We start from the raw sequence: 57671 nt of genomic DNA, 5'->3' as shown, positions 1-57671 counted from the left end.
CTGGGCAAGCAGCCTCCAGATCGATCGCATTTTCACTTTGCTGAAAGTAAGCGTTCATGCGGGTCTCACAGACGCGACCGAACCAGGCAATTTCTTGTTCCAGACAATCGGCAATTGTATTTGTCATCATCAGAGTCATGATCAGTGTTTAACGCCAGGTAACGTGTAAGGGTTCTGGCATCCATGGAAACTTAATCATGGAAAAGCTCCAGGGAAGGCGATCTAACAGCATGTCAAATGTTGCCGATGGAATCTGTAATTGCCAGCTTTCTTCTTGCTTGTATAAATGTCCTTCTCTTTGCAAAAACGTTTCACGCAGGCCTTGAATCGACGTTTTTCCGATCGCACTCCAATGTGTAATTACTCCCTGCAGCATTTGCTGGATCACTTCCTTTTCATGATCCGTCATCTGTATTCCCGCTACGATGGGAATTCCTCCGTGTACGCCGCATAAGAGTTTGTTCAGGCTCAGTTGATATTCTGGAGTTTGCTCTTCACCTGTGACGATGTACTGTAAAAGATGTATTGCTCGTTCCGCGGCCGCGTCGTCGATAAAGGCTGCATTTTTGGTCAGTTCTAAGATAGTGAACAGGCGTTGAATGTACGGGGCGACGATGACTAAGCCCGCATTGATAACATGTGTATCCTGGATGTTCACTGCCGGCTCTGCTATATGCTGTGTCGATGCCTCAGTGCCTTGAGGATTCGTCTGCATTACTTTTGGAATGTCTGTTTGCTGGAGATGTTCATTGAGCAGTTGAAGGCAGCTATCAACGTCAGGCAACGGATATACACTGCACAGCTCGCGCAGGAAGCGAGTGACAAATTCCAGCATCGTCACCGGACGTGACTGGGTGAACTGAGCTCGATAAATTGCTAACCACGTCTGCTTTAGAAAAATGGTTTGAGTCAGCTTCAGGCTAATTCCCAGCGCATTTTCTATCTGCGTTACTAACTCAGGTAATCGCATATCCAGTTCCGGCGTAAGACAATGGCAGAGTCTTTGCAGGGTTGTACAGGAAACTGCATCAACCAGCCGGGCGATAGCGACTTCCGAGTGTAAGGCGAGTGATATTTCTTCGCCGGCAGAAACTGGTATCTCGAAAATTTTATCTAAGATAAAGTTCAGAAATTGCTCATCACGCGTCGATAGCGGGGCATGCTTTTGCAGCAGCAATACACATTGTGAAATCCAGTTTTCCGGTGGCGCTTGTTTCGGCTGCGTACCATTCTCTGTGTTACTGACATTGCCATCCGACGATAACCAAGATGGCCTCGCCAATTTCAACGCAGCTATGATCATGGCACTGAGGATGTCATGAGGCTTTGCTGTTGTCTGAACCGGCGTCGTCTGCAGGGTATTGATCAGCGTGTTCGTAGTGTCGCCTATGGCATGTGGTATGGCGGTATCAGTTTCTTTGCTGGTTTCTTCATGAAATATATTGCCTGGCGCAAGCTGAACAGTATTCTTTTCCAGATGTCGGGCAAGGCTTTTCCAGAATTCTCTGGTGGCTGTTGGATCGCTTTGTTTTAAGCGGAGAAGTAATTGTTGTTGCCACTCTTGTTTATGCCAGTCTGTCTCAGGAAATAGAATCTGAAGCGCAGCAAACCAATGCGGTGTCTGCCCGGAGTGGCTTGCTGCTTTCCAGTAAATGGCGATTTCCTGCGTAAGGGAATGAGACAAAGGCTTTTCTGTCAGTGCCGTCAGAATCGAAGTGGCTATAGCAGAGACATCGTCTGAATCTATCTTCTGCTCCAGAAGAGCATTAAACACGGATGCCAGGCTCTTCTGCTGGCATGTGATTAATGGCATGTCGTTCAATAACGCTGGTCGATAACTTTCCCATTGATGCCATAATTCTTCGAGAAGATGGGCCGCCGTCTCAGATAGCGCGGCGACTAAATCTTTTAGTATCGCCGGATTGTGATCAGCGATCAGTTTGTTGCGCAGATCAATGCGACGTAAATAACGCCACTGCGCTTGCGCTAAAAGATCACGATGATATTGAATCAGTTCAGGCCAGATATGGCTCAGCTTGTTTAACTGACTATGCAACAACGCATGTGCGAGCTGCGCAGTCAGCGTCGTTTGCGTACTCATCGACAGAGGGGACTGATGGCTCGCCGTTACGTTACCAGGTGTATTGCCTTGCGTGGACGAAAGCTCGTCAGGTGTGATTCTGTTCCAGGGAACCTGATGAATGAGCGCGACACATTGTTGATAAACGATTTCATCTGCCGAATTATCCCGGCTATGCTTGTTTATGACTGACCAGAATTGTTTATCCAGATGGAAGCTGGCATCGGCCATTTCCTGAAACGTTTTTATGACAGATGCTGGAGTCGTGTCGTTGATTGCTTGTAGTAAGTTCGTAAAAATTTCTGTTGATGTATTTGAAAAGCTAATGTCGAGTTGCGATCCATCTGACTGGCTTTCGTCAAGGACTGAGGATGCAGTTAAGTTCAGCCATTGATAAACCCACTGACGAAATGCCAGTTTATTCAGAGTTGGTAAAAACTCTGTTGAGTACTTCGTCGTATCAGATACCTGCTTTGCATGCCAATTTTCTCCGGTGATGCCGACGCTATTGATCGCAGCAGATGCTTGATGGCTATTTATCGACGAGGTCGCTGATAACAACTGCAGCAATTGTGAGCTGAATGACGCTTTATCCTTCGTTGTGGCACCTGGTTTAGTCATGGGGAGAAGCGCTGCTTCAGTAAGACCGTTCAACGGTGGCTGACGCAGATCATTACGGGCGTATGTGCTTATTTCAGTTAGTTTTCGACGCAGTGTTTCCAGGTTCGGCAGATCGCCATTGTCATCGTTCAGGAGCTGCTGGATGATGTTGATATAAAAAAGGCGAATGGAATTTGTTGTCAACGCCAGATTTTCCATTTCATCTAAAAATATGGATGAAATACCCTTACTCGCAGCCTGATGTACCCATGTTGATATGAACCGATGTAATTGGGCACTGCGTAATATTGGCAATACTTCCGGCTGCTGCTTTAGCAGTGCAAGGACGTCACTCCAGCCTGTGTCCGATAATAAAGCCTGATCAACTTGATTAATTAACTCAATATTTTCCATGAGTGTAGGTTGGGTTGCACTTGTCTCGTGCTTAGCAGGGGCGACGTATTCTTCGTTTAGATTTTTCGGGCGATTTTCAGCTGGATCATTAGTCGCTGATCGGAAAGCTTGAGCTTGCTGGCGCGAAGTCGCTGGCTGATTGTCTGTTTTTTTTCTTAAAGAATCTATGTCAATGTTTTCGCCATTCTTGATGGCTTCAAGTACGTATTGCAGGAAAAGCTCTGGTGCGCTGGAATGTTTTTCCGCTTCTTTTATACTGGCTAACATCAGGCTAAAATCTTTTCCTTCGTTAGCGTTTTGATGCCAGATCAGCCAATGTAAATAGCGAAGTAATTCATTTCTGTTGAGACCTAAATTCTGCAGTTGTATCCTGCTTTGTTGCCATGCCCTGAAACTGTCTGACAAGGGAGTGCTCTCGTTTTTCAAAGAGACGTTTTCAGATGGGAAAATATGACGCAGATACTTTGTATCAGCTAAGCGGGTGTCGCTACAGATGCGTTGCAAGCTATTTTGATCAATGTTCGATTTGTCTGCGAAAGCCACCATAAAAATATTTTTAATCGTCATTTTTTCCGACGATGGTTCAGCTTGTAAACAAAATGTGCATACCTTTTTCAAGATGACGTTAGCGGAAATTTTCTCTGCTGCTAACGAAATTGTTGCTCTGTTATCCGAAATAATGTTTGCCAGCGTATTGGCGTAAACATTCAGTTCTTTTACATAGTGCGCAAAGTCCGGATGCAAAATCTGTATCAAGACAAGCTGTTTTTCTATCGGTAGCTGAGCAATTAATGTATTTCTCTGCGGATGTGTGAGTGAGAGCCACGTACTTTGTAATTGTCTGGTGTGACTCGCAATAAGTGCTGGCCAGATTACATTTATCCGGCGTATGTCTGCGCGCTGAAAAGCAACAGTTAATTCATTCAACTCATCAGGAACATCGTTTGTGTCGCCACTATTTCTGATGGAGGTGTTGGTCACCAGGTTGGCGTTGTCAGCGTTACTAATCTCAAGCGGCTTTTCATCCACCTTAATAATTGCGCTGAGTTGTTCTCTGCTGAAAGAGTTTTCTGGGCTGGCTAACAGCAAAGGAATAAGTCTCTCTATTGTAGATAAAGAAATGCCATTTTTTGTCTGCAATATTATCTGTAGTTCAGGGCGTAACGATGCATGTAATTGAAGAATGAGCGCGCTAAGAAGATGTTTTGGAAGGTTTTTCCACCACCTGCGCCAATGCTGATGTCGGATGCGAATCAGCAAGGGCATGTCGTTTGCTAACGCGTATTCAATTGCTGTGGAAAGTATGGTCGTGTCGTTGCTGCAAAGTGCTGCTGGCAACGTAGATACTGTTGTGTAGTTATCTGCTTCTTCATTAACGACCGTAGAAGTAAGTTCCGCAGCAGTAACCGCGGGATCATGGCGGGTCAATGCGGATGATGCAGGTGCATTTTCTACGATCGACTGTAAGATCTCAGCCAACGACGGTTGCTCGCGGATCAGTGTTTTTATTTTAGCGATAAAACTTTGGATTGATAGCGTCTGAGTTTGTGCAGTAAATAAAATATCAAAGCCGGCGCGGATCGCGGCATCAATCTGAGCGTGATAACCTAATTGGATTTTGGGTTGCCATACACTGCTGGCTTCTGTTTGTACTATTCTGCCTATGTCGCTCAGGAAGTGCAGTGGAAAACGCTCCAGCCATTGTATTTTGTGATCTGGTAATAACTTGAGAATTAGTGCCGGATGCTTGTTGATCAGCAGATTCCAGAGGCCTGATAAACGCGAGACATCGGCGTTTTTTAATGCACTTAATATCTGGCTTTGAGGAATTTTTTTTGCAACTTCAGGTATTGCTTCAATTTTTTCTATGGCAACGCTTTTCTGTAATTCTTGCTCGTGTACCTGTTTTGGAAATGGCGTAGTCAACATCCTGTTCCCGGCCAGCATACGCTCCAGATCTGCGACTTCAAGGCTATTGACCCGTGCACATAGCGCATACGTAACGAGCTGATCCAGACACTCTTTACTGAGCGTGTGCAGATTATTTTTTAATTGTCCGTGAATGTACTCACTACAATGCTCTTGCAGGACTGCGATCAGATCAAGGCAACTTGTTACCGGGAATTCATTTAACCACTGTTGCCAGGCATTACTGTGTTGTGCTCGTATAGAATCGGCGCTGCTGTTGAATAATTGATTCAACGAGGTTGTTGATACCGGATGTTCTCTGTCGTCTGAGGATAGTACGGTCATCAATTGCCGGCTTATATTCCTGTCGTCTGTGTTTTCAGGAATGTTTGTATTTAATATCGATGGAGACGAGATTTTCCCAGTCTTGAATTTTTTTTCAGACGATAAATATTCTGCGTTGGCAAGTGAACTTCTCGAAGCTAGTATTTTCATGCGATATGAACGTACAAGCTCGTTCGCTTTGCTGTTCATCTGTAATTTTTCTGATGACACAGAAGTAGCCGTCGCCGCACGAAGTTTTTGTATAGCCTCATTCATCGCAACACGTGACTGCTGCGACAAATATGAATTCTTTTCCAGAAAATTTTGGTAAATGTGGATGACCTGGTTTTTATTTTTTTGCTGGACAGACAACCACGCTTGTATTACTGAGTCGAAATTCTTGTCAGCAGAATGAATAAGAGGTATTACTGACAACCAGAATTGTTCAGTTAACGGATGGTTACCGTGAAGGGTGATAAGCTCCAGAGTCAGCCAGTCAAACAGTAAATCCTGATTATCTTCTGGCCAGTCGCGTAACGCCTGGCGCAATATGGCGAACAATGTGCCGGTATCAAATTGGCGGATTAAACGCAGTAACTGGCGCTGATTCGACACCAGACTACGCAGTAAGTTATCTGGCCATCCTTCGTCGAGAACGGCTTGCAAAAGTTTTTTATGTGCATTCGTCCGGTCACTTAAATACTTCCAACTGATTTGTCCTGTTTGCAGAAAGTCCAGCAGATGCTGATGTGCTTCGTTGGTGGCTTCTGGTGCGGAGATATGATGAGAAGAATCGCTTATCTGGAAATATAAGGTGTTACGCAATTGAGTGCGCAGGCGACGTGCTAATTCGGATTCTGATTCAGCCTGTAGAATACATCCCAAGTCGATTTCCAGTTTTTCTATTCGTTTAACTTCCTTTTTTTCTATCCCCAATTCGATACATATGTCATCCAATACCTGATCGATGAGCGGCAGCAGAGACGATTTAATCCAATCAGCCGATGTGGCACCATCCGTTTGCATGTCAGCAAATGACAGATCAAACACTAAATGATGGATGAGATTGGATGTTCGCATTTTGCTTATATCCAGAAATGTCTGGTTTGCTGATGACGATTTTTTTTCAAAAACTCAATCAGATCGCTTGCTTTATTATCCAGATCTTGAGCGTCAGCTTTGTAGCCCGCCAGCGCAAAAGTTTTTAGTGCGCTCATCCAATTTTTATAACGCAATTCAAATTGCGCCAGAAAGGCAAATTCCAACCAGAAAAATTCTGGCATGACGTGAGCAGGAAGATGCTGTGCGATCAGATTTTCTATCCAGTTGCGACATTTCTGATCAGCATATCTTGCGGTAAATCCAGGCAGGATAACGCTGACACGATGGGCATAGAAATCATGTGAAATCTTACGATGTGTATTCTCACCGTGCGGGCGCAGTAAGATGTGCTCGACAAGATGAAATCCTTCACAATCCATACTTAGCTGGATGAAGGCGTGTTGCATGTGTTGCGCATACAGACTGATTTTTTCGGTCGGTAAAAGAAGAAGAGGCCAGATTTCTTCCGTTTGTACAGTCAGACATAACCATGCATGCGTGCGCCCAGCAGGCAGGGATCTGAAGCTAGCCCAATCGACTCCGGCACGCAGCAAGTATTCGCATACTTCCATATCAGGAAGGGTAAATGCCGGATCAGACACATAGTCAGCGGGTTTAGCAAGCGCTTTGGTATTTTCGTAGGCAATCGTGTTGGGGGCGTTGACTTGCTTCAGGCGTCCGTCTTTATAACGGTTATTGCTGACGAACTTAATTTTTCCCCGGAAAGCTTCCGTTAGTGAATTTACTTTTTTGTCATTGACTGAACCTGTCAGAATTTGCAGACGTTTCTGTAAAGGAGTCAGACTTTCAATATCCCATTCTTTTTGAACATTGATGGCACTGCCACGTCGGCTGCTGAGTTCACACAGGTGTTTTAAAAAATGTATTTTGTTGTTAATCAGATCCTGTTCCAGCTTTTCGTTTTGATAGTAGTTATAGCGCCGCAGCTCTTCAGTGGGAAATTCTTCGCCGTAGATGGCGAGCAATGAGTCCAATACCCGGCTGCGCCGGTCATAGACGTTATCTTGTCCTGTAATAATTTTTGCGACTTCTGATTCGTTTGCTTTTGATGTATATAAATGCTTGATGTCAGGAATTTCTGCGTTCGTAAGAAACTGCGAAAAATAACTACGATCCAGCGTTTTATCGATGGAATAAAGACTACGTATATTTTCTAATGACGCAAAGTAATTCGCCATCATTTGTTCGAATGGATAAAGGTAGGCCTTTAATTGACGTGCTCTGGCATGAACCTCTGGTGGCTCAGACTTTGGTACGCCGTAGTGATTGATGCCATAGATTGCAGGAGTATTTTCACCAAGAGAAATGTATTGTGCGAAGTCGCGGTGCTGCCCTTGAGGCAGTTGTATGATGTGATCGATTTTGCCTTTGTTGCGGCGAAATGCATTATGCTCAAATTCATATTTTTTTAAATACAAAGCGATTTGTTCACCGAATTCCCGAGTTTCATATTTGTTTTGCAGTGTGCTTTTCTGAACGGTTTTTTCATCATCATGACTCGCGTCCAGCGACGTGGTTCTTCCATGTACCAGACGCAGGGCGTGTATCTTTTCGCTTTGTTCAACGAAGTGCAATGCCGGACAGTTAATATCTTTGTGGCCGATATGCACCAGTTCTAAGTTATTCCCGTTTTCATCGACCAGAAACAGTGATTTGACATTTTTTACGCCTGGAATATGGCGTACTAACGTAATCAGCTTCATGACATCAATGTCGTAATTTTCCTGCGAAAAATCTTTTTCGTTGATATACCCATGGGTTGTCAAAGGCCCGCACAGAATTTCCTCCCATCGCAGGCCCTGATGTATGGCGTCTTCAAAACGTAAAATCTGGCTACCGGCGGTCATCAGTTTTGCGCAGCGGAAGTAAATGTCTGCGTAAATTTCGGCACGTGGACGGCTATCATCAATTTCGATTTCACCAGCTAATGTATAGGCTTGTGGAGTGACGATATGGATATCATCAATGTCGCGGCAGAGGTTGCGATGTTCTGATAACAAGCAGATGACATCATTGCGTAAGGTTTGCTGCACCTGACGAGTATCTTTTTGATTTGGAAGAAATAAGGATTCGTGAGGTTTGATGAAGACGGAAAACATGCCCGGTATCGAGTGATCATCATTGGCTGACAATATCCACACGTCCTCCACTTCCGGCAAGCTGTCGTAAATTAATTTACAAAAATCAAGATCGGTCAGCGCTTGATTGACGAAAATCTCTTGCGGTGCATAGAGCGCTAAGGCTTTGTAATTGATGCCGCCGTCTTGTCCGCATAAAAAGTCGCTGACGTCAAAATCGGTGCGGTAGACCAGATCGGTCAATCCGTAGCATAGTAATTCCAGCAGGGTGACGCCGGGGTCGTGCAAATTGTAATCTGTCCATTTTTCTTTGGACAAACTTTGCAAAAGTTCGAGACCCTGCATCCGGAGAGCATCGAAGTCGAGGCCGTCAGGATCTGCTTGCAGACGATCAATGTGATCTTTACTGATCACTTTCCTTTGCCTCCTGCATTTGCTGGTGCATGCTGTGTAACAGTCCGCTGACACGCTTGTAGGGCATTTCACCCAATACACTCAGAATCAGACGCAACTGACTGGCGCTGACGTTGATCGTACCGATATCGTCTTCATCCGATCCTTCGGGAAAGCTTGCCGCCGCTTGTTGGTTCAGATGTCCTATCGTTTCAAAAACTTCTTTAAAAGGCCGTTCAACCAGTGCTTCCAGTATCAGATTGCCCTGAGCAAGACTCAAAGAGAATGAAATCAAATCTTTCATAGATTAATTTTTAACCTTGCCTTTGGCATCGTACTGAGGAACCGGCTGACGCAATGGTTTCTGGTCACTTTCTAACATCAGGGTATCCAGCCAGAGTTGGGTCAGATGATATTTAATCCATACGTCATCACCGTAGCTGCAACCAACACGCATTTGTAATTTAAATTCAAATGGTTTCTCTGGATTGTCGTTGACCCATCGAAGTTCGATCCGGCTGCATTTATTACCGAAATGTGTTTGATGATAAGTGATGCTGCCGTTTGCATTAAACGCATTTAATGCAAACGCATGGGTCAGCGCATAACGGCCATCGCTGTCTTTTGCGCCGGCTCCGGCGATAACTTCCCATGCTTGGCAGCCGGTCATCGTTTCTGTAATGTCATACCAGCGACCATCGGCTGGCACAGCTAATTCTCCCTCGCGCCCGATGCGGCCGTGAGAGGCAATACAGCCAGCAACATCCAGTTCATGCTGTGGTTCGGTTTTACGAATGCCGACTGCTGTGCGATGCACGCCATCGGCGCCGGTTGTGCTGGATAAGGTAAGGAGTGCCTGATTGCGGGCATCTTGAATACTCAGATTGTCGCTAGATTTTTCCAGACCAAGAGACCAGAGTGCATTCCCGATATTAATATCCTTGTAAAAACTGACCAGTTTTCCATCGCGTAGTTGCGCGACTTTGAATCCTGCTTCCGGTGTTTTATCGAAACCTTCATCCAGCATATTCAGCATGGATTCGATTAAGTCAGAAAAATCTTCCTCTGTCGGCATTTTTCCATATTTAAACTGCTCTTGTAGCATCTGACGCGTTCTTCGGGTCATGTCTCTGTTCTCGCTGGAATAATGAATGTGGAACCTACTTTAAGCTCATTGATGCCAATGGCTTTCGCAGAGTGTTGTCCGGGTTTGTCGGCAATGACTATCCAGTGATCGTTAATTGGTACGGCGATACTCCAGGGATAACTCGGCTGCAGGTCTTTCTCCTGATGTAAAAAATTGGCGTTATCTTTTAATGCGTACAATAGTTCTGCGGAGCTGCCGACAGGGCAAATTTGCAACATGGATACGCCACTGACTTCATCGACATATTCAAGGTCATGCAGAAATGAAACGACGTTATGCTGCTGTATCGACCATCCGAAATGCCGATGCTGGCCGTGTACATTCCATGGTGAGAGGTAGTCGCAAATTGCCTGATTAATTTGCTCAATATAACGTCCGCCAAAACGGCTGTTATTGAACTCTGTTTTCAGTTTGATCGTGCAGCGCACTTGTATTTCTTCATACACCGGATTTTCTACGCTGATGGTCGCGTCAGGCGGGGCGTAAGTCTTGATGAAGCTCTGAATTTCATGAATCAGATGTCCGCTCAGATTCGGTTTCTGATTGCTATGCCCCCCCTGATTTAAGTGAGGAATAGGGACGATGAGAATATGCCCGGGCCGTATCAGTCTGCGCGAACCATAATCTGTACATAGGTTGGAAAAACACTTTACCTTATACACCTGAGGAAATTTTTCCAATATCAGCGATTCATAATCCGACGCAGTCAGACTGCGATTTTTATGACGCAGACGTTCGCTCGCTCTTGTACGGAATTGTGAAATGCTTTCTTCTGACTTCCCATCAAAACTGCATCTGATTTGCAATATCCTGTCGATGCCGGCGATATTCTTGCGGCTTTTGTTGATACTGAATGCCGGTAATACGGAGTTCAGTTTTTGCCCCTGATCGGCATCCCATGTAACTTTGATTGCCTGAGTATAGATACCGTACAGGCTGCAAAACCGTTCCAACCCTCGCTGAGCAGTGACTCTCAGCCAGAACATATCTTTTGGCAACACCGTATGATCGCTGTCGATATCGTCAGGTAACTGCAATTGTACGATGCCACTGGTCATGAATCCTTGCGTGGAGTCATCCAGAATTTGTGCCTGCTGTAATTTTTTCCAGCGATTGGATGATAAATATGACCAGGTCAGATTGGCATCTGCAATCTTTGTCATTGGCAGCGAATCTTCACGTAAATAGAAATAGAGACTCAACGGTCCGGAAAGGCGTTGTGCAGTTAAGCCAATTAATAAATTTCCTGTTGCGTCATAATCAGGAATCAAGGCAACATCTTTGTTATCGTGAAGCTGAATCGCCTCGTAACCGATGGGGTGGAGATGAATAAATTGTTCAGAAAAAAAAGAATGTGTCTCTGATTTATTGTGTTCGAAGCTTATTTTTGAACAGGCCTGGTAGTTCAAAACAATACGGCTGATTTGCGGCGTATAGGGCGGATTAGGCAAGGCTTTTTTCAGATTTAATTTTTTGGTCTGTGCATTGCTGGTCAGCGTTTGCGATAGCAAATGTGGATACTCCTGATGACCAAAAGCACCATCGGGAGCATTCAGACTGATTTTGAACATGCCGTTCATGGTTGCTGACGTATAGCTGAATGCGCTGCTTGCGGTCGTCTGAGGTGTCGGTAAACTCTGTTTGTAGAACGGGATCACTGAACGAAAACTGAGACGGTTTTCAGTACGCACTTGATTGCTGTGCGTTCCATCATCATTGGTTTGATGCTGAAACAGATTGTCATTGGCGCTTGCGCTGACCCACTTGCCATCGACCAGTACTGACATTTTTATCAGCACTGCGCCGGATTGAAGTGGTGAAACATAAGCACTGTAATAGCTGACGAATCCGCCTGGAGAGTTTGGTAATCCCGCCCACTCAACGTCAACCGAAACATCGCGTAGTTGCTTACTCAATATCTCTTCGCAACCCAGAACTAGGTAAGAGCCAATATCGGGGAGAGGGCCAAACGGTAAAAAAGGCGCGAGTGTACTGACTTGCCCTATGTGATTATGCAATACAAGCTGACGGCATCCATTGACGTGCACGTCGATTTGTATCTCGTCAAGAAACCACTGACTTAAAATATCGTAGGGATACGCATATTCATTCTGTGTCATCTCTCCCCGCAGAACGGGAAGGGCTGTCTGGAACCCCGCGCCGTGGATACTCTCCTGATATTCTGTGATCGCCGGAGCGCTGGGGGGCAGAGTGAATGTAATGGTCAGGCAGTTGGCGCTTAATTCCGGATTTAATCCTTGGTATTCAGGACGATATTCAGTGATCTGGTGCCAACCTGCAGCGCTGGTCAGTGAGAGACGAAACATACTGCGGACGAGTTTCACAAACACGTCTACATTCCTTAGCCGAGATGTCTGCCCATGCTGTGAATGTTTTTCCTGTTTCAAAATCTGATTAGCGATTTCTTTCAGACTGGACTCAAGAGTATATTTGCTGTTGTCGCGGAACTGGAATGTGAGGCATACGGTACGCTCGCCCTCGTGCATCAGCAACGTATGGCTTGCAATCGCAAAACCAAAACGAGCTGCGCTTCCTCCTGATACATGTTCCCCCGGTTTCGGCGCCCCCATCAGCGGAACTGGCGGCAGACTTTCATGCAGGGATTGTTCTCCATCTGGTGGCGGCGGCGTTATCGTTCGCAAATAGGTTGATTGCGTCCTCAGTAATTGAGATGCTGACGCATGCCGATCGAAAAAAAGAGTGTGTATAGCAGCAATTTTTGCATCGCTGAGTTGAGCATTGCTATCCGCTTTGTAAACAATGTCGCGTTGTCCTGCATCGTTTCCTGCAATGAACTCTGTTCCTTTTTCGATGAAAATCTGGCGTACGGCTGTATTGGTCTTGACGACGATATGCGCGCTGTCTGGCCGTTGTCGTTGCGGTTCCATGCCAAGAACCTGGCCATAATAAAAATCGATATGCTTATTGCTGAACCGGTTAAGCCGTTTTTTTAGTTTTTCAAAAAGACGTATGAAACTGATTAATAAGCTGACAGCCGGGTCGTGATTGCCGCTTGTAATGGACGTTGGTAATAGTTTCTTTACCCCGTTTTGCAACATGGTAATTGCCAGATTCAGCGTATGGAAATTATGACGAATCTGCGTCGTTGAGACAGTGAGTTTTTCTATCGGCGAATTGTCGGTTACTGAGTTTGCTGGCCATTCAACGAGTTCTTTAAATTGCTTGCTGAACAATGCATTCACATAGACTTTCAGTCCCGAAGGCGTACTGTTGATCAGGCTTTGAATTTCCCATTTCAGACCACGCAATATGCCTTCCAATAAGGTTTTGGCTTGGCTGGTGAGATTATTTGGTAAAAGGCTGAATGCGGTCAGCCATTGATTCAGCAAACGGAGAATCAGCAATGGTGAGTTGATCAGATCCCGATACGATGCATCTAACTTTGTTGCGATGTCGGTACGGAACCAGTCGCTGTAATCCGGCTCGCTTTGCAATCGATGTTCAAACTGCTTTGAGAGAAATTGTGTGTCAACAGCCAATATAGTCGCAATCAGCACTGTTTCATCCGCAGCGAAGAATTGGTACCAGTCGCCATCGGTATTGAGATCAGGCTGATAAAAATGCATCAGGCGTGCATATTCACTTGCGATAGCGAGGAGCTGTTCAAAGCGCATCTCGTTGAGATGGAAGTAGTCTCCACTTAATGCTGGTAGCTGGCGCTGTAACTGGCTGCGGCCATCGCTGATCATTAAATGTGACTTCATACCGATCCTGCTGAGGGCTTAAAGTTGCACATCGGTGCCTTCACGCAAGTAGAAGGGGTAGACAATATTGTGGCGGGTATTGGTGCTGATGATCGTGTAAAAAATCGTGAAGTTCAGTTTGCCTTCGTAAGCGTCAGACGCGTCAGTCACAATATTTTCAAGAATTACACGTGGTTCATAAAACAGGATGGCGCGCGCGATCATGTCTTTCAGAATCGTGACAGTGCTTTCATTGATATTTTCATAGACCTGATTTTTCAGTCCGCACCCAAAATTGGGTTGCATTACACGTTCACCGGGTGAAGTTGACAGTAGTATGAACAAACTTTGTCTGATATCTTCTTCTGCACTGACCATGACCACGTTGCCGCGCTTTGAGAATTCGGGAGGGAAATTCCAGCCAGTGCCAAGAAATGATATGTTTTGATTCATCTTATCTCCCGAATAAAATCAGCCACCGATCATGACGGTCGGAAAACCAAGCACGATATTTCCACCGTGTGCCGTCGTATCGCCCATTCTCGCTGCCGGTCGACTGCTGATCATGACTGTTGCACTACCTTTCACGATGCTGTCTGGAGGGCCGACGCAGACGCATAGATCTCCGACAACGGCTGCCGGTAATCCACCTATCAGCACATTCGGTACACAAGGTCCTGAAACTGGGCCGCCGACATGCGGGATCGGCGGCAGACCGGGAGTCACCATGGGGCAGACATGCATGTCGGTTATTCTTGCGGCTGGAGGCATAGTTATGACTTTCTTCCGTTTAGTTAATCATGACCATGGCGCCTTTGACCGTAGTCTGACCAGCAGCAGACAGCTCTGCGCTGGCGCTTCCTTTGGCGACGAAGCTGACGTTGGCAGTGCTGTTGATATTGAGACCTGTGGTTTTGACGTCCATCTGGGCGGCAATTTCGACATTTTGTACGGCTGAAATTGCTACTTTTCCTTTGGCATTGATGGTGATGTCTTTGGGACTATCCAACAAAATTCCGCTCGGGCTCAGCTCGACCTTGTTATTGTTCTGATCCTGAAGCAGGATGGATTTATCTTCGTCACTGATGACAACTTTGTTTTTACCCGGCGTAATCAAGGTAATAATTTTCTTTTCTTCGTCAAATTCGAGTTTCAGTTTGCTACGTGTGACGATCGCCTTAAAGTTATTTTCTGCGGCAAGCTCATACGGTGGTACATGTTTGCTGCTGTACAGGCTACCGAGAATGACTGGGCAGGATGGGTCATTGTTAAAGAACCCCAGAATGATTTCATCACCAATTTCCGGAATAATGAATGCACCAAAACCCGATGAGCCGTAAAAACTCGAAAACCGGGCCCAGACACCGACGGTAGCCGCATTCATTAATGGAATCGAAACTTGGATTTTGTATTGACCTTCAGGATCGGCATCAAGTTTCAGCACGATGCCTATGTGTAATCCGCTAATGCCTGCGGTCCATGCTGCTGCCTCTGGCGCTTGTATCTGATGTTCTTCGGTAAACCAATATGTCGGCATACCGAATTCAACCTCGGTGACCCAGTTACCGTCACTGACGCTGTGAATGACATTGCTCGCGATGACGTTTCCATTGAAATGTTTTCCCACGCCTTTCAGTTCCAGCAAAACGCCAGGTTTGACCAGCGCACTTCCCTGAAACTGCATCCGGCCACGAATTCGTGAGAGTGCGGCTTTAGTTTGCTGTGCTTTACTCCAGGCCGTTAATGCGTCGCTTTCCAATGGTGCTGCGGTCTGCAAACCAAAATCACCGGCATTCAATACTTCGGCAAGCGTCTTTGAGTCAAGATCGCCCTGACCAGTCAGCGTTTCCGGTTGTGCAGTTTGCTGCACGATGGCTAGTTTTGTCAGATCCCAGCTGGTGCTGGTGACGCTGCTTAATTGCCAGCAGGAGTCGAGTTCAGCCTGAAACTCTTGCAGATCAACACCATAAGTCAGCGTGAGAACTGGGCTTCCACTGGCTGCCGGTGCCGCGACACTCACTTTTCCGGCGTCAACATTGACAAGCAAACCATTCACTTCAGCGCGTGCCATCATGTAATCCCAATCCGTCACGTAGTACTGAACAAGTTCTTTATAGGTAACGGAAGTGCTATCGACGGTGGCGCTTAAACCTGCATGATTACTGATCAGCGTTGAAATGATTTGATTGTCCGTTTTGTTGACGTAGCTGGCATTCTTGCGCCCAACCGTCATTGCTAACGCCTTGTCTCGACACTCGATAATCAGCCGCGAATAGTTTTCCCCATTAATTTTTACGGCATGCTTAATAACGATGCCTTCAAAGATCACCTGAGTTTTCGAGTCATAGCCTGCACTGATAACGATTTTTGTGCCTGGTTTGAAATTCCCCGCATCGGCAACAGGAAAGTGCCCGTTTGGCATATCTCCATCCAGAATGGTGATTGTCGCAGAGGGAATACGATTAAAACTATGCCGGGTTTCGATAGAGACCACTTTGACCAAGTCTGGCATGCTCTGACCGTCGCAGGTAATCAGAAAACTCAGAACTCCTGTACTGTCGTTTAATGGAGAATTAGCCATGGTTGTTTATTTCAAATTAGTAATAGCATCGTCGGATATCTTTAGTTTGCCAATGGCGGAAACTTAAGCGTTGTTCCGGGTGTTAAATTGCGAAAAGAACTAAGACCATTGATGCGAGCGACTTCCATATAGTAGCTACTGTCGCGGTAAATTCTGTCGCATAACAGCGGCAGCGTATCGCCAGCTTTGACCGTGATCAGATGAGTCAGATCCGGTGAGCTTGCAGCCTTCTTTTTCCCCATTTCTCCTGGGCTGATGTATTCCACAAAGTTGAGTGTGATTTTTGCGCGCAGAGGTTCACCATTCGGTTTGAATAGTGTGTAATCAAATTTCATTCCTTCTGCCCGACCGTAAAAAATCAGACTGCCCCACACGATTTGTACAATAGGGGTTTCATGCTTTACGCCTACATAGCTGTAGATCGTGTTTCGCAAAGTTTGCACTTGTTCTTTTACCGTTTTTTTTGTGCCGAGAATGACACCCGTTCCATCCAAAATCAGCTCTTTGAGATTGAGTTTTTGTGGCTGGCTGGCATGAAATTTTGCCTCATTCCCAGCTTGACCCAAGGTCTGATTTTTTGCATATTTGATAGAAAAATCATGTCCGTATCCGGATGGATTAATCAGAGCCTCAAAAAACGGGCGACTGCTATCAACACTGATAGAGCCGTTTTCAGCGACGGTGCAGCCGGAAATTTTGAGCAGTGTTTTTTGCCCGGACACGATCAGCGCTCCCTCGGTTCACGTAAAAGACTTTGTACCATCTGCCGACACTCGGCCAGAATTTCGTCTTTGATGAGTTGTTTATCCACAATAACGTCATCCTCCTTATTCTGAGGATGATTCAGTATCGTCGTTTTGATAATCAGCTCTTTAATTTCTATCGACATGATTTCGCCAGATCATTTACTACGTTTCGAATAGGTATAGGCAAAAGTCATCTTCTCGATTGCCACTTCATTTTTTGTCGCGTTAAATCCTTCGACATCCCACTTAATGGGATAAGCATCTATGAATGCCCATGCCCGTAGTACTTGTCCATCTGCACCATTGAGTTTCACGATAATCGTTTGAGGAACGATCAACTTGATAAAGGCACCTTCCAATGTATCTTTGCACCATTTGACCAACGGTGAGTTGAGCATGGAAATACCGCGTTTTAATTCAAGGTTAGGATGTTTGATACTTTTTGGAAGCTGATGTACAAAACGGTTTTCTCCGCCTTCCGTAACAGCTTCCGTTTCCATCTCGAGACTGATTCCTGACACTTCGCTGAAGGAAGCATCAGGAACCTGTACGCCATTACCAAAGGTCACCGTGAAATAAAACGCGGCAGGAGGGTAGCCTTCCTCGAAATATTCACCAGTCATATCAATGCTTATTTATTAGCGATAGTCAGACCTTCGTGGACAATCTCGATTGATTCGATTGCCACTTCATTGCCTTCTGATTTCAAGTCGGTACTTGAAATCTTCGTTGGCCATGCATTGGTTAAAGTCCACACCATCGTGTCATTACCTTCTTCATCCAGCAGACTGATCGTGACCGGAACACGTTTGATGGTGTTCATCTTAATTTTGTTGAGCCAATCCCAGAACTTGTTATCACCTTTAAACACGCCTTTTTTCATCGTGATATTGCCGTATTTTTTCATGCCGGGCATTTTAATCACGGAGAAAACAGGGCTGTTTCCGTGGCGGTATTTAATTTCTTCTGACTGAACATCAAGACCGGAGACTTCCTGGAATGACATCTCATTGGAATCCCATTTCACGCGGAAATAGAATTTTGGCAAAGGCCATACATTCGCTGATTGTTTAGATCCATCATCTGCCATAACAAACCTCTTTAAGAAAGTAACTTTAAAAAATACGCTGATTAATAACGCAGTATTGCGTTATAAAAGCATTTTTAAGATTTCTGCATCTGCTGTTGGAACGTGATTTCAATGAATTCGGCCGGGCGACTCAGCGCAACCAGAATAGTGACCCGCAAAATGCCTTCCAGAATATCTTCAGCAGTCATCGTCTCTCCCAGACCTACATGCACACTGAATGCATCTTCCGGGCTTGCACCAGCCAGACCGCCGCGTTTCCAGATACCTGTCAGGAAATTGCTTGCCATGCTTTTGATCGTGACCCATGTGCCGCTGACATTCGGTTCGAAAACATAAGCTTTCGTTGCCAGGCGCAGGGATTCTTCCAGCATGATCATCGTCCGGCGCACGTTGATGTAGCGCCAGTCGAGACTATTGCCGTCCAGGGTTCTGGCACCCCAGACCAGAGTTCCTTCGCCGATGAAGCTACGGATTGCATTGATCGATTTACCCGCAGTTGTTACGTTCAAATCTTCTTGTTCGTCGTGGGTGATATTGACTGAAGGAGAAACAACCGACGCCAGGCTGACATTGGCAGGTGCTTTCCAGACGCCACGCGAATTATCGACCAGTGTATAGACGCCGGCCATGGCGGCCGATGGTGGTAACAGATTCAGCTTGACCTGAATGGCACTTAAAATTTTCACGTACAAAGGGCTGATCGTGAACAATGTTTTGTGCAATTCAGCAGGTGCTGAACTGATTTCTGCCTCTGCTTTCGTTTTTTTATCAGCGTCTTCTTTCGCTTTTTTCTTATCTTCATCCGACATTGCTTCTAACGCGGCTCTTTCCTTCGCTCTGTCTTCAGATGTCTTTTTAGCGTCAGCTTCTGCTGCTGCTTTTTTATCCGCTTTCAGTTTTTCAGCTGCGGCCAGCACCGATTCTATGCTGTCAATTTGCTCGTTATAAGCATCCTTCTTATCCTGATGCAGGGTGCTGATATTCACTTCTGCTTTCAGGCATTCGCTTAATTTTTTGAGATCAGCGATATTAGAAAAACCTAAATCAGAGAGTTGTACGATGGATGTGTTTGCCCAAGGATAGTAAGCCGAACCAAAGTCGAGAAAACTGGTGCCTAAAGCATTGCGGAATTTTGCGATGCAGTCACCATCGTCACGACGATCTTTGTAGCCATCATAGATATCAAGAATGGAGAAGCGATTTTTCATTTTTCCGCCACAGTGCATCAGGCTTGCCTGTTGCAGCGAAATGCAGTCATCCATGCTGAGGGACATCGCATCAGGAATGACGATCATCGTCGGTTCCTGTTCCTTGAGCAGTTCGTCAAATGCACTTTCCAGAGCGGCTTTTTCGATTTTTGCCTGATAGTCACCAACAGACACGACGTAGCATGCGCCGCCACCGTTCTGAAAGAACAACTTCATGCTGTAGTAAAGATAGTTGCGGTTTTTAGTGTTAAGTAACTGATATTCGTCGTCGCCAATTCTGAAATCGCTGTTAGGCGCATTTTTTACATTGGCGTCTTCACTCGGGAATGTATCGATGGCGAACTTATCATTCGGAGCACCACCAAAGAAATTGACGAATTCAGACATGGAGGAAATGCGCCAGGGCTTATTTTTAAGCGATGCTCCTTTGTTACTTGCTATTTCGGTGTATCCGATAAATGCAGGAACTGCAGTCGCAACCTCGACAACTGAGTTAGGAAAAGCATTTTTTTCTACGATATAGACACCAGGGGTTTTATACGCGCCAGCCATATGTATTCCTTTGAAAATTATTGATGAATATAAATTTCCGCAACGACGAATGAATGCCCGTCGGGACGTCTTTCTTTGCCAATATGCTGCACGTTGGCATTTGGTAATCGCTTCATTAATACTTTTCCTGTGACACCCTCTTCACACAGTTGAAAACGTTGTGACGGAATGCTTCTCATCGGCAGTGCCGCTTCAGAAACGAAGGCAACACTGGTCTTGCTAACTACCTGAGACGAAGGGATGAAGCGGATACCTTCGCCCTCATTGCTACTGTTCAAATCAATGATTTTTAATTTGCGCGATGCCAGTGCGCCTGAAAAAAAATATTTCCAATGGATGGGGCGCGCTTCCAGCTGTATCCTGAATTCTCTTGCATCAATTTTCCTCGTATTTACCGAAAAGTCATCCGTTATCGAAACTTGAAATAGCGGTTCTTTGGTGCTGACATAAGCGTTCTTTTTCGCGGCATTTTCGTTGACCATTTCTTCTGCCTGCAGCAGTTCACTTACACCGTCAGTCATTGCCGGGGAATTTTTGAAGCAGAGCGGTAGCGGTATTGGCCAGACCGTGTAGAAATTCATTAATGGGTCGTCAGAAAAGGCGGCAAAACTGAAGTTCCATTTTTCAGTGCGCGTGCGATTATTTTCAACGTCTCTGGTTTCTAGCCAGATCTCTGCGCCATCCGGGCATTTCCGTAGCAAGATATTTTCCCGTTGCATGAAAAGGGCACATTCCTTCGTTGGCTCAAAACGGATATGCGTACCTGCTCCCTGATCGAAAAAATCATGCCGTACATACACCGTAAATAAGCGCAGGTATTCGCTCACGATTGCATGCCCACTTCAAATGAGTGCTGAGTTTTTGTAATAACCGGTACCTGACCAATGATGGCTTCGCTATCGACGGTAATCATGCGGACTTTGTAAAAAACCGACGGCAGGTAGCGTCCGCCGAGCAGACTCCACAAATTATTTAAATCAGGAATTTTTAAATTTTCTATGTCCAGTATCAGTTTTTCGATACGTGGGTCGAGACCGGGGCTGTTTTTATGATCGAATGAGGCTTGTTGCTGAAAAAAGCTGATTGCCTGAGAAATAGATTTAAGTGCTTCAGCGTAATTGCCTGCGCCGAAATTTGCCGCCATCATCACATATAAGTTCAGATATAAAGGGCTGCTTTGGACTATCTGGCGTTCATCTTGCGTGCGCGTTATCTGGTTCGCGCGATAAGGCAGGGTGTCTTTTTCAATATTAACCAGTGTCAGTACCAGTTTATTGTTGGCTTGCGCTGCTGCTGTTCCATCCGTTTCAAAGAGATTCGATACAACAGCAATATCTTCTATCAGTTGAAAGTTATTTTTGAACTGTTGATTCAGTTGTCCGGCGAGGTGACTTAATGCAGCGTTAATCATCTGTAACTCCGCGGCAGATAGCAGAGAAATAAACAAATGTTAAACGGAACAAAATTCGTAACATGGTTGCGTTCTTTCTCTCAGTTGACGCGGACACTGCTCACTTTTTATTATTTTTATTCGATTTAGTTTGAAATTGTTTTTTAGTAAACGTTGCGTGATTATCTATATTTTTATTGTTAATTTCAATAGTGAAAAGAAAAACATTTTTGTTGATATTTTTAAATGCTTGATAGAAACACGTGACAACGAGGCGCAGCCTGAATGTGGGGCCGGTTTTTATCTGTTAAGAACGGCTAAAAGTGAGCCTTTTATCTAAAATGTGTTGCTTAAATGCACGTTGCACCTTGCCACCTCCTGCAAATTTGAAGTGAACACAGATGTTTTATTTCTCCTTGATTTGTTCGCCCGGATTCCTTTCATTTTCCTGTCTGGTGCGTAGTTTGATCCGGCGCTGCTATGATGGCGACCGTTCACCGTTTCTCAAACTGACATCTCAAATGAATGCATTGATTCACGCCAGCTTTGGCGTTTCTGATTTTTGGACTTTTCTGTTAGGGACGATCTTCATTGTTTTACTGCCAGGCCCTAATTCACTTTATGTACTCAGCGTCGCGGCGCAGCGTGGCGTGCGCGCAGGCTATCGCGGTGCTTGTGGAATATTTGTCGGTGATCTGGTGTTGATGGTGCTGTCCGCAGGTGGGATGGCGGCGCTGTTGAAAAGCAATGCGGGTTTGTTTTATGCGGTGAAATATGTTGGCGCTGCTTACCTCGGCTGGATAGGTATTCAGATGTTGCTGCATTGCCTGAAAATGCTGAAAACACGGCAGGTGGTGGTAGCAGCAAAGGAGCTTCCGGTGCAGGCCGGTGACCCGTTTGCTAAAGCCCTGATCATCAGCCTGATGAATCCCAAAGCGATACTGTTTTTCATCTCCTTTTTCATCCAGTTTGTTGATCCGGAATTCCACGCGCCACTGTTGTCATATTACCTTCTGGGGCTGATTTGTCAGTTGAGCAGTTTTACGTATCTGACGTTGATTATTTTTGCTGGTGCCAGACTTGCAGAGTCTTTCCGTCAGCGCCGGCGGCTTTCTGCGGCCATGTCGGGCGGTGTCGGTGCGATGTTTATCGGTTTTGGCCTGAAACTGGCGACGGCGACTCTTTAGACTCCTTAAGGCGCTTAATGCTGATGTATAACAATTATTTTTATCGTTGTTTGCCTCAGATACATTGCAAAATCATTGTCTCGCGTTGATTGTTTCTACTGTTTTCTTTGCAGTCTGGCGCTGGTAGAAAAATGCTGGCTGCGCTGTGATTATTCCGAGGAATTATGCCCGCTGTTGAACCCAATCTGAATAATATGGCCAATCCTGTGCAGCACTATCTGATGGCGACGCGGCCAGCATTTCTGATGGTGACCTTGTTTGCAGGGTTGATTGGCCTCGCCAGCGCTTATGCCGATGGTGTGCAGATCAATTTGTTGACGGCAGGGATGAGCTTGTTGTTTGGTCTGGTGGCGCATGCCGGTATTAACGTCCTCAATGATTATTACGATGCACTGAACGGCACGGATGAAGCGAATAATGAGCGTATTTTTCCTTTCACCGGCGGCAGTCGTTTCATTCAGAACGGCGTCTTATCTCGTCGTGAAACTGCAATCTTCGGCGGCATACTGATGTTGCTTGTTGTCGTCGCCGGAATCTGGCTGATGCTGGTGTCTGACGCTGCCCTGTTATGGATAGGCGCTGCCGGTCTATTCATAGGCTGGGCGTATTCAGCACCGCCGTTTAAACTCAATAGCAGAGGGCTGGGGGAAATCGGTGTGTGGGCCGGATTTGCCCTGATTGCGATCGGGAGTGATGTTGTCCAGCGCGCTGCCTTCTCCGTCAAACCTGTGATTGCGGTTGCCAGTTACGCATTGTTGGTCACAAATCTCTTGTTCATCAATCAGTTCCCGGATGAAAAAGCCGATGGCATTGCCGGTAAACGTCATTGGGTTGTACGTCTGGGGCATCACAAGGCTCGCTGGCTATATGCCATTATCGCGGCAGCCGCATATCTCTGGCTGGTAGCGGCGGTGTGGGCTGGTGCTTTACCGCGATTTGCTTTGCTGGCTTTGGCGTCCGCAGTGTTATCGTTACTCGCGGCCAGAACCCTGATTCAACATTCCGCGACGCCGTCGTCGCTGACACCGGCGATACGACAGACCATCGCCGCGGCAGCTTTACATGGCTTACTTTTGTCGATTGGTATAGCTGCTGCAGTCGTGTTCTGATCAGGCGCACTGATCGGTAAAAAAAGCATGCAGAAAAGGGTGTATTTACTTTTCAGATGGTTGCGGGCTGAGCTGAAAGTCTTGTCGGCGGTAGCCAAGTGACTCGGCTTTTTTCCATAACTGCTGTAGTGTTTCCTGCTTCAGTGTCGGCGTGCGGGCAAGTATCCAGCCGTATTTTCTGGATGGTTCACCAACCAGTACCCATTGATAGTCGGGGTCCAGATCAAGTATCCAGTAATCGCCGTAAAAAGGCCGGAAAAAACTGACACGCAATTTTGCGTTATTGCTGCCAGCGACTGGCTCCGCAACACCGATAGCTTCTTCCATGCTGCGATCTGCTTTGCGACAACGATTGATCACGCGAATACTGTCACCCTGTGGAACATATTCCGCCGTGGTGTCACTGACGCACATGGATTGAAAACGATTGGGTATCAGGGCGATCTGATGCCAGGTTCCCTGATAGCGTTGCAGTTTTACTTCACTGACCACCGGCAGCGGCGGATAGGAGGCGCTGGTACATGCCGCCAGTTCCATGGCCGATGCGATGACAAGCACAAACTTCATCAAAGTGCTCAATGGTTTTACTGGTTTTAATGGTTTGTGCATGGTGATGCTCTTGTGATCGGTAAAAGAAAATGTCTTGAATCTGAATGGCGTCAGCTGCGAGGTAACAGATTTTACGTATTTTACGTAACCGACGTTTTTCGCGCTGGCAGTGTAGTTTTTCGCTGCGCGTAGTGTTGTTTAGAGTCTCGTCTCTAATGTCCGGAATACATTCCTTTCTTCATAGTGTTTTGATTTGTTTTGCCGCTGCCCCAGGGCTTGATCTGTGCGATGAGGTGAAGTTTTTTTGTTGCATTGCAAGTTGACATCATCGTCATTGATTTCGATACTGCGCTGCGATCTTCCTGTCTCCGTCATTGGTTTTTAGCTTCGCATTGATGCTCGTTGGACGGCTGGATTGCTTCTGTTTTCTGATCTCTGTATTCCATGGTTTTTCATCCAGGCAGCACTCGACAAGGAGTTGAATGATGAAGTTAATGCGGATAATGATTACCCTGATGCTGTTATCGCTGGCTGCGATATCCAGCATCGCCAGTGCCACTAATTACACCTTGTGGATTAATGGTCGCGGCGGTGGCGGTGTGGTTGGTGACTACAACAGTTTTACTTACTGGGGACCTTCGTCCACTGCGGCTGGCGTGAATAAAAAAGCGGTCAACTGGGATGGCTACAACAGTATCGCATCCGAAAACAGCAAGATACGCGACGCGCTGGATTGCTTCTGTACCGGCAGTAACTGGTGTTATGTGGCGACCCACAGCGCTGGCGATCTGATGCTGGGTTATACGCTGGCAAACTATGGCGGCTCGACACGTACCAAGAAAAATGCAGTGGCCAATTCATCCGGTCAGTGTGGTAACAGTGACGGTACAACGCAGGTAGGTTGGAACATCAAGTGGGTCAGAACGGCATCTGGCGCCGGTGGTGGCTCGGAACTATCGGACGTTGGCTCCTGGGCGGTATCAGAGCCATTGGTGAAAGATCTGAAAACGACGACCGCCAGAGCGATGTACAACCATAATGAAACCCGCAACGTCTGGTTCTATATGTATGCCGGCGCGAAAGGTACTGTCTATTCGGGAATTCTGCCCGGACAGGATGATGAGGCCGTGGCTTATCACAGCACCGGTGGCGTGGCAGGTTCTGCCGGACAATCCTTATGCAATCCGAGTGACTGGCTATGCAATGACCTGACGCTGGGAACGGCGGCGAATGAGGGCGGCTCAGTCAAATGGAGTTATCACTCGGTCAGTTTCAGAGATGATGCGGAGGCCTACAATCACTATGCCAACAGTAACTGGCAGGGCATTATTTCAGTAGTACGAGCGGCGATGGTAAGTAATGCGACGTAATCAGCAATGTATTGAGCAACTTATCTGATGTCACGTAAACCAGCATCCTCCGAACGCCATCAGCACCGCCGAGCTAAGCCACCAGTCGATAGTGGTTCACCTTCCGGTGCCGGTGGGTTTGGTCGCTATAAATTCATCGCCATCATTGCTTTGCTGGTAGTGGTGATGGCGGCTGCTGGCTGGAACTGGTTTCCTGAAGCACCTGCTGGCCAGGTCGTTGCAACGACAGCAAAGAGTGAAGGTTTTCTGGCGATGCCCGCCGCTGCTGGTGCACTGTCAGCAGCAGCGGCCTTACCGAAGGACGCGCAACGCCAACTGCTGGTCGCACAACTGGAACAAGCCGATCAGACGCTTTGTAATTATGTGGAATCAACCCGTTACCCGAATCATTCCCGCCCGATGAGCGAACATCCGGATCAGGTTTACCCTAACCAGCCGGTCGCAGAATCGCATCCCATGCGGAAAAAAGGTGGTGGTACGGACAAAGAAATTCAGATCCAGACGACGCAATCGCGTGTTTATCTGGCGGCAGGTGAAGCCGCCATATTCACCATCAAAGCGACCGATCTGAGTGGCAAACCGATCACACTCAGTGTTGATAAAGCGATCGCGCGCGGGCTGGTGTATGCGGGTGGTCGAGAAACATCGCCCGTACCCGTACCCATGTCGGACAGCGGCCGCGAGGGTGATGCGATTGCTGGTGATGGTATTTTTAGCGGTATGTTGGCTCCGGCCCAGACCGGCTTCGCCAGTTTTAACGGTACGATACGCACAGAATTAAATTATGTCGTGAATGGTCAGACTGGTTTTGTTTTTTTCGATGTCATTTATTCGTCGGAAACACCGGCCATCTGGACAGGTAATATTCGCGAATCGACCGAAGGTGGCTCGCTCAAGTTTATTCTGAAAGCCAATGTCAACACGCCCGGACGTTACATCGTCAATGGCCGAGTCGATGATGCGAAAGGAAAGCCGTTTGCACTGGTCACTTTTAACGACCTGCTGCCGCAGGGCAGTAATGATATTCCGCTGACGGTGGTTGGTAATCTGCTGCGCGACCAGCAACCGACCATGCCGTTGACCTTGCGTGATGTTGATGCGTATTTGCTGAAAGAAAATACCGACCCTGATCGTGCATTGATGCCGCGTCTGGAAGGCAGCGCCTATGTCAGTAAAACCTATCCGCTGAAGACATTTTCGGATGCCGAATGGAGTAGCGAAGAGCGCAGTCGCTACATCACCGAATTCAGCAAAGATGTGGCGCTGGCCAAATCTGCTTTGCTGCAATTTGATCCTGAGCAGGAGCGCAAACCTTTACCGCAGAGTGAATGCAGCAGAAATAAAAAGCCGAAAAACTAGGCATGCAGATGCAGCCGGTTTATCGTCTGTCAAAACAGGCCGCAGCGATGGTGGTATCGTGTGTTTTCTCATTGCTCGGTTGCCAGTTCATGCGATCTGACATGATGCAGCCGTAGCCATTCAGCGTCATCGGCAAGGATGTGATCTTGCGTTTCCAGGAGAACTATTATGCGTTTGAAAGATAAAAACATCATCATCACTGGCGGTGCCAGCGGCATCGGGCTGGCGACGGCGGAGCGTTGTCTGCAAGAAGGCGCGAATGTAGTGATGGCTGATTTGCCGGGTGCTACCCATGAACAACTGGCGCGTGATCTCGACGCGCGCTTCACCGGGCGCTGCCTGTTTATCGCGGCGGATGTCAGCTCGACCGCGCAAGCCGATGCACTGATTGCGGCGACGGTTGCCGCGCTGGGCAGCGTTGATGGTGTGTTTAATAATGCCGGTATCGGCGGCCTCAGCCCGGCGGATATCTACACTGATGAAGAGTTTTTGCGCGTGATCGATATCAACCTGATGGGCGTGTTCCGGATTGCCCGCGCTGCCTTACATCAGATGTATCAGCAGGGCAGCGGCAGCATCGTTAATTGCGCATCGATACTCGGTGTATTCGGTCAGAGCATGACGGCGGCCTATTCTGCGGCAAAAGGTGGCGTGGTTAACCTGACCCGCACGCTGGCGTTGGAATCGGCGGCAAAAGGTGTGCGGGTAAATGCTGTTGCGCCAGGTTATATCGACACACCTTTACTGTCGTTGTTGGACGATCATATGCGCAAAGCGTTGATCAGTCTGCATCCTGTTGGGCGCCTCGGACGGCCAGAGGAAGTGGCGAATGCGGTTGTGTTTTTGCTGAGTGACGAAGCCAGTTTTGTGACCGGTGCCAATTTGCTGGTCGATGGCGGTTTTACGGCAGGCAAATCCTGATTTTTCACGCCGCGATGTGCGAGGCCGCAACGCGGCCTTTTTTGTCTTTTTATCTGCCCAAACGGCTTAAATATACTGGGGGGAGTATTTTATAAGCCCCTTTATTGACGCTGAGATTAGAGCGAAATGAATGGATACTCCCCATTTTTGATAAAAATCAGGGCTCGCCGCAAGAGGCTGGCCGTTAACGCATCAGCCAGCGTCGTATCGCAAAACTCAAAGCATCCACCAGCGCAACCAGTATCAGCATGGCGATAATGACGGTCGCCGCGGTCGGCATCTGAAACAGCGACAGATGATATTTCAGCATTTGCCCGAGTCCACCTGCTCCGACGACACCAAGGATAGCTGCAGCGCGGATATTATTTTCCCATCGATACAAAGTGTACGACAGCATTTGCGGCAAACCTTGTGGCAGGGTCGCATACAGAAATGCATTGCCAGCGCTGACGCCGTTCGTGCGCAAAGTTGCTTCCGCGTGTGGCGGCAAATTTTCCAGTGTTTCCGCGAATAGGCGGCCAAGCACACCGGTGGTATGCGCCGCCAGCGCGACGGTGCCTGCAAATGGCCCCAGCCCGGCGGCGATCAGCATGATAGATGCCCATACCAGTTCAGGAATTGCCCGCAGAATATTCAGTATCAGTCGCATACTATGCATGGCGACGACGCCGAAACGGCCGCTGGCGGGCAAGGCCATCACTAAGCCCAGCAAGGCGGCAATTAATGTGCCGAGGGCGGACATTGCCAGTGTTTCCAGTGCTGCGAAAAATACCTTGTGCAACAATCCGCTGCCGGTATCCGGCGGTGTGAAACCGCGCAAGAATTCTGCCGATGTGCGGATCGCCTCTTCGCTCAGCAGTGCGCGCCAGTCGATTTGCAAACTGTAAAAACTGGCGGCCACCAGCAGTAACAGCGTCAGCAATACCAGTGCCGCATTGCGACTGATAAGCGCCGGTGCTGGCGGTAATTCAAACCGATCTGCCTGCTTGATAGGCGAGGGTTTAATCATTCCAGACCTTTGCGGAAAAACTGACTGAGCGTATCCGCCGCCGCAACTAACAAGACGAACACGATCAGCATCGTCGATACTTCGGCACCTGCCAGCATTTTCATGGATTCGTCCATACGCTGACCTAATCCACCCGCGCCGACGAAGCCCATCACGACCGAACCACGTATCGCACATTCCCAGCGATACACCGTGTATGACACTAATTCTGATGCGGCATTCGGCAGCGTGCCGTATAAAAATGCCGCCAGCCGCGAGCCGCCATTTTCGAGTAACACCTGGGTTGCCTGCGGTTCGCTGGCTTCGATAATTTCAGCATACACTTTGCCCAGCATGCCGCAGTAGGTGAGGGCGATTGCCAGTACGCCTGCGGTCGGGCCGAGCCCGACGATGCGCACGAACAGCAAAGCCCAGACCAGCTCGGGAACGCTACGTAACAACACCAGCAGCCAGCGCACGCTTTGTCGCAAACCGTGCGCGATGAAATGCATGCGGCCTGTGCCGATGCGGGAAATGGATAATTGCTCATTCACCACCAGCGTCATCGGGATCGCGGCGGCGATCGCTAAAGTGACACCGGCGGTTGCCATGGCGATGGTTTGCCAGGTCGCTTCCAGCACAATCAGTAAAAATTCTTTGTCATGCGCTGGCGGGAAAAAATTGGCAAGGAAACGTCCGGTGGCGCTGAGGCTTTGTGCATCCATCAGTGCCCAGGGCCGGAATTCGGTTAACTGCAAAATCGGCCAGAGCACGATCAACGCCATTACGGCCAGCGTGATGCGGCTGCGCCACGCCGGGTCACGCGACATTTCTGACGTGATCGCATGAGCAGGGGATGATGTCTCAGTAACTGTGTGCATGGCCGCGAGAGAGTTCAGAAACAACGGGCCTGGCCGGTTGCTGTTGCGCCGGAAGCAGCGGTAGCCGGCGCGTCTGCATTTGTCTCCGCAGACAGATGGTCAGACTCGTTAAGCGACTGCGCATTCTTGTATAAATCCGCGATCATCTGGGCGCTGACATGCTTGCTGTCGAACAGAATTTTGCCATCACGTAAGCCGATAATCCGGCTGAAATGACTGCGCGCCAGCTCGACCTGATGCAGGCTGCAGATCAGAGTGGCATTACGTTCACGCGCCTCTTGTTGCAGCGTCGCCAGCGTTTGCTGTGCCAGCGTCGGGTCGAGTGCCGACAGCGGCTCATCCACCAGCAACAGCTGTGCGTCTGACAGCAGCAAGCGGGCTAGACCGCAGCGTTGACGTTCGCCGCCGGATAATTTATCGACCCGCGCATACAGCTTGTGTTGCAGATGAAAGCGCGCCAGTGCCTCAAATGCCGCGCGCGGATCGGTGGGTTTGATCAGATTGGTGAATGCCTGCAGGAATGTCCAGTGCGGCAAACGCCCCGCCAGTACCGAGGTGACGACACGCTGGCGGGCGGGCAGGGGTGGTGTCTGCGGCGCCAGAAATAACTGGCGGCGCAGTTGATGGCGCGCTGAGTGCGACAGTTGCCAGACGGCTTGTCCATTAAAAATCAACTCGCCTTGCGTTGGCTGACTGGCGCAGGCAAGAGTGTGCAGTAAAGTGGTTTTGCCAGCGCCGGACGGACCGATGATGGCAATCTGCTCGCCTTGCTGTATCTGCAGATGAATATCCTGCAGCGCAAACGATATCTGGCTGCCAGACGCTGCAGCGTTTTGCGGATGCCTGACGAACAAACTCCGCACGAGCACTTGGGGTTGCGGAGAACGCTCCATTATTTCAATAAACCGGCATTGTGAGCGGCTGCTTCAATTGCCTTGTAGTTTTCTGCTTTGGTTGGAATAAAACGGCTGGCGCGTTGCAACTCCAGAATTTCTTTATCTTCGGCTTTGCTTGCATCCAGAGATAAGAAAGCGTCCGTGATTTTTTTGCGCAGTTCGGCTGGCATATCGGCGCGGACTGTCCAGTTGTAATCGAAATAGCCCGGCGTTGTGTAAAACACGCGTACCTGTTTGGTATCGACTTTGTTCTGTGCTACCAGTTTGTCCCAGACCGAGATATTCAATGCACCAGCATCGACTTTGCCGCCGGAAACCGCAGCGACAGTCGCATCATGCGCACCCGAAAACGCAATGCGTTTCAGATCGGTATCCGGATTGATTTTCGCCGCCAGCAAATAAGAGCGCGGCATCAGATGACCGGAAGTCGATGATTCGGAACCGAAAGTGAAGGTCTTTCCTTTCAGGTCTTCCAGCTTGTGGATGTCTTTGTTGGTGGTAATGAAAACGGATTTGAATTTTTCATCCTCTTCACGCTGCACCAGCGGGATCACCTGATCTTTACTGCGTACTTTGGCTTGCACGAAAGTGAAGCCGCCGAACCAGACCATATCCAGCTTTTTATTGATCAGGCCTTCAACTGATGCGGCGTAATCAGTCACTGGAATGAATTCGACTTTCATGCCGGTTTTCTTTTCCAGATACGCGCCCAGAGGTTTAAATTTGCGTTGCAATTCGGTTGGCGCTTCGTCTGGAATCGCCGACACACGCAATACTTGCTGAGCCTGCGCCAGGCTGAGTCCGCTGAAGCCGAGCAACCCAAGCAAACCGGCTGCCAGCAAAGCTGTGCTGCGACGGCGTGAAGGACGGGAAATGTGTAAGGAGTGAGTTGGCAACATGATTCTCTCTGTGTCGGTTGATGCGATGATAGTAAAGATGACAGCCGCGCTGTCATCGCGCTTGTCGCTGATTGCTTATTTCGTGCTTGTCTGGCTTGTTGATGCTTTTAAGAGGTTTACCTGCTGTACTGAAATCTTATACCGCACTGTTTTTACTCTGCGCTAGTTTCGTGTTCTCAGCCGTTGGGGGTAATAGCGGCAATTTGAGAAAAATTGCTTTGTTCCGGCCATTGTTTTTGGCGGCATACAGAGCAGCGTCGGCTGTCTTCAGTAATAGCGCTGGATCGCTGCCATCTGCATTGCAATAGCAGCTGTAACCGATACTGATACTGACGTGTTCGCTGATCGGTGATTTCTCATGTCTGATCGCCAGATTGGCCACGGCGGCTCTGATTTTTTCGGCAAACTGTATCGCGCCTTCTTTGCTCATGTCCGGCATGATGACGATAAATTCTTCGCCACCAAACCGCGCAATTGCATCACTGGCTCTGACCAACTGGTTTTTGAGTCCGGTTGCGACCTGCACCAGGGCTTTATCACCTGCGACATGACCATAGTGATCGTTGTAATCTTTAAAGAAATCAATATCGATCATGAACACGGCCAGCGGATTATTCTGACGAATCGCATTTGCCAGCGCAATTTTGTAATGTTCGTCAAAAAAACGACGGTTGTAGATGCCGGTCAGGCTGTCGGTGGTGGCTTCTTTTTTGAGTATCTCAGAATGGGTACGCAGAATTTTTTCGCGTTTGATCGATGCACTGGAATCAGAAATCTGTATCAAACACCAGCGTTCACCTTCAACGCTGAGCGGCGTCAGGGTGATGGACTGATGCAGACGTTTTTTCTCTCCGGTTTCGTCGGCTTGCTCAAACAAGGCAAGCGGGAAACGGTGCAGGGCGTTTGATAATACGACCGGCAAGCCGTAGTTCAGCGTGTTGCCGAGTGCGGTCAGAAAAGCCCGTGTGGGGGCATCTTCAAACGCAGCATTGATATGCAGACCTTGCGCTTCGTCGGCACTGATGCCGCTGTGTTTTTCAACCCAGCCGTTCCAGAGCACAACGTGTTGTTTTGCATTAACGACGATCAAACCCAAATTGATGGTCTTTAAAATTTCCACTGTTGCTGAGGGCGACAGCGGTAATACATCCGACATCAAATTTCTCCCAGATAACGTTCTATCTGAATGATCAGACTTTCAAGGGACGTTGAGCTTAACAGAAAGATCAAGTGCCCCTCGGAACGGCGTTTTTCGATCGCCAGATCAATGTGCAACAATAAGACGTAGGGCTGTTTTTCGTCATCGCTGACACGCCGGAATATTTCTTCGGTGGTGGCGACAGTGTAGTCAGGTAGTGAGCAGTCGAGCGGGATGTTGAGCATATCCGCCATCGCAGACAGGCAGGCATTGAGAATGATGTTACCGAGTTCGCACATCGCTTCCTGCTCAAATTCGGCAAGATCTTCCAGACTGATCTGCGAGCCCATCATATCGCGCACGATTTCGAGCGCATGTTCTTCTGTGAATAACAGCAAGGCTTCAGCCTGAAATGTGCCGCTGAAGGTCTGGTGCACAGTACCAAAACGATTGCTATCGAGCGAGATGGCAGATAAATCCAGATCAGAAGATTTGCGGATTTCTACCGAAGGAACAGAAAGCAGAACTTCGTCACCAACGATTTCAGACAGGCTGGCCGCTGCTCTGCCGGCGCCGACATTAAAGACTTCGCTTAAAGCATCGAGATGAAGTTCGCTCAGAGTGTTCATTATTCGCTCATGAAGTGATGGATAACGATCGCAATGGATTTTTCTGTGACTGGTTTTGCTACAAAAATAGCGCCGAGTGCATGCGCCCGCGTTTGCATGGTGTCTTGTACGTTTGCCGAGAAAATAGCGATGCGCATGTGCGGATGGGCTTGCAATATCTGTTCGGCTGCATCGGTTCCCAGCATGCCTGGCATATTGATGTCCATGGTACAGAAGTCCGGCGCTTGTTGCTCTACCATTTTGATTGCTTCCTCGCCTGAGGCTGCTTCAATAAATTCCCAGTCAGGCTGAACTGCTTTCACGTGGGCACGGATAACCATGCGCGAGACTTTACTATCATCAACAATAAGTAATTTTTTCATATTTCACCGTTGCAATTCGGCAGTGAGGGGGATATCGGAAATTTGGGCTCATTTTACCTTACAGACTGATGATTTTCATCGCCTGATTTGTCGTTAATTTGTAGTTGCTTTAATTTTCGCCAAAGCGTTGTCCTGCTGATGCCAAGATAGGCGGCAACGGCGTCCCGCTGGTGACCGAAACGCTGCATGATTTCCTCCAGTGTTTCCTGCTTGGCAGCCCGCATACCCGGTAATTGGTCTTTTTCATCTGAGGGGAGACGGATGGCATTTGTTGTTTCGTTCGTCGTGATTCCGCCTGATAATTCCGGCAAGATTTTACTGACAAACGCCGGACTCAGCGCCTGCAAGGGCTCTGCGGCGAGAAAAAGTGCCAGTCTTTCCATCATGTTGCGCATTTCTCTGACGTTGCCGGGCCATGGGTAAGTTTCAAATAAGCCGGTGCAACTGCTGATTTCTGCATGCAGATTCGGATGAGGACGGGCACCCATCGCTGCCAGCGCATGTTTCAGACTCCATTCGGCCAGCGGCATGATATCGGCGTGTCGCTCGCGCAGCGGCGGCAATTGCAGACGCAACACCGCAAGCCGGTAAAACAGATCTGAGCGGAATTTTCCTTCTCTGATTCTGGCTTCCAGATCGCAATGTGTGGCGCTGATAATGCGCACGTCAACCGCGACCGGACGCACGCCGCCGACCCTGACAATTTCGCGCTCTTCCAGAACCCGCAGCAGACGGGTTTGCAGGTTCAGCGGCATTTCGCCGATTTCATCCAGAAATAAGGTGCCGCGATTGGCGGCCTCAAATAAGCCTGCATGACCACCGCGCCGCGCGCCGGTGAATGCGCCTTCGTCGTAACCGAATAATTCTGATTCCAGCAGCGATTCCGCAATCGCACCGCAATTGACGGCAACAAAGGGCTGCCGTGCGCGTGGACTTTCACTATGGATGGCTTGTGCTGCCAACTCTTTACCAGTGCCGGTTTCGCCTTGTAACAGCACCGTAGCGGGCGAACGTGCAAATAAGCTGATCGCGCGGCGGGTGTTTTCCATGATGGCCGACTCACCGCGCAGATCATTGAGCCCGTGCTTGGTACGCAATGCGTCTGCCGCCGGATGGTGGCGACCACGCTGTGATTCCAGGCGGGTCAGGCGGGCGATTTCGAGCGCGTCGTCAAAAGCCTGACGAATCGACGTAGCGGAGTACATAAAAATACCGGTCAGACCCGCTTCGACCGCCAGATCGGTAATCAGGCCAGCGCCGACGATTGCCTGTATGCCGCTGGCCTTGAGTTCGCTGATCTGCGCTCTGGCATCTTCTTCAGTCACATAGGTGCGCTGTTCAATTTTGAAGCCAAAAGTATTTTTGAAATCGGCCAGTTCGGGCATTGTTTCCTGATAGGTGATCAGGCCAATTTCCTTCGATACTTTGCGCGCCCGTGCTAAAGCCTGCATGACGTCAAAACCACTCGCCTTAGCGGTCACGACCGGAATCGGCAGGCGGCTTTTCAAATACGCGGCATTGGAGCCAGCGGCGACGACCGCATCGCAACGCTCGGTTTGCAGGCGTTCGCGGATATGCTGTACCGCTTCCTCAAAACCCATATTCAGCGGAACGATATCGGCGTTCGCATCGTATTCCACCATGATGTCGCGGAACATATCGAATAAACGGGAAATCGACACGGTCCAGATGATGGGTTTATCTTGTGTTTCACGCGGCGGCAATGGCGGTTGTTTCATATTTGTTTCAATCTCAAAAGAAAATGTTTCATTTCTATTTTATGAAACATCATTATGAAACATTTTATCTGGAACAGGCAATTGATTATTCTCAGCGTGCATCGCTTAAGTCCTTGATTTTTAACATTCCCGGTCTAAGCTGTTGCGATGCCGGCTGGCGCTGGCATGTTGATTGCAATAGACGCTGGCAACTTCATTAACCTGAAAGACATCAACGATATGAGCAACTACTCCGCAGGTGCCGCCTTCCGTAAGGCGATGCAAGAAGAATCCCCGTTACAAGTGGTCGGCGCGATCAACGCGAACCACGCTTTGCTGGCTAAACGCGCTGGCTTCAAGGCTATTTATCTGTCTGGTGGCGGTGTCGCTGCTGGTTCTCTGGGTTTGCCGGATCTGGGTATTTCTAACCTGGACGATGTGCTGACCGATGTGCGTCGCATTACCGATGTGTGCGACCTGCCTTTGCTGGTGGATGTGGATACCGGTTTTGGTTCATCTGCGTTCAATGTGGCACGCACTGTCAAATCGATGATTAAATTCGGCGCAGCTGCGATGCATATCGAAGATCAGGTTGGCGCGAAACGCTGTGGCCATCGCCCAAACAAAGAAATCGTCACCAAGCAGGAAATGGTTGACCGTATCAAAGCCGCAGTCGATGCGCGTACCGATGAGAATTTCGTGATCATGGCGCGTACCGATGCACTGGCAGTCGAAGGGCTGGAAGCGGCGATTGACCGCGCTCAGGCTTGCGTGGAAGCGGGTGCCGACATGATTTTCCCGGAAGCGATTACCGAACTGGCGATGTACAAACAATTCGCCAATGCGGTCAAAGTACCGATTCTGGCCAACATCACAGAATTCGGTGCGACACCGTTGTACACGGTTGAAGAACTGGCCGCTGTCGATGTCGGTCTGGTGCTGTATCCATTGTCTGCATTCCGTGCGATGAACAAAGCCGCAGAAAACGTCTACAACGCGATTCGCCGCGATGGCTCGCAAAAGAATGTGGTCGATACCATGCAGACACGGATGGAATTGTACGAGCGCATCAATTATCACGATTTCGAGCAAAAACTGGATGCCTTGTTTGCGCAGCAAAAGAACAAATAATTCTTTGCTTGTGACGTCATTCCAGTGATCGCAGTTTATTCATTTTAAAACCGTATAAAAACACATACTCCCCCTGTTTTTTAACAAAATAGCCTTGTTCTCAGCAGAATCATTGGGCGTTAAAAAATACTGGGGGGAGTATCTAACTATCTCAGGAGAGCACCATGACTGAAGCCGTTCCTTTCAAACCAAAGAAATCCGTTGCCTTGTCCGGCGTAACTGCGGGCAATACCGCTTTGTGTACCGTGGGTAAAACCGGTAACGATCTGCATTACCGTGGTTACGATATTCTCGATGTGGCCGATGCCTGCGAGTTTGAAGAAATCGCACATTTGCTGGTACATGGCAAATTGCCGACGGTGGCTGAATTGCATGCCTACAAAGCGAAGCTGAAAGCATTGCGCGGCTTGCCTGCGAATGTGAAAGCAGCGCTCGAATGGTTGCCAGCATCCTCGCATCCTATGGATGTGATGCGTACCGGTGTTTCCGCACTGGGTTGCGTTCTGCCGGAAAAAGATGACCACAACACGCCGGGCGCACGCGATATCGCTGATCGTCTGATGGCGTCGCTGGGTTCCATGCTGCTGTACTGGTATCACTACAGCCACAATGGCAAACGGATAGAAACTGAAACTGACGACGAGTCGATTGGTGGTCATTTCCTGCATCTGCTGCACGGCCAGAAGCCAAGCAAGCTGTGGGAAAAAGCGATGCATACCTCACTGATTTTGTACGCAGAGCATGAATTCAATGCATCGACATTCACCGGTCGTGTGATCGCTGGTACCGGTTCCGATATGTATTCTGCGATTACCGGTGCGATCGGCGCACTGCGCGGTCCTAAACACGGCGGCGCGAATGAAGTCGCGTTTGAAATTCAGAAACGTTACGACAATCCGGACGAAGCAGAAGCCGACATCAAGAAACGCGTTGAAAATAAAGAAGTGGTGATTGGTTTCGGTCACCCTGTGTATACGATTTCTGATCCACGCAACAAAGTGATCAAAGAAGTCGCGCGCAACCTGTCGAAAGATGCGGGTTCGATGAAGATGTACGACATTGCTGAACGTCTGGAAACAGTGATGTGGGATATCAAAAAAATGTTCCCGAATCTGGACTGGTTCTCTGCTGTGTCGTATCACATGATGGGTGTGCCGACAGCGATGTTCACACCATTGTTCGTGATTGCACGTACTTCCGGTTGGGCGGCACATATCATAGAACAGCGTATCGATAACAAGATCATTCGTCCTAGCGCAAATTATGTCGGTCCTGAAGACCTGAAATTTGTGCCGATCAAGAGCCGTAAGTAAGTTGTCAAATAAGCTGCCATCTGTTTGAGGCGTTGAAGCTGCGTACACATAAAAGTATGCAGCTTCAGTGCAGAAAAGAGGGCAAAGGCGCAGACAGACTGCAACGCATTTCGCTCCCAGAACATCCTATATTCCTGAATAAGCCATGAACACTGCAAACCGCAAACCACTCCCCGGCACCCAACTGGATTTTTTCGACGCTCGTGCGGCAGTCGATGCGATTCAACCCGGCGCCTATGACAAGCTGCCTTACACCTCACGCGTACTGGCTGAAAATCTGGTGCGTCGTTGCGATCCTGCGACCCTGACTGACTCTCTGAAGCAGTTCATAGAACGCAAACGCGAACTTGATTTTCCGTGGTTCCCGGCGCGTGTGGTCTGTCACGATATTCTGGGTCAGACTGCGCTGGTCGATCTGGCGGGTTTGCGTGATGCGATTGCAGAGCAGGGCGGTGATCCGGCGCAAGTCAATCCTGTCGTGCCTGTGCAACTGATTGTCGATCACTCGCTGGCCGTCGAATGCGGTGGTTTTGATCCTGATGCGTTCGCTAAAAACCGTGCGATTGAAGACCGTCGTAATGAAGATCGCTTTGACTTCATTAACTGGACCAAAAAAGCGTTTAAAAATGTCGATGTGATCCCGCCGGGTAACGGCATCATGCACCAGATCAATCTGGAACGCATGTCACCAGTGATTCATGCAAAAGACGGTGTGGCATTTCCTGATACGCTGGTCGGTACCGACAGCCACACACCACACGTTGATGCGCTGGGTGTGATTGCGATTGGTGTTGGCGGTCTGGAAGCAGAAAACGTCATGCTGGGTCGCGCATCGTGGATGCGTCTGCCGGATATCATCGGTGTGGAACTCTCAGGTCGCCCGCAACCAGGCATCACTGCGACTGACGTGGTGCTGGCATTGACTGAATTCCTGCGTAAGCAAAAAGTGGTTGGCGCTTATCTTGAGTTTTACGGCGCTGGCGCTGCTGCGCTGACGCTCGGTGACCGTGCCACGATTTCGAATATGGCGCCGGAATACGGTGCGACAGCGGCGATGTTCGCGATCGATCAGCAAACCATTGATTATCTGAAGCTGACCGGCCGCAGCGATGAACAGGTGAAACTGGTTGAGACTTATGCGAAGGCAGCTGGTCTGTGGGCAGACAGCCTGATTAACGCTGAGTACGAACGCGTATTGACATTCGATTTATCCAGCGTCGTGCGTAATATGGCTGGCCCTTCGAATCCGCATGCGCGTGTTGCAACAGCCGATCTGGCCGCTAAAGGCATCGCAGCTAAATGGGATGAAGTGCCAGGACAAATGCCGGATGGCGCCGTGATTATCGCAGCGATCACCAGCTGCACTAACACCAGTAATCCGCGCAATGTGATTGCCGCAGCACTGCTGGCACGCAATGCGAATAAGCTGGGACTGACACGTAAGCCTTGGGTGAAATCTTCTTTAGCGCCAGGCTCGAAAGCTGTCACGCTGTATCTGGAAGAAGCCGGTCTGATGGATGATCTGGAAAAGCTGGGCTTCGGCGTGGTTGCTTATGCCTGCACGTCTTGCAACGGTATGTCCGGTGCGCTCGACCCTGTGATTCAGCAAGAAATTATCGACCGTGATTTGTACGCGACGGCGGTGTTGTCCGGTAACCGTAATTTCGACGGACGTATTCACCCGTATGCAAAACAAGCCTTCCTCGCATCGCCACCGCTGGTTGTTGCGTATGCGATTGCCGGTACCATCCGTTTTGATATTGAAAAAGATGTGTTGGCTGTTGTGGATGGCAAAGAAATTCGTCTGAAAGACATCTGGCCTACCGATGAAGAAATTGATGCGATTGTGAAATCCAGCGTCAAACCGGAAATGTTCCGTCAGGTGTACGAGCCTATGTTTGCGATTCAGGCTGACAATGGTGAGAAGGTTAGCCCGCTGTATGACTGGCGTCCACAAACGACGTATATTCGCCGTCCACCGTACTGGGAAGGTGCCCTCGCCGCGCCACGCACAATGACAGGCATGCGTCCTTTGGCGGTATTGGGTGACAACATCACGACTGATCATTTGTCGCCATCGAATGCGATCATGCTCGACAGTGCGGCGGGTGCTTATCTCGCAAAAATGGGCTTGCCGGAAGAAGATTTCAACTCTTACGCAACCCATCGCGGTGACCATCTGACGGCGCAGCGCGCGACCTTTGCGAACCCAACCTTGAAGAATGAAATGGTGCAGGTCGATGGCAAAGTGAAAGCCGGTTCGCTGGCACGCATAGAACCAGAAGGTAAAGTGACCCGCATGTGGGAAGCGATTGAAACCTACATGGAACGCAAGCAACCATTGATCATCATCGCTGGTGCGGATTACGGTCAGGGTTCTTCGCGTGACTGGGCGGCCAAAGGCGTGCGTCTGGCGGGTGTGGAAGTGATTGTTGCTGAAGGCTTTGAACGTATTCACCGCACAAATCTGGTCGGTATGGGCGTCTTGCCGCTGGAATTCAAACCAGGTGTGAACCGCCTGACGCTGAATATCGACGGCAGCGAAACCTTTGATGTCGTTGGGCAACGCACACCACGCGCGACGCTGACGCTGATCATTCATCGTAAAAACGGTGAACGCGTCGAAGTGCCAGTGACCTGCCGTCTGGATACTGCGGAAGAAGTCTCGATTTACGAAGCGGGTGGTGTGTTGCAACGTTTTGCTCAGGACTTTTTGGAATCCACAAAAGCTGCTTGATGTAAGTCTGTGCAGCCGAACGATGGCGCGTTGTCCGCGCCATCGTGGCAGTCAGATCGCGATCGCTGCATAGATCACACCAGGCCACAGTAGGTTACAAGCAGTTTTCAGGTGTAGAAAAATACGAAAGATGAATGATGGCTCATCCAGCTCAAATTAAAATCCCCGCGACATATATCCGTGGCGGTACCAGCAAAGGCGTGTTTTTCCGTTTGCAGGATTTACCTGCCGCAGCGCAAGTGCCCGGTGCGGCGCGTGACGCGATTTTGTTACGCGTGATCGGCAGTCCCGACCCTTACGGTAAACAGATCGACGGCATGGGTGGTGCGACCTCCAGCACCAGTAAAACAGTGATTCTTTCTAAAAGCAGCAAGGCAGATCACGATGTCGATTACCTGTTCGGTCAGGTGTCGATTGATAAAGCCTTCGTTGACTGGAGCGGCAATTGCGGCAATCTGTCGGCGGCAGTCGGTTCCTTCGCGATCAGCGCCGGTCTGGTGGATGCGAGCCGTGTTCCGCAAAACGGTGTCGCCGTAGTACGCATCTGGCAGGCAAATATCAGTAAAACCATCATCGCCCATGTACCGATCACCAATGGGGAAGTGCAGGAAACCGGCGATTTTGAACTTGATGGTGTGACCTTTCCAGCTGTGGAAGTGCAACTCGAATTCATGGATCCGGCCGCCGATGAAGAGGGGGCTGGCGGCTCCATGTTCCCGACTGGGAATCTGGTTGATGATCTGGAGGTGCCTGGCGTCGGCACACTGAAAGCGACAATGATCAATGCCGGTATTCCAACGATATTTGTGAATGCCGAAGCGATAGGTTATACCGGAACTGAGTTGCAAGACGCGATCAACAGTGACGCTGCTGCGCTCGCAAAGTTCGAGACGATTCGCGCTTACGGTGCCGTGCGCATGGGCCTGATCAAGCATATTGACGAAGCGGCTCAACGCCAACACACGCCGAAGGTGGCGTTCGTTGCTCAACCGCAGTCGTACGTGTCGTCGAGCGGCAAACAAGTGAATGCAGCGGAAATCGATTTGCTGGTGCGCGCTTTGTCTATGGGCAAACTGCATCACGCGATGATGGGCACGGCAGCTGTTGCGATCGGTACTGCAGCAGCGATTCCAGGCACGCTGGTGAATCTGGCGGCCGGTGGTGGCGAACGCAATGCAGTGCGCTTTGGTCATCCTTCCGGCACCTTGCGTGTCGGTGCGGAAGCAAAGCAGGTGAATGGCGAATGGACTGTCAAAAAAGCCATCATGAGCCGCAGTGCCCGCGTGCTGATGGAAGGCTGGGTCCGTATTCCCGGCGACACGTTCTGATTTTATACACCATCGTATGTCAACTGACCGCATCATTCACTGCTTGAATACGCTGGCGCTCTTGGGAAAAGAGTGCCGGTGTATGTTGCGGTCGCTTTGTTTGCGGCTAAGGCACTTACAGCAACGGCTGCTAGCGATGCTGAAAAAATCACGCAAATATTCGCATTCGCATCGTGCTTCAAGCTCAGAAATAACGCAAAAATTCATCAGACGCGACCCGTTAAACGGTCGCGTTTTTTCTTGGTCGCTTACATAAAACTTACAGGTTCATTCGCATTTCGCTGACCCGGAATGCAGCACAATAAAAAATAGGAGAGAGTATGTCATACGCAGCGTTTTATCAGCAGTCGATACAAAATCCATCTGCATTCTGGGATGAGCAGGCCAGACTGATCGACTGGCACAAACCTTACCAGCAGGTACTTGATACCAGCCAACCACCATTTGCCAAGTGGTTTGTCGGCGGCGAAACGAATCTTTGCTATAACGCGGTCGATCGCTGGGTTGCAACGCAGCCGGATAAAGCGGCGCTGATTGCGATTTCTACCGAAACCAATACAGAGAAAGTGTATAGCTTTGCTGAGTTGCATCAGGAAGTGCAACGCATGGCGGCCATCATGCTATCGCTGGGTGTGCAGCGCGGTGACCGTGTTCTGATTTATATGCCTATGATTGCGGAAGCGGCGTTTGCGATGCTGGCTTGTGCCCGTATCGGTGCCGTGCATTCTGTGGTGTTCGGTGGTTTTGCTTCAAAAAGTCTGGCAACCCGTATTGACGATGCTAAGCCGGTACTGGTTGTTTCGGCGGACGCTGGCATGCGCGGTGGCAAGGCTGTTCCATACAAGCCATTGTTAAACGACGCGATTGAGTTGGCCGAACACAAGCCAGCGCATGTGTTGATTGTGAATCGCGGTCTCGATGCGATGACGCTGGTCGCGGGACGTGACGTCGACTACGCGGCATTGCGTGCACAACACATGCAGACACCGGTGCCGGTAACCTGGCTGGAATCCAACGAAATGTCGTACGTGCTGTACACATCCGGCACGACTGGCAAACCGAAAGGCGTGCAGCGCGATGTCGGTGGGTACGCGGTAGCATTGGCGGCATCCATGAAGCATATCTATTGCGGCAACGCCGGTGAAACCTATTTTGCGACATCCGATATTGGCTGGGTGGTTGGGCATTCTTATATCGTCTATGGCCCACTGATTGCGGGGATGGCGACGATTATGTACGAAGGCACACCGATACGTCCCGATGCTGGCATCTGGTGGAGCATCGTTGAAAAATACAAAGTGACGCGTATGTTTTCTGCGCCGACAGCGATCCGTGTGCTGAAAAAACATCCGCCTGAACTGATGAAGAAATATGATTTATCTTCGCTGAAGGCGCTCTATCTGGCGGGGGAGCCGTTGGATGAAACAACCTCTAGCTGGATTGCGACCGAGCTTGGTGTGCCGATTATTGATAATTACTGGCAGACAGAAACTGGCTGGCCAATTCTGTCGGTCGCCCGCGCGATTGAGAATACGCCGACACGGCTGGGCAGCCCCGGTGTCGCGATGTATGGTTACAACGTTCAGATCATTAATGAAATGACGGGAGCCGAATGCGGCCCGAATGAAAAAGGCGTCGTGGCGATTCGTGGTCCTTTGCCGCCGGGTTGTATGCAAACGGTGTATGGCGATGACCAGCGTTTCGTCAGTACCTACTGGGCAAATTTTGCCCATGAACAGTTGTATTCAACCTTTGACTGGGGCATCAAAGATGAAGATGGCTATTACTTCATTCTCGGCCGCACCGACGATGTGATTAATGTTGCTGGCCATCGTCTTGGTACACGTGAAATCGAAGAGAGTATTTCCAGTCATCCGCAGATTTCTGAAGTTGCTGTGGTCGGTGTTGAAGATAAGCTCAAAGGGCAGGTTGCTGTCGCTTTCGCGACACTGAAGCATCCTGATGCTGCGACAACGCCAGAGCAAAAACAGGCATTGGAAGCGGAGGTGATGGCTGTTGTAGATAAGCAACTTGGTGCGGTTGCCAGACCATCTCGTGTGTATTTTGTTGGAATGTTGCCTAAAACCCGTTCGGGTAAATTACTGCGCCGCTCGATACAAGCGATTTGCGAAGGACGGGATGCGGGCGATCTGACGACGATAGAAGATCCGCATTCATTAGCGCAAATCAAGGATGTGGTTGGGCAGAAGGTATAGTCAGATGTTCTCAGCATAAAAAGAGGTGGATATGCATAGACCGCATATCCACCTCTTTTTTACTGTTGTTGTTTTACACCAGCAGCGCCGATGTCAGGCTGCTGACCTCTTCGTCAGACTCTTCCAGTATGCTGTTGAGCGTACCGTCGCCGACAACAAAATCGATTTCGGACGCGAATTGTCCTGCTTCTGCATAAGAATTGTAGTCAAACGGTGATTTTGTTCTGGCCAGCTCATTCGCCAGTAAGATGGTGTCGCCCAGCGTTTCTGGTGGCATTGCCCGCAAGCCAAACCACAGAGCCTCCAGCGCTTCCACGACGGTTGGCGGTAGTTGCAGAGTCTGGATGACCGCACGACCAATAATCGCTTCGCTTGAATCACCCTCGTCCTCATCCAGCGGATCTTCAGACACCGATTTTTCGCTTGCTTCTATGATTGGATATTCGATTTCGAGTAAAGATGGGAATTCTTCGGCACGCGATAACAGATAGAAATTACCGACTTCATGCACGATACCAGCGAACATCGCCGTTTCTGGATCAACTTTCGTGATTTTGCGTGCAATGACCCGTGACAGCGCGGCAACTTGCGCTGAATGCTCCCACAACGTACTGACCATGCCCTGAATATGTCTGTCTTTGCTGCTGCCGGCTAACTGCCGGACCACAATCGACGCCACTATTGCGTTCAGGGTGGCAAACCCAACACGGTTGATCGCTGCTTTCACGTTGTTGACGATATTGCCCCTGCTATACGCTGCAGAGTTTGCCGTTGCCACCACGCGTGCCGCCAGCAGCGGCTCATTCATTACCAGCCTGGCAGCAAGATCTGCTGAACATTCGGGGTCTTTGATCGCTTGTTGAATTTTCACGGACGCAGCGATATTCGTGGGGAATACCAGGTCGCCGTTGTTGGCTTGTTCAACAATGTATTTAAGCGCTGTGGATCTGTTCATCGCAGAGGTCATGTTGGTTAAACGTCGCTGATGTTTCCGGTTTGCGTTTGCCTGCTACACCACCGGAGAGAGAAAACTCGATTTACTGCTTCTGTCACCGTTGCTGCGGCTCAGCCCCAAATACCATTCATTACATTGTAAGTGTTAATTTTAACAATGAAGTTATGAGGCAATGAATATCATTGCCTCATTCTGCTCGACTTGACACTGAAGGTCAATCAAGCTTCTGTAAAAATACGTAAATGTTTCTTTGTTTATTTCATTTTTTATTTCATTTGTTTCTGGTCATTGATCCACTTCAATACCTTTGTTTCAAGCAAGGATAGTGGTAGCGTGCCATCGCTCAATACGACATTGTGGAAACGTCGCAAGTCAAAACGATCACCGAGCGTGTCTTGTGCTTTCCGGCGTAATTCCATAATTTTGAGTGAGCCTATCTTGTATCCTAATGCCTGTCCCGGCCATGCCATATAGCGTTCTATACATTGGCGCGAAACGGCTTCACTGTATCCCAGTGTCTGTTGCAGGTATTGGATTCCCTGTTCGCGGGTCCAGCCTTTGGCGTGCATGCCGGTATCGACAACCAGTCGGGTCGCGCGCAGCATCTCATCGCTCAGATGACCATAATAGGCCGCTGGGTCATTTTCAAACAAACCCATTTCACGCCCCAGGGTTTCCGCATAAAGCGCCCAGCCTTCTGTATAGGCATTATTGCCGCCGACCTTGCGGAATTTCGGCACATCTAACTCTTGTAAGGTCGCCAGATGAAAATGATGCCCCGGTTGCCCTTCGTGCAGGAATAAGGTTTTCATTCCGGTGGTGGCGTAATCCTCAGGCTTATTTATCACCGCCCAGAATACGCCTGGGCGAGAGCCATCAATAGCTGGTGCTGTGTAGTGGTCGGATGCTGTTTCGCGGCTGATTTCTGGTTCAGGGCGAATTTCCAGTGCTGCTTTTGGCGTTTTTTCAAAGAATTCCGGCAGCTTTTTTCTGACAATGCCATCAATCGCAATATAAGCGTCGAGCACTTCTTTTTCGGTTTTGAATGGGCGGTAGCTTGTTTGCGCTTCCATCCATTCAGGCAGGGATTCAGGTTTGCCCTGATAGCCGAGCTTCGGCCCCAGAGCCGCGTATTCACGCTGGATGCGGGCGACTTCTTTAAGTCCGGTCGCATGAATTTGTTCTGGTGTCAGATGTGTTGTCGTCTGATCCTCGACCCAGGCCTGATACCACTGTGCACCGCCCGGCAAAGCGCTCCATCCTGTACTTTCGCGGCTTGCAGGTAAATACTCGTCTTTCAGGAATTGATTAAAGCGGCGTAGCGCAGGCAGCACTTGTTCTTGTATCGTGGATTGATAGACTTTGCTCAGGCGCAGTTTGTCTGCCTCGGTAAATTCCGCCGGAAAATTTTTGACCGGAAGATAGTACGGATGTTCAGTTGCCTGTTCTGTTACCAGTTGCGCGAACTGAGGCAACATTGAAATCACCAATGCTTTTGGCAGCACAATCTTACGACGCATTCCTTCGCGCATATTGGTGCTTGCCTGTTGCAACCATTCTGGCAACTGCCGGATCCGGTTCAGATAATTGTCGTATTGGGGAACGGTCTTTAGCAATTGCGCACTTTGCCCACTGGCGAAATGTGCCAGTGTCAGTGGCACGTTATCCATTTGATTGACTGGCATGAGCCTGTCGTTAAATTTCGACATGCGAATGGCTGCTGCGATTTCAAATTGCAGGCAATCATAAGTCACCTGATCAGGCGTGCTCAGTGCATTGCGCCGGATAGCCGACAGTGCTTTTGATATCTGACTCAACTGGGCTATTTGTTTTGCCTTGATTAGCGGATTTAAAGTCTGGGGCAATTTGTCGTCGTAGCGGCTGTCGCCGTTATAGGTCGCGGCTATCGGTTCAAATTGAGCCTGTGTTTCATAGTAACGCTCCGCCAGTGCCGCCAGTTTTTTCGCTGCAGTGACGGAATGCGCTGCGTGTGTTGGCGCTGCTGCCGACGATGGCAGATTTTCTGCGTACGTTAAAGGTATTCCGCTGCCCAGGCAACTGATGCTGAGAGCAAGCACAGATAAAGAGATTGAACGACGTAGCAACATGTGATGATGTCCTGAAAAATAGTATATGCCAGCATTCTCACTAGTAAGTGGTGTTAAATGGTTTTTAGCTGGCGAGTCTGGCTGCTATTTTATGTCAGCATGTCTCTTTGTTCCGAGCAATTTATTGTCAGCACCATGCTTACGCAATTTACCTGAAACATCTTCAGGTAAAATCAGATTTAACCGAATTACCTCAGGAATGTTGATGAAACTTGCTACTCTTAAAGATGGATCGCGTGATGGACAATTAGTGGTTGTGGCCAGGGATTTAAAAACGGCCTGTATCGCGGACGGTATTGCGCCAACATTGCAGCGTGCGCTGGACGATTGGAATTTCATTGCTCCCCAACTCGGTGAGTTGTATGACAGATTAAACGCTGGCAGAGCGGTGAATAGTTTTGAGTTTGAGTCGCAGAATTGCATGGCGCCTTTGCCGCGCGCTTTTCAATGGGCGGATGGTTCATCGTATGTGAATCACGTTGAGCTGGTGCGCAAAGCCCGAAATGCCGAAATGCCGGATAGTTTTTGGCATGATCCTTTGATGTATCAGGGCGGCAGCGATGATTTTATCGGGCCTTGCGATGACATTGTTATGTGCTCAGCGGAATGGGGAATTGATTTTGAAAGTGAAATCGCGGTCATTACTGGCGATGTCCCAATGGGAGTGAAAGTGCAGCATGCAGGGGAAGCGATACGCTTACTGATGCTGGTGAATGATGTCTCGTTGCGGAATCTGATTCCAGCAGAACTGGCAAAAGGATTCGGTTTTTTGCAGTCTAAGCCTGCGACCAGTTTTTCTCCGGTAGCGGTAACGCCTGATGAATTGGGTGATGCGTGGAAGGATGGGAAAGTCCATCTGCCGCTGCGATCCAGCTGGAACGGCAATCTTGTCGGGCAGCCGAATGCCGGCGTAGATATGGTGTTTTCTTTCCCGCAATTGATTACCCATTTGTGCAAAACACGGAATGTACGAGCTGGTTCCATCGTCGGTTCGGGAACTGTATCGAATAAGGATGCGGCAAAGGGATATAGCTGCATCGCTGAAAAACGTGCACTGGAGATGATCGCCACTGGTGAGCCCCTGACGCCATTCATGCAATATGGCGACAGCATTAAAATCGAAATGCTGGATAAAAATGGAAAATCAATTTTCGGTGCGATTGATCAAAGTGTTGTTGAGGCGGACGGAGTCTGACATGTCACCTCTTATTGAGTAAAAACTGCGTCGCTCGTCAAGTTACGCCATCGTTTTTAAACCACTTTTTCGAAAAAAAAACAGCGATGCTATCCGGCATCGCTGTTTTTTTATTATTGCCTGCCCAGCTGAAAGAAAATATTTCTCGCACCATTTTGTCCAAAAGCGAAGCCGAGGTAGATAGGGCCGATAAAGCTGTTGAATCCGGCAAACAGACTCATGCTTTTACGTAAAGATGCCGCAGTTATTTCTTTGCTGGTGTTCCAGGTATTGCCCGCTTCTAACGAGGTGCCGAGAAACAGGCTTTGTCCCGCCATTTCAAAATTCACAGCACGTAATAAATACGTGGCGCTGCCATATAGCATGTAGTTACCGCTGAACTGATCAGGTTGATAGGCTGAAAGCTTTTGAAAACCGCCTAGCATAGAACCTATTCCCCGGATTTGCGCATCGTTCTGAAATAAGCCAGCAGCGCTGAGCTTCAGATTGACGCTATGATTGTTGACACTTTTGGCCCATATCGTATTCAGACTCAGTTCCTGGTAAGTTTTTTTCGGACTGTTTAAACCAACAAACAGGCTACTGTCGAATTTGTAGCCTTCGCGCGGAAAACTGGGGTCGCTGAGCTGATCGATGATGACGCTGGTTTTGATGCCAACCTGCTGTAGGTCGGCGCTGGGCAGGTTGCCGTTTGACTGACTGCCATCCAGATTATTGATCAGTAAGCCGCCGAGCTTAGGACGAACGCTGTAGCTATTAAAATTCACGCCGACCCGAGCTTCGCCCAGAACGCTTTGTTCGCCGATACGGAAGGCGAGATCAACGCCGGCTTTTTCCGAGCGCAAAGTGTATTCTGCGAGCCTGACTCCGTCTTTATAGTAGTTCAGCGTATTTTCGTTATAGGCAAGATAGGGGGCAGCATACATCCCCTCACGTTCAAACAGTGGCTGACGCAATTCTGTGCGCAAATTGATCATGTTGCCGAATTCGATGTCATTTCGCCATTCAAGTCCACCTGCAGTCAGCCAGGGGCGGCGGTGACCGACTTGCAGCCTGTATCCGCCAGCGCCTTCAAAGCCACTTGACAGACTCAGACCAAAACGCAGGAAGTGTGGCCCCCAGTTTCGTCCGGTCGCATTAATGCGAATGCCATATTCGTCACCGCGCTGAACGAGCTCGTGGTTAATACTGTCAAATTCACGCGCATTATTCAGAATGGCAAGTTTACGATTGATTTCTTCGGCGTCGTACATCGTCCCGACTTTAATCGATAACTGACGCCGGATGTCGCTCTCAGGGATCGCGCCATTAGTTTCGATGTCAACAAATCCTATGCGTAATGGAGGAAGTTGCGGATTCAGACGCAGTTGCTGGGTTGCTGTATGCAGATGATCTGGTAATTGTAATGCGACAAGTTTGGCAGCGATATTCTGCGTTGCTTTCTCACCGATGGCCGTGGCTTCTTTTGAACGGTCAAAATCCATGAAGCCGATATTGCCCAACTGAGGTTCAATCAGAACGTCTTCCGGGCGGAGCAGGCCTTTTTGTACATTGACGTTTTGTTCTGTCAGAATATTCACCATCTGCTGACTGACATTGAACAAGGTTTGTAGCTGATCTCTTGGCATTAATGGTGTGCCTATATTCACTGCAATGATGATATCTGCACCCATGTTACGTGCAATATCCACTGGCAGGTTGCGAACCAGGCCACCGTCGGATAATAATTTTCCGTCTATTTCTATCGGTGCAAAGACGCCGGGCGCAGCCATGCTGGCGCGCACCGCTTTGTGCAATGAGCCTTTGTTGAAGACGACCATTTTTCCGGTTTCGAGATCAGTAGCGACTGCTCTGAATGGAATCGGCAGATTGTCGAAGTTAATATCCGGCGGCAGGTGAGCGGTCCAGTTTTGCAACAGTTCCTGAAACTGACTGGCTTGCACAACACCCGCAGGCAACTTGACTCCATTCGCACTCAGCCCCAGAGTGGCGCCTAACGGATATTGCTCGTCTTCTTCGCGGACTGATTGTGGTAACTGGCGGCGGTCAACGCGATCCAGAGCGATGTCATTGAGCTTCAGACTTGCCAGTCTTTTTTCTATTTCTGTTGCCGGCAGGCCTGCTGCATACAGACCACCGACAACCGCACCCATGCTGGTTCCAGCAATGCAATCGATGGGAATGTGCATCGCTTCCAGTTGTTTTAGTACACCGATATGCGCAAAACCACGGGCGCCGCCTCCGGATAATACCAGGCATATTTTAGGTGCTTTGATTTGCAGATGCTGCACGGTAGTGCTTTCTGCACGCGCATTATGCATACTTAAAGGGAGGCTCACCCATGTAAGTAAACTGATAAAAAGCAGTTTCCAACAAAATGAAAGTCGATTGAGCATGGAATTCTTGTCTTGGTCTCTATATACTGCTGGAAGTATATCAACTTAGCTTTTTTAAATTTAAAAGCATAAGCCAACTATTTAGCGCTCCCCATGAACTTACATCAATTACGTTTTGTACGAGAAGCCGTCAGGCAGAATTTTAATCTGACTGAGGCGGCGAAAGCTTTATTTACTTCGCAACCAGGTGTTTCAAAGGCAATTATTGAGTTGGAAGAAGAGTTGGGGGTTGATATATTTACCCGCCACGGCAAACGGATACGTGGTTTGACTGAGCCCGGACGGGCGGTCTTGAAATCGGTGGAGCTGATCATGCAAGAGATCGATGGTCTCAAGCGCATAGGCAAGGAATATGCGGCGCAGGACAGTGGCAGCTTTACCATTGCCACGACGCACACGCAGGCACGTTATGCCTTGCCTAAGGTGGTGCAGGCGTTTATGCAAAAGTATCCAAAGGTGCGTTTGTCTTTGTTGCAGGGGAATCCCAAGCAAATTGCGGAGATGGTGATGCGCGATCAGGCAGATCTGGTGATCGCAACGGAGTCTATCTCAGGCTTTGATGGCTTAATTTCTTTACCTTGCTATCAGTGGGAGCATGTGGTGATCGTACCGCCCGAGCATCCATTATTAAAGCTGAAGAATGTGACGCTGGAAGAGATCGCACACTATCCGCTGGTGACTTATGACTCGGCTTTTGCTGGACGCAGCAAAATTGATCACGCATTTCAGTTGCGGGATTTAAAACCCGATGTATTACTGGAGGCGATCGATGCCGATGTGATTAAGACCTATGTTGAATTAGGTATGGGCATCGGTATTATTGCCGGTATGGCTTTTGATGCCGAGCGCGACAAGCATCTGCGTGCAATTCCTGTCGGCCATTTGTTTGGCATGAATGTGTCGCGGGTCGCGATCAAGCAGGGGGCGTATTTACGCAGCTATATTTACACTTTTATTGAATTGCTGAATCCGACTCTGACACGCAAGATGGTCGATAGCGTTTTGCAAGGCAATAAGGATAATTACGATTTGTGATTCTCGCACCGGGATTTTCTGTCCTCGGATGGACTGAAGTGAAGTCCGTGAAACGCAATGAGTTGTTAAAAAATTTGACTAGATTAGAAATAAGTATGATTGAAAACACCATGCGTGATTATTATGCTCAGCGCGCCAACTCACTTGAGCAGATTTACCAGTATCCTGAACGTCAGCAGGATTTGCAGGATATGCAGCAACGCATTGCTGACTTAATGAAAAACCATAAAGTAATCGAAGTGGCTTGTGGTACGGGTTACTGGACAGAAAAATATGCTCCATCTGCTGAATCGGTCTATGCGACCGACGTGAATCAGGCAATGCTGGATATTGCGCAAACTAAGAGTTACCAGTCCGATAGAGTTCATTTCGGCATTGCTGATGTGTTCGATTTGCCAGAAGCGAAAGCCGGTGAGTACACGGCATGTTTTGCCGGATTTTTATGGTCGCACATCAAGCGCGAACAGCAGACCGATTTACTGGCAAAGTTGAGTCGTGGGGCAGGTAAGGGGAGTTTGCTTGTGCTGATCGACAATATCTACGTAGAGGGGAGTAGTACGCCGATAGCGCGTACGGACGCCGAGGGGAATACCTACCAACTCCGTATGCAGGAAGACGGTAGCCGGGTTGAAATAGTAAAAAACTTTCCAACTGACAGTGCGTTGCGGAAGAAATTTGCACCGGCTGTCCGGGATATCCGTATTTACAGAAATGAACACTACTGGTTGCTCAGTTGCATCCTTAAGTGACAGGGCGCGATTCTAGTATTGATCCTCCATTGTTTCCTGATTCTTTCGTATGCTACATTGCGGGTCATTTCAATAAAAGGAGCAGACATGGATTTGCAAGCTTGCACAGAAACGATACGTTCTAAAGTTGGTGATAACAGTGGGCTGAACGCTACTTTGAAATTCGACTGCGGTGCTGATGGCGTTGTTTTCGTTGATGCAGTCGCATCCCCAAACACGGTCTCCAACGAAAATAAAGAAGCGTCCTGCACGATCACGATTGCGTTGGCTGATCTAGCCGCATTGCTGACTGGGCAATTGAATCCTATGAATGGTTTTATGATGGGCAAACTGAAAGTCGCCGGCGATATGGGTGTGGCTATGCGTTTGCAAACCGTCGTCTAAAATTCAGCGGGCAAGTTCGTTTTGCCAGACAGAGCCGCAGATCGTTATGGATGCTGCGGCTTTTTTTATGTTGTGGTGAGCGAGGTGAATATGGATGAAGTCAAAAGCAGGCAAATCAACGTGCAACCATCAGGCTGGCAATGTATGGCCGGACCTGATGACAGCTTGCTGGAGGCTGCCTTATTGTCCGGGGTGCGTTTGCCTAACTCATGTCGAAACGGAACCTGTCGAACCTGCATGTGCAAGTTGCTGCAAGGTTCCGTTTCGTATCGTATAGAGTGGCCGGGTTTGAGTGCTGACGAAAAATCAGAAGGATGGATACTTCCATGCGTTGCCCTCGCCGAAAGTGATGTCACTCTTGATGTTCCTGATGCAGTTAAGGTTTTTTAGTGGAGACGAAATCGATTTTGGCATTGCTGCAAAGTTTGATGCTCGCATCTCCCTGTTGCCAGCAAGGTGTCGCGGCTTCCGGCACTGGCATCGGAACGCCATCCTGATTGATTTTTGCCAGCCGCGTATCCCACGCCTTGACCCCGGATTTATTGAGTTCCAGCCTGGTTATCCAGCCGCGGGTCTGTGGCTCATTGTCTAATTCGTCGATGACGAAATTACCAAGGCTGTAAATGATTGGTTTGTCTTTGTATTGTTCTGTTTCTTGAATAACGTGTGGATGCCCGCCGATGACAGCGTCAGCACCTGCATCGATCATCAGATGGGCCAGTTGCTGTTGGCGCGCAGTTGAATGCTTGTCATTTTCCCAGCCCCAGTGCATAAATGGAATAACCAGATCAGCGCCGGATTCTGTGCGCGCTTTTCTTATATCTGCAACCACTTGCTCATCTTCGCTCCAGGCGACACCAGCTTCGCTGGCGGTGGCTTCAAAGCTACGCGGCATGAATTCGTTGTATCCCAGAAGTGCGATTTTCAGGCCATTTTTTTCTATCAGTAAAGGTGCGTGTGCTTCGTGCAGCTGACGTCCGCCGCCGAAGTATTTCACTTGATATTGATTCAGATGGCTGAGCATCTCTGTGAATGCTTCGCGCCCAAAATCGCCGGAATGGTTATTGGCAATCGAGACCGCATCAAAATGCCGACGTAAGGTGGCGAGCGTTTTTGGTGCTGCACGGAAGGTGAAATTCTTATCTGCTGCATGACCAGATGTAGCGACGACGCACTCAAGGTTCGCAACCCTGATGTCAGTTGTTTTGAATATGTCGGAAAATGGAGCCAGTGGATCCTTCCCCTCGGCGATCATTTTTCCCGGCATGCCATCAAGAACGATATCGCCCGCAAACAGTATGCTGACACTACGACTTTTATCGTCCGCATGCGCTTGTTGCAGCAGGAGGGGCAGCGTAATAGATGCCGCGAGGATTTTTTTTACAGTTGAGAGGTGGAATATCATGGTTGTTTATCTTCCAGCGTGCATTGATATTGCAATTCGCGTTCGACATCACCTGCATAAATAGAATTCTTCGGCGTGAATGGCGTTTCTTGTTTGCTTAACTGAAATGGTGGGTAGTAAGTTGCCTGATGAATCGGAACGTCGGCAGACCTTGTTTGGAAAAACGCATATAGCTTGATGTAATTGATAGTGCTGGCGCTACCGTTCATCACTGCTTTAAATTTAAAACGGCCGTTGATATCGACTGACTCAACAGCGTAGGGATCGTTGGTTACTCCTGTTTCGATAAGTTGCGTGCTACCTGCGTAGCCCACCACGCAGCGCAACCACGGCATTGCATGAGCATTGATGGGGGCTGTGCATAAGCAAATTAAAAAAAACGATGCTGAAAACAAGCGTTGATAATATTGATAATGGCCGTTGCTTTGGATTGTTATAGGTTTCTTCTGTCTCATGTTAACGGCATTTTTGATTGAAAAATGGAAAAGCATTATTGCAGCGATTGGTGAGATTGCAAAGAGGCCGGTCGTTTCCGTTTTTCACTGTCAACGTTCGGGGAGGGCTGCGTGTATACGCTTCAGATTTTGAAGCGGAATAAATGGATATCGCGGCTATTTTGATTGTTGACTCTTTCAGTACTCAATCGCTATTTTTCTGTGCCGTGACGATGTTTGAGTTTTCTGCTGCTGCGGTGCCCGAAAAGTCTGTGACGTATGCCTCATAGTGGTGAAAAAAGACCAAAAATGAGGATAATTCTCGTTAATCACATTTTTATTTTACTTTCTCTTAAAAATTGTGCGTATAATCAGATAGTCGTTGAGATTCAAAGTGGTAGTGCAGTATCAGTCTGTCATTTCTTACTTGGTTGAAACGATTTACCGGGCACATGCCCACATTAACTGAAATAGGAAATAGTAATGGCAACAGGTATTGTTAAATGGTTCAATGATTCTAAAGGTTTTGGTTTCATTACTCCAGACGAAGGTGGTGAAGATTTGTTTGCTCACTTCTCTGCAATCGTATCCTCCGGCTTCAAATCTTTGAAAGAAAACCAACGCGTTTCTTTCGAAGTAACGACAGGCCCTAAAGGCAAACAAGCTTCTAACATTCAACCTCTGTAATTCAGACGTTAAATGGCTTTATAAGCCTTGTTGTAAAAGTCCCCGATTCGTCGGGGATTTTTTTTGTCTTTTTAAAAAAAGTCAGTCGCTAAACTGCGATAAGGACTTTATACTTCGATTACCGACAAAAGAAAATGTTGTCTTCAATCAATACATTTCCTCTCAATTTTTGTATTCTTCTTTGAACCTATTCGGGCATAAAAAAGGAAATTAAATAATGTTCAATTTAACGATTCGATTGCGGCTCATTGGTACTATGGGAGTGATGGCAATTATGCTGACCATAGGCGGATTGATGGGTATCTATGGTGTGCATAATAGTAATACCGTAATCAAGGAGTTATTTACGAATCAGCTCCCTTCGGTTCAGGCATTGAGCGAGGCAAGAGATCATTTGTTGAGATCGCGGGTTGTCGTGGATCGGGCAATCGCTCATCCTGACAGTACTACGCTTGCCGCTACAGTAGCGCGTGCCGAAGAGTTTTTAAAGAAATCAGATGAAGCGTGGAGCAAATATCAGAGTTTGCCGCAAGACGCCGAAGAGAAAAAAATTGCCGATACGGCAGCGTCGACTCGCGAGCAATTTCTCAAAAATGCTTATCTGCCTTTGCTGGCGGCATTGAAAGCAGGTAATACTGAAGAGGCTGATAAACTGAACGTCGCAAACGTACCAAAATTGTTTACCGCGTATTCGGATGATGTTGGCAAGCTGGCTGTGTACCAGTTCAATTCATCCTCGTCACTGCTGGCGCAAAGTGAAAAAGAATTTACGATATTTGTCTGGGTCGATGTGCTGGGTGTAATGGCAGGTCTGGTTGGTGTATTCATTTCGGCGTATCTGTTGTTGCGTGCGATTTCTCATCCTTTACGTTTTACGCTCAAGCAGTTTGATGCTATTGGTAATGGCGATTTGTCACATCAGATCAAACCTGATTCAAAAGATGAAATGGGGCAGTTGTTAGCTGGCCTGGAAAATATGCGTCAAAGCCTGATTCAGACGGTGACTGTAGTGCGTCAGGGTAGTAGCTCGATTGCGTTGTCTGCGGATGAAATCGCGACTGGCAATATGGATTTATCTTCCCGTACTGAGCAACAGGCCGCGAGCCTTGAGGAAACAGCCTCGTCGATGGAAGAGCTGACATCTACGGTGCAGCAGAATGCGGACAATGCGCGTCAGGCGAATACCTTGGCAGTCGCTGCCTCGCAGGTGGCTACCCGTGGCGGACAAGTTGTGGGTGATGTTGTTCATACGATGTCGTCGATTAAAGATAGCTCGAAAAAAATCGTCGATATTATTGGTGTGATTGATGGCATTGCCTTCCAGACCAATATTCTGGCGCTGAATGCTGCGGTGGAAGCGGCTCGCGCCGGCGAACAAGGACGAGGTTTTGCTGTGGTAGCAACCGAGGTGCGTAATCTGGCACAACGTTCTGCTGGCGCTGCAAAAGAAATTAAAACACTGATTGCAGATTCGGTTGATAAGGTTGAAGCGGGTACACGTCTGGTGGATGATGCCGGTAAGACGATGGATGAAATCGTATCCTCTATCCAGAGTGTTGCCGATATCATGGCTGAAATTACTGCAGCCAGCGCAGAGCAACGCGATGGTATTCAACAGGTTAATCAGGCAATTACAAAAATGGACGAGGCGACTCAGCAAAATGCGGCGCTGGTTGAAGAGGCCGCTGCCGCTGCGGGTAGTATGCGTGATCAGGCAAATAATCTGAATCAGGCCGTTGGTATTTTTAAACTGCAGGAAAATGCGGCGGGTACGCTACACAGATCTGCTGCTCCGGTGGCAGCCCGTCCAGTTGTGAAACCCGCACCAGCACCTGCTCCGGTCGCAAAAGTTGCCAAAGTCGCTGCAATTCCGGCAGCTTCTCATTCGCAGAAAGTCAGTAAGCAAGCGAAAGAAGATGATTGGGAAGAGTTTTAATCAGCATTGAACGATGATAAAACGGGCGCTTGAAGCGCCCGTTTTTTTACTCATTTTTTCTTAGAATTTTTTTAGAATTTCTTCCAGTAGTCGGGCTTGTTGTATGCCTGCCTTAAAAAATCGACGAATGCTCTGATCCGTAAAGGCAGATGGCGGCGTTGTGCAAATATCGCATAAATGTCATTTCCCGGCGCGGTGTACTCATCGAGTACGGTGATCAACTGGCCAGATTCAATCTCGGCACCGACCTCCCACATGGAACGCCACGCCAGCCCTTTGCCGGAAACCGCCCAGTCAT

At 48.7% G+C, this 57671-nt stretch carries 48 protein-coding genes (2 of these 48 running past the window's edge); 17 read left to right on the top strand and 31 right to left on the bottom strand.

Features of this window, described 5'->3' with window-relative positions:
• The 16 genes from KDM87_RS08600 to KDM87_RS08525 form a co-directional block, all read right to left on the bottom strand.
• Window positions 1–130, bottom strand: the start of a protein-coding gene (locus KDM87_RS08600) for an ATP-binding protein (protein WP_212678642.1). It extends 1217 nt beyond the left edge of the window; 130 of the gene's 1347 nt are visible here — the first part of the coding sequence; the start codon lies at window positions 128–130; the stop codon falls past the left edge of the window.
• Window positions 131–148: 18 nt separating this feature from the next.
• Entirely contained in the window at window positions 149–6406 is a 6258-nt protein-coding gene (locus tag KDM87_RS08595; protein WP_212678641.1) for a contractile injection system tape measure protein, read from the bottom strand.
• A 5-nt stretch (window positions 6407–6411) separates the two neighbouring features.
• Window positions 6412–8940 carry a hypothetical protein gene (locus KDM87_RS08590; protein ID WP_212678640.1) on the bottom strand — a complete coding sequence of 843 codons (2529 nt, stop codon included), beginning with the start codon at window positions 8938–8940 and terminating at the stop codon, window positions 6412–6414.
• Window positions 8930–9223: a hypothetical protein gene (locus KDM87_RS08585; protein ID WP_212678639.1), complete on the bottom strand. Its 294-nt coding sequence runs from the start codon at window positions 9221–9223 to the stop codon at window positions 8930–8932. Before KDM87_RS08585 ends, KDM87_RS08590 begins: the two co-directional genes overlap by 11 nt.
• Before the next feature lie 3 nt (window positions 9224–9226).
• Window positions 9227–10045: a hypothetical protein gene (locus KDM87_RS08580; RefSeq protein ID WP_212678638.1), complete on the bottom strand. Its 819-nt coding sequence runs from the start codon at window positions 10043–10045 to the stop codon at window positions 9227–9229.
• Window positions 10042–13812 carry a baseplate J/gp47 family protein gene (locus KDM87_RS08575; RefSeq protein ID WP_212678637.1) on the bottom strand — a complete coding sequence of 1257 codons (3771 nt, stop codon included), beginning with the start codon at window positions 13810–13812 and terminating at the stop codon, window positions 10042–10044. Before KDM87_RS08575 ends, KDM87_RS08580 begins: the two co-directional genes overlap by 4 nt.
• Before the next feature lie 18 nt (window positions 13813–13830).
• Complete coding sequence (locus KDM87_RS08570; RefSeq protein WP_212678636.1) at window positions 13831–14244, bottom strand: GPW/gp25 family protein; 414 nt, start codon at window positions 14242–14244, stop codon at window positions 13831–13833.
• A gap of 18 nt (window positions 14245–14262) precedes the next feature.
• Window positions 14263–14562 carry a PAAR domain-containing protein gene (locus KDM87_RS08565; RefSeq protein WP_212678635.1) on the bottom strand — a complete coding sequence of 100 codons (300 nt, stop codon included), beginning with the start codon at window positions 14560–14562 and terminating at the stop codon, window positions 14263–14265.
• Window positions 14563–14581: 19 nt separating this feature from the next.
• Window positions 14582–16372 (bottom strand): type VI secretion system tip protein VgrG, encoded by a 1791-nt coding sequence (gene vgrG, locus KDM87_RS08560; RefSeq protein ID WP_212678634.1) that lies wholly within the window; start codon window positions 16370–16372, stop codon window positions 14582–14584.
• Between the two features lie 41 nt (window positions 16373–16413).
• A complete protein-coding gene (locus KDM87_RS08555) occupies window positions 16414–17094 on the bottom strand; it encodes a CIS tube protein (RefSeq protein WP_329604912.1) in 681 nt (226 codons plus the stop codon).
• Window positions 17095–17096: 2 nt separating this feature from the next.
• Entirely contained in the window at window positions 17097–17261 is a 165-nt protein-coding gene (locus tag KDM87_RS08550; protein WP_212678633.1) for a DUF5908 family protein, read from the bottom strand.
• 12 nt (window positions 17262–17273) lie between these two features.
• The gene (locus KDM87_RS08545; RefSeq protein WP_212678632.1) at window positions 17274–17741 is read right to left on the bottom strand and encodes a phage tail protein; all 468 of its coding nucleotides are present in this window, start codon (window positions 17739–17741) and stop codon (window positions 17274–17276) included.
• Between the two features lie 8 nt (window positions 17742–17749).
• Complete coding sequence (locus tag KDM87_RS08540; protein WP_186883737.1) at window positions 17750–18208, bottom strand: phage tail protein; 459 nt, start codon at window positions 18206–18208, stop codon at window positions 17750–17752.
• Between the two features lie 74 nt (window positions 18209–18282).
• Window positions 18283–19968, bottom strand: coding sequence for a phage tail sheath family protein (locus KDM87_RS17730; protein ID WP_230407638.1), 1686 nt, complete (start codon window positions 19966–19968; stop codon window positions 18283–18285).
• A 17-nt stretch (window positions 19969–19985) separates the two neighbouring features.
• Entirely contained in the window at window positions 19986–20795 is an 810-nt protein-coding gene (locus tag KDM87_RS08530; RefSeq protein ID WP_212678631.1) for a hypothetical protein, read from the bottom strand.
• Complete coding sequence (locus tag KDM87_RS08525) at window positions 20792–21379, bottom strand: Pvc16 family protein (protein ID WP_212678630.1); 588 nt, start codon at window positions 21377–21379, stop codon at window positions 20792–20794. Before KDM87_RS08525 ends, KDM87_RS08530 begins: the two co-directional genes overlap by 4 nt.
• 500 nt (window positions 21380–21879) lie before the next feature.
• Here KDM87_RS08525 and leuE point away from each other — a divergent pair, with 500 nt between their 5' ends.
• Window positions 21880–22545 (top strand): leucine efflux protein LeuE, encoded by a 666-nt coding sequence (leuE, locus tag KDM87_RS08520; RefSeq protein ID WP_212678629.1) that lies wholly within the window; start codon window positions 21880–21882, stop codon window positions 22543–22545.
• A gap of 164 nt (window positions 22546–22709) precedes the next feature.
• Window positions 22710–23654, top strand: a complete 945-nt coding sequence (locus tag KDM87_RS08515; protein WP_212678628.1) for a prenyltransferase — start codon at window positions 22710–22712, stop codon at window positions 23652–23654.
• A gap of 45 nt (window positions 23655–23699) precedes the next feature.
• Here KDM87_RS08515 and KDM87_RS08510 read toward each other — a convergent pair whose 3' ends face one another.
• Window positions 23700–24263, bottom strand: a complete 564-nt coding sequence (locus KDM87_RS08510) for a lipocalin family protein (RefSeq protein ID WP_230407637.1) — start codon at window positions 24261–24263, stop codon at window positions 23700–23702.
• Window positions 24264–24685: 422 nt separating this feature from the next.
• On the opposite strand from KDM87_RS08510, the gene KDM87_RS08505 reads away from it, so the two are divergent.
• The 3 genes from KDM87_RS08505 (at window position 24686) to KDM87_RS08495 (ending at window position 27853) form a co-directional block, all read left to right on the top strand.
• Window positions 24686–25573 carry a hypothetical protein gene (locus KDM87_RS08505; RefSeq protein WP_212678627.1) on the top strand — a complete coding sequence of 296 codons (888 nt, stop codon included), beginning with the start codon at window positions 24686–24688 and terminating at the stop codon, window positions 25571–25573.
• Between the two features lie 27 nt (window positions 25574–25600).
• Window positions 25601–26932 (top strand): choice-of-anchor X domain-containing protein, encoded by a 1332-nt coding sequence (locus tag KDM87_RS08500; RefSeq protein ID WP_212678626.1) that lies wholly within the window; start codon window positions 25601–25603, stop codon window positions 26930–26932.
• Between the two features lie 168 nt (window positions 26933–27100).
• Window positions 27101–27853 (top strand): SDR family NAD(P)-dependent oxidoreductase, encoded by a 753-nt coding sequence (locus KDM87_RS08495; RefSeq protein ID WP_212678625.1) that lies wholly within the window; start codon window positions 27101–27103, stop codon window positions 27851–27853.
• A 184-nt stretch (window positions 27854–28037) separates the two neighbouring features.
• Here the strand turns inward: KDM87_RS08495 and phnE are convergent, their stop codons facing one another.
• From phnE to prpR, 8 genes are all read right to left on the bottom strand, one after another.
• On the bottom strand, window positions 28038–28862 hold the full coding sequence (phnE, locus tag KDM87_RS08490) for a phosphonate ABC transporter, permease protein PhnE (protein WP_212678624.1): 825 nt from the start codon (window positions 28860–28862) through the stop codon (window positions 28038–28040).
• Entirely contained in the window at window positions 28859–29722 is an 864-nt protein-coding gene (locus KDM87_RS08485) for a PhnE/PtxC family ABC transporter permease (RefSeq protein ID WP_230407636.1), read from the bottom strand. The genes phnE and KDM87_RS08485 overlap by 4 nt, the downstream gene beginning before the upstream one ends.
• 14 nt (window positions 29723–29736) lie before the next feature.
• Window positions 29737–30615 carry a phosphonate ABC transporter ATP-binding protein gene (locus KDM87_RS08480; protein WP_212678623.1) on the bottom strand — a complete coding sequence of 293 codons (879 nt, stop codon included), beginning with the start codon at window positions 30613–30615 and terminating at the stop codon, window positions 29737–29739.
• A complete protein-coding gene (locus KDM87_RS08475; protein WP_212678622.1) occupies window positions 30615–31517 on the bottom strand; it encodes a putative selenate ABC transporter substrate-binding protein in 903 nt (300 codons plus the stop codon). Before KDM87_RS08475 ends, KDM87_RS08480 begins: the two co-directional genes overlap by 1 nt.
• 136 nt (window positions 31518–31653) lie before the next feature.
• A complete protein-coding gene (locus KDM87_RS08470; RefSeq protein WP_212678621.1) occupies window positions 31654–32673 on the bottom strand; it encodes a GGDEF domain-containing protein in 1020 nt (339 codons plus the stop codon).
• Window positions 32673–33284, bottom strand: coding sequence for a chemotaxis protein CheC (locus tag KDM87_RS08465; RefSeq protein ID WP_186883726.1), 612 nt, complete (start codon window positions 33282–33284; stop codon window positions 32673–32675). The genes KDM87_RS08470 and KDM87_RS08465 overlap by 1 nt, the downstream gene beginning before the upstream one ends.
• Window positions 33284–33646 carry a response regulator gene (locus tag KDM87_RS08460; RefSeq protein WP_212678620.1) on the bottom strand — a complete coding sequence of 121 codons (363 nt, stop codon included), beginning with the start codon at window positions 33644–33646 and terminating at the stop codon, window positions 33284–33286. Before KDM87_RS08460 ends, KDM87_RS08465 begins: the two co-directional genes overlap by 1 nt.
• 53 nt (window positions 33647–33699) lie before the next feature.
• Complete coding sequence (gene prpR, locus KDM87_RS08455; RefSeq protein WP_212678619.1) at window positions 33700–35385, bottom strand: propionate catabolism operon regulatory protein PrpR; 1686 nt, start codon at window positions 35383–35385, stop codon at window positions 33700–33702.
• A 219-nt stretch (window positions 35386–35604) separates the two neighbouring features.
• On the opposite strand from prpR, the gene prpB reads away from it, so the two are divergent.
• The 5 genes from prpB (at window position 35605) to KDM87_RS08430 (ending at window position 44089) form a co-directional block, all read left to right on the top strand.
• Window positions 35605–36495 carry a methylisocitrate lyase gene (gene prpB, locus KDM87_RS08450; protein ID WP_212678720.1) on the top strand — a complete coding sequence of 297 codons (891 nt, stop codon included), beginning with the start codon at window positions 35605–35607 and terminating at the stop codon, window positions 36493–36495.
• 164 nt (window positions 36496–36659) lie between these two features.
• A complete protein-coding gene (prpC, locus tag KDM87_RS08445; RefSeq protein WP_212678618.1) occupies window positions 36660–37808 on the top strand; it encodes a bifunctional 2-methylcitrate synthase/citrate synthase in 1149 nt (382 codons plus the stop codon).
• Between the two features lie 145 nt (window positions 37809–37953).
• A complete protein-coding gene (acnD, locus tag KDM87_RS08440; protein ID WP_212678617.1) occupies window positions 37954–40545 on the top strand; it encodes a Fe/S-dependent 2-methylisocitrate dehydratase AcnD in 2592 nt (863 codons plus the stop codon).
• A 137-nt stretch (window positions 40546–40682) separates the two neighbouring features.
• On the top strand, window positions 40683–41873 hold the full coding sequence (gene prpF / locus KDM87_RS08435) for a 2-methylaconitate cis-trans isomerase PrpF (RefSeq protein WP_212678719.1): 1191 nt from the start codon (window positions 40683–40685) through the stop codon (window positions 41871–41873).
• Between the two features lie 320 nt (window positions 41874–42193).
• The gene (locus tag KDM87_RS08430) at window positions 42194–44089 is read left to right on the top strand and encodes a propionate--CoA ligase (RefSeq protein WP_212678616.1); all 1896 of its coding nucleotides are present in this window, start codon (window positions 42194–42196) and stop codon (window positions 44087–44089) included.
• A gap of 73 nt (window positions 44090–44162) precedes the next feature.
• Here the strand turns inward: KDM87_RS08430 and KDM87_RS08425 are convergent, their stop codons facing one another.
• Together KDM87_RS08425 and KDM87_RS08420 are read right to left on the bottom strand one after the other, a co-directional pair.
• The gene (locus KDM87_RS08425; RefSeq protein ID WP_212678615.1) at window positions 44163–45044 is read right to left on the bottom strand and encodes an HDOD domain-containing protein; all 882 of its coding nucleotides are present in this window, start codon (window positions 45042–45044) and stop codon (window positions 44163–44165) included.
• A gap of 266 nt (window positions 45045–45310) precedes the next feature.
• Window positions 45311–47152 carry a DUF885 domain-containing protein gene (locus tag KDM87_RS08420; RefSeq protein ID WP_212678614.1) on the bottom strand — a complete coding sequence of 614 codons (1842 nt, stop codon included), beginning with the start codon at window positions 47150–47152 and terminating at the stop codon, window positions 45311–45313.
• A gap of 205 nt (window positions 47153–47357) precedes the next feature.
• Between KDM87_RS08420 and KDM87_RS08415 the strand changes: the two genes are divergently transcribed.
• Window positions 47358–48347: a fumarylacetoacetate hydrolase family protein gene (locus KDM87_RS08415; RefSeq protein ID WP_212678613.1), complete on the top strand. Its 990-nt coding sequence runs from the start codon at window positions 47358–47360 to the stop codon at window positions 48345–48347.
• A 113-nt stretch (window positions 48348–48460) separates the two neighbouring features.
• On the opposite strand, the gene KDM87_RS08410 is transcribed toward KDM87_RS08415, so the two are convergent.
• Window positions 48461–50668 carry a patatin-like phospholipase family protein gene (locus tag KDM87_RS08410; RefSeq protein ID WP_212678612.1) on the bottom strand — a complete coding sequence of 736 codons (2208 nt, stop codon included), beginning with the start codon at window positions 50666–50668 and terminating at the stop codon, window positions 48461–48463.
• A 168-nt stretch (window positions 50669–50836) separates the two neighbouring features.
• Here KDM87_RS08410 and KDM87_RS08405 point away from each other — a divergent pair, with 168 nt between their 5' ends.
• From KDM87_RS08405 to KDM87_RS08390, 4 genes are all read left to right on the top strand, one after another.
• Complete coding sequence (locus tag KDM87_RS08405) at window positions 50837–51778, top strand: CysB family HTH-type transcriptional regulator (RefSeq protein ID WP_186883715.1); 942 nt, start codon at window positions 50837–50839, stop codon at window positions 51776–51778.
• Between the two features lie 95 nt (window positions 51779–51873).
• Window positions 51874–52527 carry a class I SAM-dependent methyltransferase gene (locus KDM87_RS08400; RefSeq protein WP_212678611.1) on the top strand — a complete coding sequence of 218 codons (654 nt, stop codon included), beginning with the start codon at window positions 51874–51876 and terminating at the stop codon, window positions 52525–52527.
• Window positions 52528–52614: 87 nt separating this feature from the next.
• On the top strand, window positions 52615–52911 hold the full coding sequence (locus tag KDM87_RS08395; protein WP_186883713.1) for an SCP2 sterol-binding domain-containing protein: 297 nt from the start codon (window positions 52615–52617) through the stop codon (window positions 52909–52911).
• A 90-nt stretch (window positions 52912–53001) separates the two neighbouring features.
• Window positions 53002–53301, top strand: a complete 300-nt coding sequence (locus KDM87_RS08390) for a 2Fe-2S iron-sulfur cluster-binding protein (RefSeq protein WP_212678610.1) — start codon at window positions 53002–53004, stop codon at window positions 53299–53301.
• Here KDM87_RS08390 and KDM87_RS08385 read toward each other — a convergent pair.
• Together KDM87_RS08385 and KDM87_RS08380 are read right to left on the bottom strand one after the other, a co-directional pair.
• Window positions 53288–54316 carry a CapA family protein gene (locus KDM87_RS08385; RefSeq protein ID WP_212678609.1) on the bottom strand — a complete coding sequence of 343 codons (1029 nt, stop codon included), beginning with the start codon at window positions 54314–54316 and terminating at the stop codon, window positions 53288–53290. The two genes, KDM87_RS08390 and KDM87_RS08385, sit on opposite strands and share 14 nt — an antisense overlap.
• Window positions 54313–54771 (bottom strand): hypothetical protein, encoded by a 459-nt coding sequence (locus KDM87_RS08380; protein ID WP_230407635.1) that lies wholly within the window; start codon window positions 54769–54771, stop codon window positions 54313–54315. Before KDM87_RS08380 ends, KDM87_RS08385 begins: the two co-directional genes overlap by 4 nt.
• 462 nt (window positions 54772–55233) lie before the next feature.
• Here KDM87_RS08380 and KDM87_RS08375 point away from each other — a divergent pair, with 462 nt between their 5' ends.
• Both KDM87_RS08375 and KDM87_RS17880 read left to right on the top strand, forming a co-directional pair.
• Entirely contained in the window at window positions 55234–55437 is a 204-nt protein-coding gene (locus tag KDM87_RS08375; protein WP_162021796.1) for a cold-shock protein, read from the top strand.
• A gap of 217 nt (window positions 55438–55654) precedes the next feature.
• Window positions 55655–57373 carry a methyl-accepting chemotaxis protein gene (locus KDM87_RS17880; protein ID WP_212678608.1) on the top strand — a complete coding sequence of 573 codons (1719 nt, stop codon included), beginning with the start codon at window positions 55655–55657 and terminating at the stop codon, window positions 57371–57373.
• A gap of 71 nt (window positions 57374–57444) precedes the next feature.
• Here KDM87_RS17880 and KDM87_RS08365 read toward each other — a convergent pair whose 3' ends face one another.
• On the bottom strand, window positions 57445–57671 hold the 3' end of the coding sequence (locus KDM87_RS08365; protein ID WP_212678607.1) for a LysR family transcriptional regulator. Its footprint extends 679 nt past the window's final position; only the last 227 of its 906 coding nucleotides appear in the window; its start codon lies off the right edge, out of view — the gene reads right to left on this strand; it ends in the stop codon at window positions 57445–57447.

The sequence above is a fragment of the Cognatundibacterium rivi genome (assembly GCF_018139565.1).
Lineage (GTDB): Bacteria > Pseudomonadota > Gammaproteobacteria > Burkholderiales > Burkholderiaceae_D > Undibacterium > Undibacterium rivi.
This window is presented reverse-complemented; position numbering and strand designations above follow the sequence as displayed.

Coding starts and splice junctions, on each gene's coding strand:
- KDM87_RS08595 (WP_212678641.1), bottom strand. CDS start 6,406: ATGCGAACATCCAATCTCATCCATCATTTAGTGTTTGATCTGTCATTT.
- KDM87_RS08585 (WP_212678639.1), bottom strand. CDS start 9,223: ATGAAAGATTTGATTTCATTCTCTTTGAGTCTTGCTCAGGGCAATCTG.
- KDM87_RS08580 (WP_212678638.1), bottom strand. CDS start 10,045: ATGACCCGAAGAACGCGTCAGATGCTACAAGAGCAGTTTAAATATGGA.
- KDM87_RS08575 (WP_212678637.1), bottom strand. CDS start 13,812: ATGAAGTCACATTTAATGATCAGCGATGGCCGCAGCCAGTTACAGCGC.
- KDM87_RS08570 (WP_212678636.1), bottom strand. CDS start 14,244: ATGAATCAAAACATATCATTTCTTGGCACTGGCTGGAATTTCCCTCCC.
- KDM87_RS08565 (WP_212678635.1), bottom strand. CDS start 14,562: ATGCCTCCAGCCGCAAGAATAACCGACATGCATGTCTGCCCCATGGTG.
- vgrG (WP_212678634.1), bottom strand. CDS start 16,372: ATGGCTAATTCTCCATTAAACGACAGTACAGGAGTTCTGAGTTTTCTG.
- KDM87_RS08550 (WP_212678633.1), bottom strand. CDS start 17,261: ATGTCGATAGAAATTAAAGAGCTGATTATCAAAACGACGATACTGAAT.
- KDM87_RS08545 (WP_212678632.1), bottom strand. CDS start 17,741: ATGACTGGTGAATATTTCGAGGAAGGCTACCCTCCTGCCGCGTTTTAT.
- KDM87_RS08540 (WP_186883737.1), bottom strand. CDS start 18,208: ATGGCAGATGATGGATCTAAACAATCAGCGAATGTATGGCCTTTGCCA.
- KDM87_RS17730 (WP_230407638.1), bottom strand. CDS start 19,968: ATGGCTGGCGCGTATAAAACCCCTGGTGTCTATATCGTAGAAAAAAAT.
- KDM87_RS08525 (WP_212678630.1), bottom strand. CDS start 21,379: ATGATTAACGCTGCATTAAGTCACCTCGCCGGACAACTGAATCAACAG.
- leuE (WP_212678629.1), top strand. CDS start 21,880: ATGAATGCATTGATTCACGCCAGCTTTGGCGTTTCTGATTTTTGGACT.
- KDM87_RS08515 (WP_212678628.1), top strand. CDS start 22,710: ATGCCCGCTGTTGAACCCAATCTGAATAATATGGCCAATCCTGTGCAG.
- KDM87_RS08510 (WP_230407637.1), bottom strand. CDS start 24,263: ATGCACAAACCATTAAAACCAGTAAAACCATTGAGCACTTTGATGAAG.
- KDM87_RS08505 (WP_212678627.1), top strand. CDS start 24,686: ATGATGAAGTTAATGCGGATAATGATTACCCTGATGCTGTTATCGCTG.
- KDM87_RS08500 (WP_212678626.1), top strand. CDS start 25,601: ATGTCACGTAAACCAGCATCCTCCGAACGCCATCAGCACCGCCGAGCT.
- KDM87_RS08495 (WP_212678625.1), top strand. CDS start 27,101: ATGCGTTTGAAAGATAAAAACATCATCATCACTGGCGGTGCCAGCGGC.
- phnE (WP_212678624.1), bottom strand. CDS start 28,862: ATGATTAAACCCTCGCCTATCAAGCAGGCAGATCGGTTTGAATTACCG.
- KDM87_RS08485 (WP_230407636.1), bottom strand. CDS start 29,722: ATGCACACAGTTACTGAGACATCATCCCCTGCTCATGCGATCACGTCA.
- KDM87_RS08480 (WP_212678623.1), bottom strand. CDS start 30,615: ATGGAGCGTTCTCCGCAACCCCAAGTGCTCGTGCGGAGTTTGTTCGTC.
- KDM87_RS08475 (WP_212678622.1), bottom strand. CDS start 31,517: ATGTTGCCAACTCACTCCTTACACATTTCCCGTCCTTCACGCCGTCGC.
- KDM87_RS08470 (WP_212678621.1), bottom strand. CDS start 32,673: ATGTCGGATGTATTACCGCTGTCGCCCTCAGCAACAGTGGAAATTTTA.
- KDM87_RS08465 (WP_186883726.1), bottom strand. CDS start 33,284: ATGAACACTCTGAGCGAACTTCATCTCGATGCTTTAAGCGAAGTCTTT.
- KDM87_RS08460 (WP_212678620.1), bottom strand. CDS start 33,646: ATGAAAAAATTACTTATTGTTGATGATAGTAAAGTCTCGCGCATGGTT.
- prpR (WP_212678619.1), bottom strand. CDS start 35,385: ATGAAACAACCGCCATTGCCGCCGCGTGAAACACAAGATAAACCCATC.
- prpB (WP_212678720.1), top strand. CDS start 35,605: ATGAGCAACTACTCCGCAGGTGCCGCCTTCCGTAAGGCGATGCAAGAA.
- prpC (WP_212678618.1), top strand. CDS start 36,660: ATGACTGAAGCCGTTCCTTTCAAACCAAAGAAATCCGTTGCCTTGTCC.
- acnD (WP_212678617.1), top strand. CDS start 37,954: ATGAACACTGCAAACCGCAAACCACTCCCCGGCACCCAACTGGATTTT.
- prpF (WP_212678719.1), top strand. CDS start 40,683: ATGGCTCATCCAGCTCAAATTAAAATCCCCGCGACATATATCCGTGGC.
- KDM87_RS08430 (WP_212678616.1), top strand. CDS start 42,194: ATGTCATACGCAGCGTTTTATCAGCAGTCGATACAAAATCCATCTGCA.
- KDM87_RS08425 (WP_212678615.1), bottom strand. CDS start 45,044: ATGAACAGATCCACAGCGCTTAAATACATTGTTGAACAAGCCAACAAC.
- KDM87_RS08420 (WP_212678614.1), bottom strand. CDS start 47,152: ATGTTGCTACGTCGTTCAATCTCTTTATCTGTGCTTGCTCTCAGCATC.
- KDM87_RS08415 (WP_212678613.1), top strand. CDS start 47,358: ATGAAACTTGCTACTCTTAAAGATGGATCGCGTGATGGACAATTAGTG.
- KDM87_RS08410 (WP_212678612.1), bottom strand. CDS start 50,668: ATGCATAATGCGCGTGCAGAAAGCACTACCGTGCAGCATCTGCAAATC.
- KDM87_RS08405 (WP_186883715.1), top strand. CDS start 50,837: ATGAACTTACATCAATTACGTTTTGTACGAGAAGCCGTCAGGCAGAAT.
- KDM87_RS08400 (WP_212678611.1), top strand. CDS start 51,874: ATGATTGAAAACACCATGCGTGATTATTATGCTCAGCGCGCCAACTCA.
- KDM87_RS08395 (WP_186883713.1), top strand. CDS start 52,615: ATGGATTTGCAAGCTTGCACAGAAACGATACGTTCTAAAGTTGGTGAT.
- KDM87_RS08390 (WP_212678610.1), top strand. CDS start 53,002: ATGGATGAAGTCAAAAGCAGGCAAATCAACGTGCAACCATCAGGCTGG.
- KDM87_RS08385 (WP_212678609.1), bottom strand. CDS start 54,316: ATGATATTCCACCTCTCAACTGTAAAAAAAATCCTCGCGGCATCTATT.
- KDM87_RS08380 (WP_230407635.1), bottom strand. CDS start 54,771: ATGAGACAGAAGAAACCTATAACAATCCAAAGCAACGGCCATTATCAA.
- KDM87_RS08375 (WP_162021796.1), top strand. CDS start 55,234: ATGGCAACAGGTATTGTTAAATGGTTCAATGATTCTAAAGGTTTTGGT.
- KDM87_RS17880 (WP_212678608.1), top strand. CDS start 55,655: ATGTTCAATTTAACGATTCGATTGCGGCTCATTGGTACTATGGGAGTG.